Origin of the sequence: Croceivirga radicis (assembly GCF_002072105.2) — a bacterium.
Classification (GTDB): domain Bacteria; phylum Bacteroidota; class Bacteroidia; order Flavobacteriales; family Flavobacteriaceae; genus Croceivirga; species Croceivirga radicis.
On the sequence record NZ_MTBC01000003.1, the window covers coordinates 115,344 to 173,014 of the forward strand.

A 57,671-nucleotide genomic window follows, 5' to 3' on the forward strand; every position below is an offset into this window, starting at 1 on the left:
ACATTAGATTATTTAAATACGACAAAGTAATTTCTATAACCTATTTAATGGCCCAAGATATTTATATAGATGTCTTGGGCTTTTTTTATGGCGATATATAAAAGTTTACGATTTTTGCTGCATAAATACCACATTGATGAACGAATTGTTAGAAACCCTTGGCTACCTACCATGGTGGGCCTACCTGCTAATATTTTTGGCCTTAGTTGCTTTCTGGGATATTTTTATTCAGCGAAAACATACCATAAAACACAATTTTCCTATAGTAGGTCATCTACGGTATTGGTTAGAAAGTATAGGACCAGAAATGCGCCAATATTTTGTGGCCAACAATAGGGAGGAACTTCCATTTAACCGTATAGAACGTGGCTGGATCTATGCTTCTGCCAAGAATGAAAACAATTACGAAGGCTTTGGTACAGATCGTGATATTTACGCACATCAGCATTTGTTCGTAAAAAACGCTATGTTGGCATATCAGCTTCCTGCTGGTCATCCCAATACTACGGACCCTTATTTTTTACCTTGTGCAAAAGTGATGGGTGCCTACCATAAACGTAAAAAACCCTTTAGGCCTGCTTCTATCATCAATGTTTCTGCCATGAGCTTTGGTTCACTTTCTGCTGCGGCCGTAGAGGCTATGAATAATGGTGTTTTAAAAAGTGGCGCATACCACAATACTGGAGAAGGTGGTCTTTCTCCTTATCACAAAAAAGGAGGTGATGTTATTTTTCATTTTGGTACCGGATATTTTGGTGTACGTTCTGAAGATGGTAATTTTTCCATGGAAAAAATGAAAAAGCTAACTGCGGAAAATCCCCAGATCAAAGCAATAGAAATAAAACTAAGCCAAGGTGCCAAACCTGGAAAGGGCGGTGTATTACCAGGGGCTAAAATTACACCTGAAATTGCGGAGATTAGAGGTGTACAAGTTGGAAAAGATGTGCTATCACCATCTACCCATAAAGCGTTTAATACCATAGAAGAATTGGTGGTATTAATAGAAGAAATTGCCAATGAGACAGGGCTTCCTGTAGGTATTAAAGGAGCTATTGGTAAATTATCCCAATGGGAAGAATTAGCAGATTTAATGAAAAAAACAGGGAAAGGACCAGATTTCATTACCGTAGATGGTGGTGAGGGTGGTACTGGTGCCGCACCTCCAAGTTTTGCAGACCATGTTTCTTTACCTTTTTCTTATGGCTTTACAGCTATTTACAGGCTTTTTCAAGAAAGAGGTTTAACACAACATATCGTGTTTATTGGTAGTGGTAAATTAGGGTTTCCGGCTAAAGCTGCCATGGCTTTCGCCATGGGCGTAGATGTCATAAATGTTGCCAGAGAAGCTATGATGAGTATTGGTTGCATACAAGCACAAGTATGCCACACAAACAGATGCCCTGCAGGTGTGGCTACACAAAGCAAATGGTTACAATCTGGTATTAATGTTCCCTTAAAGTCCGATCGGTTGGCTCAATACTTTAAAACCTTTAGAAAAGAACTTCTAGAAATAACACATGCAGCAGGTTATGAACATCCCTGCCAATTTAATATGGAAGATGTACAAGTAAATGTGGATGATGATTATCTTAGCAGCGATTTACGAAGAGTTTATCGCTATCAAAAAGACCAAGTTCCCTTCAACGGGATGGCATCATTAAAATCATGTGAATATTTAGGAACATTGCCTAACAAATCTTAATTTATGAAAAGACTTTTACCCCTATTTCTTATACTAGCCGTGACAACTATTCATGCGCAGAAGAAATCAGAATTAATAGCCGAAGTATCTCAATTAAAAAGAGAAATTACCGTTTTAAAGGATACCATTGCCAAGGCTAAAAGAGAAATGAACAAGAGTAACTCTACAGCAAAACTTTTGGCGGCAGAAAATGCAGAGCTTAGAGATGCCAATAACACCTTACTAGGCAATCTAACCAACTTTTCAAAAATTTCTAAAAAAAACACAGAGACCGTGAACAATGCATTGGCAACACTTTCCGCCAAAGAAAAACAAATGCGCATTATTACGGATACTTTTTCTAGTAACGACTCTACGGCTATTGCTATCCTAACACAAGCCAAGCAAACCTTAGGCCCTGATGCCACGGTTGGAATTGCTGGTGGAGACATTGTTATATCTAATGGCCTACCAACCCTATTTGGCTCGGACAGTGGGGTAGTTTTAACCACGGCAGGTAAAGATTGGGTTAACCGTATAGCGGAAATTATTAAGAAAAACCCATCTAGAACGGTAGCAATAGAAGGATTAAATATTACAGGGGAGTTCGACCTAACCTATAAACAAGTACAAGCCGTTGCAAACGGCCTTAATGCCATAGAAGGCATAGGTGCGGAAAAGCTACAATTATTAGCAAAAGACGGTAACTTTTCTGAGGGGGTTCAAATACGTTTGGCGCCAGATTACAAGGGGTTTTATACCACCATGAAATCAGAATTTAAATAATATTAATGCCACAAGAAGAATTTTGGTTGTCCGGTCCTGTACCGGACATTCCTGTTTTAGCACAACCCGCAGCACATGCTTTGTTGCAATCCTTACGCGAATTAAAAGAATTGTTGATTGATTTTCCTGAGGAGCAATTATGGAAAAATGTTGGCGAAAGAGCTTCTGTAGGCTTTCATGCGCAGCATTTAACAGGCGTGTTAGATAGGTTATTAACGTATGCAAAAGGAAAAGAGCTAACCAGCGAACAGTTTAATTATTTAAAAAACGAAGGGACTCCAAATACAGCAATAACTCCTATAGCACTCATAAAAAATTTTGAAGCTAAGGTAGAGGAAGCCTTAAACTATTTTAAAACCTTAAATACAGAAACTATTCTTACCAATAGAACCGTGGGTAGAAAACACTTACCTACCAACATTTTAGGTCTCATTTTCCATGCTGGGGAGCACAGCCAACGGCATATAGGGCAACTACTGGTCACCGCAAGTTTTTTAAAGGAAAATTAGATAATAAAGATTCCCATATACTTTTTGTTTTTGGTTTGCGTTTTCATATCAACAAACAACCAAAAGAGAATAATAACATTATGAGTACAGAAAATATCCTTCAATTATTTGGTTTTTTATTACCCGCAGTGGTTACTGGGGTTGTTGCTTTTTACTTTTTTAAAATGCATACTAAAAATGAAGAAGGCAGAAGAAGGTATCTACTACACAAAAATACCACTAAAGACACCTTACCTATTAGATTACAAGCCTATGAGCGTATGGCCTTATTTTTAGAACGAATTGCTATTAATAACCTAGTTGTAAGGGTGCATCCCGTAGGACAGGATAAAAGCAATTATGAAAACCTTTTGATCAAACAAATTGAAAACGAATTTGACCACAACCTATCACAACAAATATACATGACCGATCAGTGTTGGAATATTATTAAAGCTGCAAAAAATGCAACTATACAGGCTATAAGGTCTGCCGCCATGAGCGAGTCTGACACGGCCGACAAGCTTAGGGAAGATATCCTTAACCAATCTATGGAAAAATCATCTCCTTCTGTTACTGCACTTGCTTTTGTTAAAAAAGAAATTTCCGAACTCTGGTAACACTGCGTTTAACTATTCCTGCAAGTCTGGTTCTATTGGCATGCTTTCCTCATTTTTGTTTTTAGCATAGAGAAAGCCCTTTTTCCACCATAGGGTCATTTTTTCCTTATCAAAAATTAGTGAATTGGTAGTTAGCACAGTTGGTGTGTAGTACAAATTTATAATAGCATCGTTTTGGCTGGCTACCAATTTACCTATACGTATATTCTGATTTTCTATTCGGTCTAAAACAAAAGAAAACATACTGGTAAGTACTTCAAACGCATTTCTAGATGGCATTCTATTGTAATTGCTTACTTCTGTACGTAGAACAATAACATCTACCTCTGTAGCTCCTCTTTTAATAGCTTCTTCTATAGGTACCAATGTTCCCAAGCCCCCATCTGCATATTCACAACCATTCTTACGCACCAAACTCATAAAAGGCGTGTAGTTAGAAGAAATCCAAATCCAATCACAAAACTCATCGTAATTAAAATCGTTGACCGATTTGTATTCTACCTGATTTAAGGAAAGATTTGATACGGTTACCACAACATTTTTTGGACCGTTTTTTAAAGCTTCAAATTCTTCTCTGGTAATACTATTTCTAATTAGTTTTCTTAAGTTCTCGCTCTCACCAAAGGTCTTTTTACCACGCATCCAGTTTTTAAGAATGTTCCAGTGGTTCATACCAATAATATCTGAGCCATATTTTTTACGAACCACAAAAGGGCAATTGCTAAAAATACTGTCTTGATTTACGTTGGAATAGATATTTCGAATCTTATCAATCTTATTTAAGGCCAAATGACTAATCAATAAACTACCGGTAGAAGTACCCACAAAAATATCGTACTCCCGTTTATCGTTCTGTATTAAATATTGCGCCACACCACCAGCAAAAGCACCTTTGCTTCCACCGCCAGATATTACCAATGCCCTCATTCTGTCAATAATTTAGAAATTAGCTCTTTTTCAGTCTCAGATAAGCTAGGTTGTAAATCTTCTAGCCTTGCTGCCATATTTGGCAAACTTACTAAATGTTGTAGTTGCCTTTTGGCAAATAAACGAAACTGCCAAGAATGATGCTGTGTAGCTTGCACCAAATTACGTAAACTACTATCACTAAGTGCTTGTATCTGAATTAAGTAACGAAATGCATTAATGCGGACCTCAAAATTATATTCTGGCGCAGTAAAAGCGTTTAACTCCTCATAATACTGCTTTTTAGCGGATGAATTATATTGCTCCGTAATCAAAGCTAGGGTTAACCAAAGTATACGTAAACTTTTATTGGGCAAACCCTCTACAGTAGACAGACTATCCAAGTAAAATGACCCACGTTCTGGAAATTGCTGCCAAAGTACTAGTAAAGCATATTCTTGGGTTAGGTAGCTATCGTCTTTTAACAAGGTTTCAAAATCAGTTTGCAATTGGGCTGGTATCTGCTCTAGATTGGCTATAATAGCTTGCCTAACGAGCAACTCCCCTTCCATCAATATTTTCTGCAGTGTTGGTGTATCTAACTGGTTAACATAGCGTTTTATAAATTCCTTTTTAAATCCTATGGGAGCTTTACTATTATAGAAGTTTGTTACGTTTTCTTTGGTAATTACGGTAGAACTTTCAATAGTTGTGGCTAATTCTTCTAACCTTTTAATAGAGGGGTCTTTCTTTTTTAAATATGCTAGTGCAGAAGCTTTAGGAAATTCAGATGCTACCAACCATTTTTTTCTAAATTCCTCTAAATCTTTACCAGAGGCTTTTTCCATCACGGCTAAAAAATCCGCCACAGTTGCATTTTTAAAACTATATGCTAATAAATACGTTTGTATGCCTTTTTTAAAAGCTCTGTCTCCCACCAAATCTTGCAATAGTACCAATGCCCAAGCGCCTTTCTCATAAAAAGTTAGGCTACTAGCCTTTGGGTCTAATAAAGATTCGCCATTGCCTTTCTCCGATTCAGCAATTAACTTTTGGGCGGTTTCATACAACTTCCAATAGTAGTAATCGTCCCCAAACACCTCCTTTTCAGCTAAATAAGCATAATAGGTAGCAAAACCTTCTTGCAACCAGTGATGCGCTCCGCTTACTTCTGTAACTAGATTGCCAAACCATTGGTGCGCCAACTCGTGTGCATTTACATTTACATAGTTTTTATCTACAAATCCTTTTTCATCTATCATATATTGGTCAGAAAACAGTGTACAGCTGGTATTTTCCATCCCTCCATACATAAAATCGTGTACGGGTACTTGTTTGTAATTTTGCCATGGGTACGGAACGCCAATTTCTTGCTCCAAAAAATTAAAGTGTTCTGTGGTGTACTTATAGGTTGGCGCTACCCTACTACTATCTTTTTGATTGTAATACAAGATAATGGGGACGCGCGTACTTGATTCTCTGGTTTCTTCTTTAAAATCACCAATGGCAAAGGCTACTAGATAACTGCTCATAGGGTGCTCCATATTCCAACTCCAGGTTTGCTTGTCCTTATGGCTTGTTTTAGTCATAAGTTCACCATTAGTAACTACAGCTAATTGTTTTGGTGCGGTAATAGACAAGTCAAATTCCACTTTTTCTGTCATATCATCAAAACTGGGCAGCCAATGTCTCGTATATTTTCCCTGCCCTTGCGTCCAAATTTGTTCATTGCCTACCATGACATCATCCCACCCAAAAAAATATACCGTTTGTTTTGGTCTTGCCAGATAATCAATATACAAACTATATTCTCCCGGCTTTTCAGGCGATTTAAACCCCAGTTTCTTTCCCGTATTTACGTATTCAATGGTGGTTCCATTCAATCTAAAATTAATTATATTGATATTCTCCGCATCCAAAAAAATACTGTCTACCTTACGTTGTACCAAAAACGTATACTCAACGCTACCTTGTACCGTTTTTTCTATACCATTTGGTTCAATTGCAATAGCAGCATGGATAAAATCAACGGCTTGTTGTTTCTGTGCAAAACCATTTAAACACCAACAAAACAGTAAAAGTGAAAAGAATCTCATAAATTGGCTAAATCAAAAGCTAGACCAATTTAGCTATTTTTAATCGGATGAAACCCAACTTGCTTTACACACCCTTGGTTTACCTAAAAGGTGTTGGCCCTAATCGTGCCGAGACCTTAAAAAGTGAGCTAGGCCTTGAAACGTATGGCGATCTACTGCAATTTTATCCCAATCGGTATCTAGATAAAACCCAATATTATAAAATCTCGCAGTTGCACAATAGCGGAGCAGATGTACAAATAGTAGGTAAGATTGTGCATCTAAAAACCGTGGAACAAAAACGTGGAAAACGCTTAGTAGCTACATATGTAGACGAAACGGGACAAATGGAATTGGTTTGGTTTAGAGGTCACAAATGGATAAAAGAGAACATAAAAATGAATACCCCTTACGTGGTTTTTGGTAAGGTAAATCGTTTTGGGAGTACCTTTTCCATGCCACATCCAGAAATGGAATTACTTAAAGACCACCAAGCCGGACTTAAAATAAGTATGCAACCCATTTATCCGTCTACGGAAAAACTTACCAATAAAGGCATTACCAACAAGGTAGTAAGTAAAATGGTGCAACAATTGTTCATGGAAACCAAGGCTAATTTTTCAGAAACTTTGAGCCAAGGGTTACTCAACGAATTGAATTTATTACCAAGACCGGAATCTTTACTTAATATTCATTTCCCAAAAAGTCAAGATTTATTGGCTAAAGCACAGTTTCGATTGAAATTTGAGGAGTTATTTTACGTACAACTGCAATTACTATCTAAAAAGGCAGTGCGAAAACGCAAGATAAAAGGAATGCCTTTTACCGCCGTAGGCGAAAAATTCAATGAATTTTATGCCAATCACCTACCATTTGAGCTTACCAATGCCCAAAAACGGGTGATAAAAGAGATTCGTAATGATATGGGCAGTAGTGCACAAATGAACCGTTTATTGCAAGGCGATGTTGGTTCTGGTAAAACTATTGTTGCCTTAATGTGTATGCTTTTGGCCATAGATAACAGCTACCAAGCCTGTCTAATGGCACCTACCGAGATTTTGGCACAGCAGCATTACAATGGATTAAAAGAATTATTGCATAAAACCGACATAAAAATTGCCTTATTAACTGGTTCAACCAAAAAGGCAGAACGTACATTTTTGCACAACCAATTAGAAAATGGCAATCTTAACATCTTGGTTGGTACCCATGCCGTTTTAGAAGATAAAGTACAGTTTAAAAATCTAGGGTTAGCCATCATAGATGAACAACATCGTTTTGGGGTTGCCCAACGGTCTAAACTGTGGCAGAAAAACACCATTCCTCCCCACATTTTAGTTATGACCGCCACTCCAATTCCAAGAACCTTGGCCATGAGTTTGTATGGCGATTTGGATATTTCCGTAATAGATGAACTACCGCCTGGCCGCAAACCTATTAAAACCGTGCATCGTTTTGATGCCAACCGATTAAAAGTTTTCCGTTTTATAAAAGACGAAATAGAAAAAGGTAGACAAATTTATGTGGTTTATCCACTGATTCAAGAAAGCGAAGCCCTTGATTATAAAGACCTAATGGATGGTTATGAGAGTATTGCACGGGAGTTTCCTTCTCCCAAATACCAAATCTCCATTGTTCACGGACAAATGAAGCCGCAAGACAAGGATTATGAAATGGATCGCTTTGTTAAGGGTGAAACACAAATTATGGTAGCTACCACCGTAATAGAAGTGGGTGTTAACGTGCCCAATGCGTCCGTTATGATTATTGAGAGTGCAGAAAAATTTGGACTATCCCAGTTACATCAGCTCCGTGGGCGTGTAGGAAGGGGTGCCGAGCAGAGTTTTTGTATTCTAATGACGAGCCATAAACTATCTGAAGATGCTAAAACACGCCTAGAAACCATGTGTAGAACCAATGATGGATTTGAAATTGCCGAAGTTGACCTAAAATTACGCGGACCAGGTGATTTAATGGGTACACAACAAAGCGGAATGTTAAATCTTAAAATTGCTGATATTGTTAAAGATAATCCTATTCTAAAATTGGCACGTTACCATGCTATCCAATTGCTTAAGAACGACCCAAAATTAGAACAACCAGACCATCATGTAATTAGAAATACCTATACGCAACTAGTTAAGGGTAAAGGACTTTGGGGCTACATTAGTTAAACTGACCCAACTGTAACAATAGCCAACTTTTCTGTTGAACATCGTAATTTCATGTCCTACCCTACCCTGTTGAAACAATGCTATTGCTTAGATTTGAAAGCTAAATTTGTAATTACAGAGACATGGGTAAAACGCTTTTTGATAAAGTTTGGGATTCACACGTTGTTAAGAATATAGAAAACGGTCCGGACGTCCTATTTATAGACCGTCATTTGGTACATGAGGTAACAAGTCCGGTAGCCTTTTTAGGTCTTAAAAACAGAAATATTCCTGTTTTGTATCCAAATAGGACTTTTGCAACGGCAGACCACAATACCCCTACTATAAACCAACACTTACCAGTAAAAGACGAATTATCTGCAAATCAGCTAAAAGCATTAGAGAAAAATGCAGGTGAACATGGTATTCCTTACTGGGGCCTTGGACATGAAAAAAACGGAATTGTACACGTAATAGGTCCAGAAAACGGAATTACCGTTCCTGGTGCAACTATCGTGTGTGGAGATTCCCATACTTCTACTCACGGTGCTTTTGGTGCCATTGCCTTTGGTATTGGAACATCAGAAGTAGAAATGGTATTGGCCAGCCAATGTATAATGCAGCCAAAGCCTAAAAAAATGCGAATTAATATTGAGGGCGAATTAAGCACGGCGGTTACGCCAAAAGACGTTGCCCTATTTATTATATCTAAACTTACCACTTCTGGCGCTACGGGTTATTTTGTAGAATACGCTGGTAGCGTTTTTAGAGAAATGAGTATGGAAGGCCGTATGACGGTTTGTAACTTAAGTATAGAAATGGGTGCCCGTGGTGGTATGATTGCCCCAGACGAAAAAACATTTGAATATGTTAAAGGAAGAGAGTTTGCACCTAAAGGCACAGACTGGGATAAAGCCATGGCTTATTGGGAAACCTTATATACTGAAGATGACGCTACGTTTGACAAGGAGTTAACTTTTGCGGCCAGCGAAATAGAACCTATGATTACCTACGGTACCAATCCAGGTATGGGCTTTGGTATTAGCAACTCTATCCCAACGGCGGAACAAATAGACGGAGCTAAAGCAACCTTTGCTAAGTCATTAGCCTACATGGAGTTCAACGAGGGCGATTCTATGATTGGTAAACCAATAGATTTTGTGTTCTTAGGAAGTTGCACCAACGGGCGAATTGAGGATTTTAGAGCTTTTGCTTCTATAATTAAAGGAAGAAAGAAAGCAGATAATGTAACGGCTTGGCTAGTTCCTGGTTCTCATAAGGTAGAAGCTGCCATTAAAGAAGAAGGAATTTTAGACATTTTACAAGAAGCTGGTTTTGAATTGCGAGAGCCTGGTTGCTCTGCTTGTTTAGCTATGAACGATGACAAGGTGCCTGCAGGCAAATATGCGGTAAGCACCAGTAACCGAAACTTTGAAGGCAGACAAGGTCCTGGCTCTAGAACACTTTTGGCAAGCCCGCTAGTTGCAGCAGCAGCAGCGGTAACGGGCAAGGTAACAGACCCAAGGGAATTAATGCAATTGCAAGAAGCATAATCAATCTAAAATCTAAATATTTCTGCTCTAGCGGAAATCAAAATAAAGCATACGACTATGGCATACGATAAATTTGAAGTTTTAACGAGTACCGCAGTACCTTTACCTATAGAAAACGTAGATACAGACCAGATTATTCCTGCTCGTTTCTTAAAAGCAACAGAACGTAAAGGATTTGGAGACAACCTTTTCCGTGATTGGAGATACAACAATGACGGAACTCCCAAAGAAAGTTTTGTACTAAATAATGCCCAATACGGCGGTAAAATTCTTGTAGGTGGTAAAAACTTTGGTTCTGGTTCCTCTAGAGAACATGCTGCTTGGGCAGTATACGATTATGGGTTTAGATGTGTAGTATCTAGTTTCTTTGCAGACATTTTTAGAAACAATTGTTTAAATGTTGGCGTATTACCGGTACAAGTGAGTCCAGAATTTTTAGAAAAGATTTTTAGGGCGATTGAAAAGAATCCACACACAGAACTAAAGGTAGATTTACCTTCACAAACCATTACGCTTTCAGAAACCGGAGAATCAGAATCTTTTGATATCAACGAATACAAAAAAGGGAACCTTTTAAACGGCTTTGATGATATAGATTACCTCCTAAATTTAAAAGAAGACATTAAGGAATTCGCTAGTTCTAGACCTATTTAATAACATTGCATGGCGAGAACCATAGAAATAATGGATACCACCCTAAGGGATGGTGAACAAACCTCTGGAGTGTCTTTTACTGCCTCAGAAAAGCTCACTTTGGCCAAACTATTGCTAGAAGAACTAAAGGTAGACCGTATAGAAATTGCATCGGCACGTGTTTCCGAAGGGGAATTTCAAGCTGTCAAGAACATTACTTCTTGGGCCGCAGAGGCCAATTGCATAGATAAGGTAGAGGTTTTAACCTTTGTTGATGGTGGCAATTCTATAGATTGGATGCTTAAAGCTGGTGCAAGGGTGCAAAACCTGCTTACTAAGGGTTCTCTTAATCATTTAACCCATCAACTTAGAAAAACACCCGAGGAACATTTTAAAGCTATTGAGGAAACCATTGTACAGGCTAAAGCAAACGGTATTGCCACTAATGTTTACTTAGAAGATTGGAGCAATGGCATGCGTAATTCTCAAGATTATGTATTTCAATTTCTAGACTTTTTAACCCAACAACCTATTCAACGGGTTTTGTTACCAGATACCTTAGGCGTGCTTACACCAAAAGAAACGCATCAGTATATTTCTAAAATAGTAGCGCGTTATCCTAACACACATTTTGATTTTCATGGTCATAACGACTATGATTTAAGTGTAAGCAATGTCATGGAAGCTCTAGAGGCCGGTTGTCATGGATTACACCTTACCGTGAATGGTATGGGAGAACGTGCCGGTAATGCACCGCTAGCTAGTACCATTGCGGTAATCAATGATTTTTTACCAGAAATTGAAACCAGAGTACAGGAATCTAGCTTATACAAAGTAAGTAAATTGGTTTCTACGTTTACAGGATTTGGCATCCCAGCCAACAAACCAATTGTAGGAGAAAATGTTTTTACCCAAACTGCTGGAATACATGCAGATGGTGATAATAAAAATAATCTTTACTTTAATGATTTGTTGCCAGAACGTTTTGGTAGAAAACGGCAGTATGCCTTAGGAAAAACTTCTGGAAAAGCCAATATTTTAAAGAATTTACAAGAGCTAGGACTTACCCTTAATGAAGATGAGGTAAAAAAGGTTACCGAAAGGATTATAGAGCTGGGCGATAAGAAGGAAAAAGTTACCAAAGAAGACTTACCCTACATTATTTCTGATGTATTGGACAGTAGTGCCTTTCAACAAAAGGTCTTTATAAAATCCTATGTTCTTACACATGCTAAAGGATTAAAACCTTCTACTACCCTATCCATAGAGATTGAAGGGAAAATTTTTGAAGAAAATGCACAAGGCGATGGACAGTTTGATGCCTTCATCACTGCCTTGAAAAAAATATACAAACAAATTGACCGTGAGCTTCCAAAGTTGATAGATTATGCCGTACGTATACCACCAGGCAGTAATTCTGATGCCCTTTGCGAAACCATGATAACATGGAAGACCAAGAAGCAGGATTTTGTAACAACGGGCTTGGATTCTGACCAAACGGTATCTGCAATCAAGGCCACGGAAAAAATGTTGAACTTAATTTGATAACCACACTTAGATACTACATACATGAAATTAAATATTGCCTTATTGGCAGGAGACGGAATTGGACCAGAAGTTATAGATCAAGCGGTTAAAGTTAGTGATGCCGTAGCCCAAAAATTTGGGCACGATATTACTTGGAAGCCTGCACTTACTGGTGCAGCTGCCATTGACGCCGTGGGAGAGCCTTATCCGGACGAGACACATGAAGTTTGTGCTAATGCAGATGCTGTCCTATTTGGCGCAATAGGCGACCCACGTTTTGACAATGACCCTTCTGCAAAAGTAAGACCAGAACAAGGCCTATTAAAAATGCGTAAAAAACTGGGGTTGTTCGCCAATGTACGTCCAACTTTCACTTTTCCTTCTTTAATAGATAAATCACCTTTAAAAAGAGACCGTATAGAAGGAACCGATTTAATAATCCTTAGGGAACTAACCGGTGGAGTATACTTTGGTGAAAGAGGTAGACTAAATGATGGTGACACCGCTTTTGACACCATGACGTATCATCGTTTTGAAATTGAGCGCTTGGCTAAAAAGGGTTTTGAAATGGCTTTAAAACGTGGAAAAAGATTGTGCTGCGTGGATAAAGCTAACGTTTTAGAGGCTTCTCGTCTTTGGAGAGAAACCGTACAAGCCATGGAAAAAGATTACCCAGAAGTAGAGGTAACTTATGAATTTGTAGATGCCGTAGCCATGCGTTTAATACAATGGCCCAAAGGATATGATGTAATAATTACCGCTAACCTATTTGGCGATATTTTAACCGATGAGGCTTCTGTAATCTCTGGATCTATGGGACTAATGCCTTCCTCTTCTGTTGGGAGTGAAGTTTCTTTATATGAACCTATACACGGCTCGTATCCACAAGCTGCGGGTAAAGACATCGCTAATCCGTTAGCAACGGTATTATCTGCCGCAATGCTTTTTGAGGATAAAGGGCTTTCTGAAGAAGCGCAAGCTATCCGTAATGTGGTAAACAAATCTTTAGCAGAAGGTATCGTAACCGAAGATTTAGCTGAAGGTGGTAAGGCGTACAAAACCTCGGAGGTTGGGGATTGGTTGGCCAAAAACATTTAAGCCATAACTTATAATAACCAAAAAAGGCCTGAACTAAGCATTCAGGCCTTTTTTTATTTCTTTAAAATACATTAGCAACAAGAGGCTAACTGTTTTTTTTGTTTCTCGGCTTTTACTTTTTGCTTTCTATAAACCATAATACCAACAGCAATTAGAACACCTAAACCAGCCAAAATAGCACCTACCACACTGGCTGCAGTTACGCTAAATCCAAAAACCAATGGTAGTCCGGCTAAATATGCACCAGAAGCATTACCTATATTAAATGCACTTTGGTTCATTGAAGCACCAATTTTCTCAGCTCCTTTTGCACTATTGATAATTGCCATTTGCAAGGGCGCGGCAACCGTAAAGGTGATTAATCCAATAGAAAAGGCTAAAACCAATACTACAATGGCATTAAATGCAAAAAAGGAATTAATCAATAAAACCAGGCTCATTGCTGTTAAACTTATTATCACCGATTTTAAAGGCTTATATACCTCTGCCATTCTAGCGCCAATAAAATTACCTAACACCATTCCTGCACCAGCAATTACCATAGCATAGCTTACCACGTACTCTGGTAAATTGGCCACATCCGTTATCAAAGGAGCAATATAACTGTACCATGCAAAAAAACCACCTGTACCTATGGCCGTTAAAGCAATTATGGCCCATAGCTCTCCGTTTTTGAATACTGGTACATTAGCCTTAGGCTGCTCTTTTTCATCGGATTGCTGTTTTACCTCACCATCAATTTTAGGCATCCAGAAAAAGATGCTCAAAAAAGTTAGTATACCAACAATACCCACTAGGAAAAAAGAGATGCTCCAGCTATAGGTTTGTCCTAGATAGGTACCTAATGGAACACCTATCAAATTCGCAACGGTTAAGCCCGAAAACATTATGGCGATAGCTTGGGCCGCCTTTCCTTCTTTTGCTAAAGTAGTGGCAACTATAGAGCCAATTCCAAAAAATGCACCGTGTGGTAAGCCGGATAAAAAGCGCATGCTCAACATGGTATAGTAATTTGGAGAAAAGGCAGACAAAGTATTGAAAACCGTAAACCAAACCATTAATAGCAATAACATTTTTCTAGAAGGCAATTTATCGCACATAGAGGCTAATAAAGGTGCGCCTACTACAACACCTAAAGCATATGCCGCTATAAAGTGCCCTGCCTCTGGAATACTTACCTGTAAACCATTTGCTACCTCTGGTAAAATACCCATGATAACAAACTCGGTTAAGCCAATTCCAAAACCACCTAAGGCTAATGAAAGTAAGGCTTTTTTATTGTTGAATTTTTTCTCCATTTATAGTTGCTTATCAGTTCGTTTTTAATGAACAATTAGGGTACAAAAATGCAATATCACCATAGTTCTCAAAACGATTGAATTTGCAAATATCTATGCTATTTTAACAACAAAAAACAACTAAGGATTAATTGTATGTTAAAATAGTGCAAAATTGAGTTTGCAATTGTGCACCACTAGTTTATTGTAGTGCAAATACTTTCTGCAATAACGCGGTAGTTCTAGAAGATACAGAATTTCTAATTTCTTTTTCTTTGTCGCCTACTTTTACAAACAAACCGTCAATTGCCTGATTGGTTACGTACTCTGTCAAATTTGGATTTACCGGTTTCACCAATGGAACGGTATTGTATTTCTGAATAATAGTTGCCCAAATATCGTTTGCTCCTACTTTATCTAATGAAGCAGCAATTTTTGGTTCAAAAGCAGCTGCTAATTTAGTAGAGGTACTACCCTCTAAATATTCAGTAGCGGCCAGATCATTGGAAGATGTCAAAATGGTTTTAGCATCGGCAAAAGTAAAATCCTTAATGGCCTGCACAAAGATTGGTTTTGCTTCGCTCACTGCATCTTCTGCAGCCCTATTCAATACCTTCAATCCTTCATCTGCTAAGTTAGACAGGCCTATTTTACGCAGTGTTGCGTCTACCTTCTGTAGTTCTTCTGGTAATAAAATTTTGACCGCTTCATCTTTGAAGTAACCATCTTCCTTATTCAAGATATTTACCCCTTCTACCACACCAAACTCAAGTGCTTGTTTTAAACCGCCAATGATTTCTTCTTGGGTTACCGGACCACCTGTGGTAGGCAAATTATTTACTACTTGTTGCAATTCTGCGCAGCTGCCAAAAGTGAGCAACACTGCTAATACTATTGTAATTTTAGATATTTTCATAGTTACTATTTTTAAAGTATTCCAAAAGTATAACAATCCACAAAAAAAGCCCTTGTTAAAACAAGGGCCGCACAGTTTTAATTCTAGTTAATTGCAATTATAATATGTAATCCGTACTTAAAAAGTTGCTCACCTTAGCTTCTAATAGTTGCTCTACTGTTTCATTGTTCACCTCATTGTCTTTAAAGGCAACAAACGTTCTAATACTAAAAGAACGTAAAGCATCGTGCACGCTCAAAGTTGCTTGCGCAGAGTCTTTTCTCCCTGTAAACGGGTACACGTCTGGTCCGCGTTGGCAAGAACTGTTCAGGTTTACCCTACAAACCAAGTTGGCCAAAGTATCAATTAAAGGCGATAAGGTATAAACGTCTTTACCAAATAGACTCACCTGTTGTCCGTAATTAGATTCTGCCATATCATCTAAAGGTTCAGAAATATCCTTGAAAGACAACACGGGTACTACTGGTCCAAATTGCTCTTCTTGGTACACACGCATATCCTTTGTTACGGGATACAATACCGCTGGCCAAATGTAATTATCAAAACGCTGCCCGCCTTTTTCGTTCATAATCTTAGCACCTTTTGCTATGGCGTCATCTATTAATTCTTGAATATAATCTGGTTTTCCAGGTTCTGGTAGTGGCGTAAGCTTAACGCCATCTTCCCATGGATTACCAAATTTTAGAGCATCGATAGCCTTGGTATATTTCTCAAAAAATTCGTCTTTAACCTCTTCGTGAACATAAACCACTTTAAGAGCGGTACACCGTTGCCCGTTAAATGAGGTTGTCCCAGCAATAACTTCGTTCACCGTTAAATCCATATTTGCATCCGGTAGCACTATGGCCGGATTTTTAGCTTCGAGCCCCAAAACTAATCTTAGCCTATTGCTTTTTGGATGTTGCTCTTGCAATGCATTGGCCGATTTACTATTACCAATTAATGCCAAAACGTCTACTTTTCCTGTTTGCATAATTGGCGCAGCAACTGCCCTACCCCTACCAAAAAGAATATTGACCACACCTTTTGGAAAACTACTTTGAAACGCCTCAAGTAAAGGTGCTATTAACAAAACCCCATGTTTTGCAGGCTTAAAAATAGTAGTGTTACCCATGATTATCGCGGGAATTAATAGCGCAAACGTCTCGTTTAAAGGATAATTGTAAGGGCCTAAGCACAATACAACTCCCAAAGGTCCACGGCGTATGTGTGCATAAACGCCATCATGCTTTTGAAATTTAGCCGAGTCTCTATCTAACTGCTTGTAATCTTCTATTGTATCGTAAATGTATTCAACGGTACGATCAAATTCTTTGTAAGAATCGGGCTTAGACTTCCCTATTTCCCACATTAAGAGTTTAACTACCTCTTCTCTTTTGGCCTCCATCTTTTTTACAAAGGTTTCCATACACTCAATACGGTCCTTTACTTTCATGGTAGGCCACAAGCCCTGACCTTGGTCATACGCTTTTAAAGCTGCATCTAATGCATCTAGAGCCTCTTTTTCTCCCATATCTGGGATACTTCCTAAAATGGTAGGTTGGTAATCTTCTGTACTAGAAATAGTGGAAATAACTTCTGTTGTAGCGCCATTCCACGCTCTAAGTTCACCATTGACTAAATAATGCCTTTGGTGTTTTTGTTCTTTTATTTGAAATTCTTCAGGAATTTGTGGTGTTGTTGTCATGCTAAGTGTTCTTGTATTTAATCCCTTTTTTAAGTTAGATTTAAGTTTAAATCAAGTATTGAAACAAATCTGGCTTATCATTTAAATAGTCGCCAAAAAAGTTATTTTCTTTCATACGTTTAATCAGTGGCTCCAAGTCTAAAGGCGACTGCAACTCTATACCCACAACGGCCGGTGCATCTTCCCTACTAGACTTTTTAGAATATTCAAAATGGGTTATATCATCTGTAGGCCCTAAAATATCTGCCACAAATTGTTTTAATGCCCCAGGTCTTTGCGGAAAACGAACAATAAAATAATGTTTTACCTTACCATATAACAGCGCTCGTTCTTTAATTTCTGCAGTTCTAGTAATATCATTGTTACTACCACTAACAATACAGACCACATTTTTACCCTTTAATCGCTCGCTAAATTGACCCAATGCCGCAATAGTTAACGCACCAGCAGGTTCTACAACTATAGCATCCCTGTTGTACAAGTCTAAAATGGCCTGGCAAACCAAACCTTCTGGCACTGTAACCATCTGACTCAAATGCTGTTTACAAATATTAAAATTAAGTGTTCCTACGCGCTTTACCGCAGCGCCATCTATAAATTTATCAATTTCTTCAAGTACTGTTACATTACCCAACTCCATGGATTTTTTCATGGAAGGAGCACCTTCTGGTTCTACCCCGATTATCTGGGTGTTGGGAGACAATTCTTTAAAAACCGAACAGATACCAGACACCAAACCACCACCACCAACAGGTACAAAAACATAATCTATAGGCATTTTAGTTTGGTTGAGCAGTTCTAGACCAACAGTGGCTTGTCCTTCTATAATCTTTGGGTCGTCGAATGGGTGCACAAACGTTTTACCTTGCTCATCACATTCCTTTTGGGCTGCCAGATAGGCATCATCAAAAGTATCACCGCTTAAAACTACGGTAACCCAATCGCCACCAAACATTTTGGTTTGGTCTATCTTTTGTTTTGGGGTTACCACTGGCATGTAAATGGTTCCTTTAACCCCAAGATGGCTACAAGCAAACGCTACACCCTGTGCATGATTACCCGCACTGGCACAAACCACTCCATTTTCCAATGCTTCTTTGGAAAGTGAATGAATTTTATTGAAAGCACCACGAATTTTGTAGCTACGTACCCGTTGTAAGTCTTCGCGTTTTAACAATACATTAGCCCCAAGTGCTTTGCTTAGCCGTATACTTTCTTGCAAAGGTGTTTCTTCTGCGATACTACTTATGGTAATCGCAGCTTGCTGTATTGCACTTATTTTGGGAACATACGTATTACTTTCTTCTTTCATTCAAAAAAAGATATAAAAAAAGGCAGGTTTTGAACCTGCCTTGTATTGTTTTAAGCTATCGGTTTCATTGCGGTCATTGAGGCTCGTAAACGCGCCCCTACTACTTCTACCGGGTGTTCTCTTAAGGCTTTGTTCACAGCAATTAATCGTTGGTTATCCACACCATTTCCTTGGCCCGCTGCAAACGGCTTGCCAATTACGTCTGTGTCTACGGTTTTCATAAAATCCGCCAACAAAGGTTTACAAGCATGATCAAACAAATAACAACCGTATTCTGCCGTATCAGAGATTACACGATTCATTTCAAATAACTTTTTACGTGCAATAGTATTCGCAATAAGTGGTGTTTCGTGTAACGATTCGTAATAAGCAGATTCTGCAATAATTCCGGATTCAGTCATGGTTTCAAATGCCAATTCCACACCAGATTTTACAAACGCCACCATTAACACGCCATTATCGTAAAATTCCTGCTCAGTTATTTCAATTTCACCTGCGGGAGTTTTTTCAAAATTAGTTTCGCCTGTCTCCGCTCTCCACGTTAATAGGTTTTTATCATCATTAGCCCAATCTTCCATCATTGTTTTGGAGAAATGACCGCTCATAATATCGTCCATATGCTTTTGGAACAATGGACGCATAATTTCTTTTAACTCTTCTGCCAAGTCAAAAGCTTTTATTTTAGCAGGATTAGATAGACGGTCCATCATGTTGGTAATACCACCTTGCTTAAGACCTTCTGTAATGGTTTCCCAACCGTACTGTATCAATTTTGAGGCATAACCCGCATCTATGCCTTTGGCTACCATTAAATCGAAGCTTAGGATAGAACCTGTTTGCAACAAACCACATAGAATAGTTTGCTCACCCATTAAATCTGACTTTACCTCTGCTACAAAAGAAGACTCTAACACACCTGCTCTATCGCCACCCGTTGCTGCTGCATAAGCTTTAGCCTGTTCTAACCCTTTACCTTCTGGGTCGTTTTCTGGATGTACCGCTATAAGGGTTGGCACACCAAAACCTCTTTTGTATTCTTCCCTAACCTCAGATCCTGGAGACTTAGGTGCCACCATAATTACCGTAAGGTCTTTACGTACCTGCATGCCTTCTTCTACAATGTTAAAGCCGTGAGAATAAGACAAGGTTGCGCCTTTCTTCATCAGAGGCATTACGGCGTTTACCACGTTGGTATGCTGCTTGTCTGGCGTAAGGTTAATGACTACATCTGCAATAGGAATCAATTCTTCATAAGTACCACAAACAAAGTTGTTTTCTGTAGCATTTTTATACGATTGTCTTTGTTCTTTAATGGCTGCATCCCTTAAGGCATAAGATACATCTAAACCAGAATCTCTCATATTAAGACCTTGATTCAGACCTTGGGCTCCGCAACCAACAATTACAATTTTCTTTCCTTTTAGTGCAGATACACCATTCGCAAATTCATGAGTATCCATAAATCGGCATTTTCCCAATTGCGTTAATTGGTCACGAAGCGATAGTGTATTAAAATAATTTGTCATTTTATACGTGTTTATTGGTATTACTTTTAGTTATTCAATTGAAATTCTTCTAATAAATTGGAAATTGGCATGGTTTCCTTAGAAACGGAAATACGACCTGAACGTACAAATTGTAAAATACCGAACGGTTCAAAAGCATCGTGCATTTCATCAATTTCATTTCTTCTACCTGTTTTGGCCAATACAAAAAAGTCTCTTGCTACCGTAACAATGGTAGCATTATGCTCTTTAATTATATTCTGAATTTGACGCTCATCAAACAACAAATCAGAATCTATTTTAAAGATGGCAGATTCCTGATAAATTATTTCATCGTCTGTATGATAAAAGGCTTTTATAACTTCTATCTGCTTTTCTATTTGTTGTACAATTTTACGTGTCCAATCTTCTGTAGTAAATACAACGATAGTGAATTTAGAAACATTCTCAATTTCTGATTTAGAAACATTTAAACTCTCTATATTAATGTGTCGCTTTAAGAATATTCCTGATATTCTATTTAATAATCCAACACTATTTTCTGAATATACCGAAATGGTAAACCATTGATTTTCCATATTATCTCTTTTTAACTGCGATTACAATCCCAGTTGACCAATCCATTTTGGTTAGCGTTAATTCTACTTTACTTTCTAATTTTTCAATAAGATTATTCACGTTATCTTGATGACCTTCTGGCCAATTAATTTGTTCAATCATGTCATCAATGATATATATACCGTTTGGATTCAACAAGTCTATTGTTTCTTCTAACAATTCATATTTTCCGGGCCATGCATCAGCGAATATTAAATCGAATTTTGCCCCCTTATAGTTAATAATCCAATCAGATGCATCTTGTGTAATTAATTCAACTCTAGCATCATGTTCAAAATATTTTCTAGCAATTTCTATATAATTAGATTCTACATCTATAGAAATGACATAGCCATTTTCATCCAAACCATCAAGTATCCAAGACAATGATAAGCCAAGGCCTGTTCCTAGTTCCAAAACCCTCCCATTTGGTTTAGATGCAACCAAAGTTCTTAACAACATACCCAAATTACCATCTGATTCCATCTCAAAATCTAAGCGCTTTGCTTCTGTAACAATAGCGTCAGTCATTAAGGGCTTCTTAAATAGAGTTGTTAAAGACATTTTCTTACTTTAAACGAATATCAGATACGGATGCACCAGAAGGAATCATAGGAAAAACATTATCCTCTTGTTCTACCACAACCTCAAGGAAATACGGACCATCATACTCCATCATTTCCTTGATACCCGCTTCTAAATCTTTTCTTTCTTCTATTCGGTTCGATTTAATGTGATACCCTTCCGCTATTTTAACGAAGTCAGGATTAGTCATTACCGTAGAAGCATATCGCTTGTCAAAAAACAATTCTTGCCATTGACGCACCATACCTAGGTGATTGTTGTTAAGTACCACAATTTTAACGCCCACATTATGTTGAAAAATGACACCCAATTCTTGAATGGTCATTTGGTAACCGCCATCACCAATAATTGCTACCACAGGACGCTCTGGAGCCCCCATTTTAGCACCTATGGCTGCTGGTAGCGCAAAACCCATAGTACCCAAACCACCAGAAGTGATGTTGCTTTTACTTTGACGGAATTTGGCATAGCGACAACCTATCATTTGGTGTTGCCCCACATCCGTAACCACAACCGCTTTTTGGTCCGAAGCTATATTGATTCCTTCTATCACCTCTCCCATGGTTAGACCAGGTTTGGTTGGATGAATATCGTTCTTAATTACCGCTTCAAATTCTTCTTGATATTTTTTATCAAACTCCGCTTTCCATGCCTCGTGTGAGTTCTCTTTTACCTTTGGTAATAACAATTTTAAGGACGCTTTACAATCTCCTAAAACCGCTACATCTGCCTTGACATTTTTATTGATTTCTGCTGGGTCTATCTCAAAATGGATAACCTTGGCTTGTTTGGCATAGGTATCTAAGCTACCCGTAACCCGGTCATCAAAACGCATCCCAATAGCAACTAACAAATCGCACTCATTGGTTAACACATTAGGGCCGTAATTACCGTGCATACCCACCATACCTACGTTGAGCGGATGTTCGGTATCCATTGCGGAAAGTCCCATGATAGTCCAGGCTGCAGGAATGCCCGCTTTTTCTACCAATCGTTTTAATTCTTCTTCCGCCTCTCCAAGAATTACGCCCTGCCCAAAAACTATCATGGGCTTTTTAGCCGAATTGATAAGTTCTGCCGCGGCAGAAATGGCATTTTCGTCTGGCTCACTTACAGGTGTATAGCTACGTACGCCGGTACATTTTTCATACGTAAAATCAATTTCATCAAACTGAGCATTCTTAGTAATATCTACTAATACAGGTCCTGGTCTACCAGAACGTGCTATATAAAATGCCTTTGCCAAAATTTCTGGAATCTCAGACGCCTTGGTAATTTGATAGTTCCACTTGGTAACAGGTGTAGAAATACCAACAATATCCGTTTCTTGAAAAGCATCAGAACCCAATAAATGCCTGGGCACCTGGCCCGTAATACAAACCATTGGTGTTGAATCTATTTGTGCATCTGCCAACCCGGTGACCAAATTGGTTGCTCCTGGTCCCGAAGTAGCCATTGCCACCCCTACTTTACCACTTACTCTTGCATACCCTTGCGCGGCATGCGTAGCACCTTGTTCGTGGCGTGTAAGAATATGGGTAAGTTTATCTTGGAACTTGTACAACTCGTCATACACGGGCATTATAGCCCCTCCTGGATACCCATAAATTAAATCTACACCTTCTGCCAGCAAACAATGAATTATAGCCTCTGCACCTGTAACTCTCATGCTTTTTTGTTTTGCTGATTTATCTTCTGTTACTTTTAATGTTTCCATAAACCTTTTTTTAAAGGGCGTCAGTTACACAGCCTTTAGAGGCAGACGAAACTGTTTTAGCATATTTATACAAACTTCCTTTTCTCACTTTTAAATCTGGAGCAGCCCATTTGGCTTTCCTTTTTGCCATTTCTTCATCAGAAATTGCCACAGAAATGGTGTTTGCCTCGGCATCTATGGTGATTATATCGCCGTCTTCTACCAAAGCAATGTTACCACCTTCTTGTGCTTCTGGAGCAATATGCCCTACCACAAAACCGTGTGTACCACCAGAGAATCTACCATCGGTAATCAATGCTACATCTTTACCTAGCCCAGCACCCATTATAGCAGCTGTAGGTTTTAGCATTTCTGGCATACCTGGACCACCTTGAGGACCTTCATAACGGATAACCACAACATTACCTTTTTTTACCAAGCCATCGCGGATTCCTGCATTAGCCTCAAATTCGCCATTAAAGACTTTTGCAGGACCGGAGAAATGCAACCCTTCTTTACCTGTAATCTTAGCTACGGAACCTAATTCTGCCAGGTTACCGTATAAAATTCTTAAATGCCCTGTTTCTTTAATAGGATTGTCCAGACCATGAACCACATCTTGTCCGTCATGTAAGCCTGGAACATCTTTCATATTCTCTGCCAATGTTTTCCCGGTTACGGTTAAACAATCGCCGTGTAACATGTTATTTTCTAACATAAACTTGATTACTCCGGGGACACCACCTACATTGTGCAAGTCTTCCATAGAATACTTACCACTTGGCTTTAAATCTGCTAAAAACGGAGTGGTATCGCTAATACGTTGAAAGTCGTCTAAGGTAAAATCTATCTCCGCAGCTTTTGCGATTGCCAAAAAGTGCAATACCGCATTGGTAGAACCACCAAGTACAGTTATAAGACGCACGGCATTCTCCAAAGACTTTTTAGTGATGATGTCTAATGGTTTAATGTCATTTTCAATAAGGTAGCGCATCGCTTCCCCTGTTGCCTTACCATCATTATTTTTTTGCGAACCTACCGCCGGATTAGAAGAACTATACGGCAAAGACATACCTAATACCTCTATAGCCGAAGCCATGGTATTTGCCGTGTACATACCGCCGCATGCACCTGCACCCGGACACGCTTTTTGTATTACGGATTTGTATTCTTTTTCATCAATAGAACCAGCTACCTTCTCTCCCCATGCCTCAAAAGCAGAAACTACATCTAATTTTTTATCGTTATGACAACCTGAGGCTATGGTACCACCGTATAAAAGAATAGAAGGTCTATTTAAACGAATCATCCCCATTAGTGCTCCTGGCATATTTTTATCGCAACCAACCACGGTAACCAGACCATCATAGTTCATGGCCTGAACAACGGTCTCCATAGAATCTGCAATTATATCTCTTGAAGGTAAAGAATAACGCATACCGTAGGTACCCATAGATATACCATCACTAACGCCGATACTATTAAATATTAAACCAACAAGCTCTTTAGATTGTACGCCTGCCTTTACGTGTTTGGCCAAATCATTTAAATGCATGTTACAAGGATTGCCCTCATAACCTGTACTACCAATACCTATAAAAGGCTTTTTTAAATCATCCTCTGTTAGCCCCAAAGCATAAAGCATTGCCTGTGCTGCAGGCTGGGTTGGGTCTTGAGTAACGTTTTTACTGTACTTGTTTAATTCCATTATAATATGTTCCCTAAAATGTAGGTTTTCCTTAATTTATTTTCAGTTTTCAAAGATATATGTTTACAACACCCTATATTTTTAACACACCTCATGTGTTTAGGTTCACTATTATTCAATAGTATTTAAAACACTGCATATCAGTATTTTAAGTGTGTTTTAAATATCATATTCAACTCTTGAATAAAGTTGATAGTTTTTAAAGTAAAGGTGGTAAGAAATATAAAGGGTAGCTAAAAAACTGTATCGGCCAATTTAAATTGCAGTTTATCCTGATGTTTTTTTTGAGCCAGTAAGGCTATAGCTTCTGGCCTTAATTGAAGAATTCTAGGGTAACCTCCAGTTGTTTGCCCATCTTTCATTAGAATTATAAGTCTTCCTGCTGGTGTAAATTGAACGGTACCTGGTTGTGTAGCCGCCGTTAAAATTGAAGTGTTATGCCCTACCAGCAACTCGTGTAATTGATAAGCCATTCGGTTATTCTCCTTTGCAATAGTAAACTGTTTGGAAAACAAGTGGGCCAACTGGTTATCAGTGAGTAAATGGAACTCCGGACCTCTATCTACTAAAAGCGTTTCTTTAGCATAATTTTCTTTAGCTTTTAGCTCCGAAATTTTAGGCTGAAAACTATTGACCGCCCCATAATTTAAAACATCTCCTTTTTCTAGTTTTACTGCCATAGTTAATGGAGCATACTGGGATGCGCTATTTAAAACGATTTCAGCGTTAAAACCATTTTTTACACCTAAATAACAGCGTAAACCAGTATTTAATTTTCCAAATCTTAAGGTATCCCCAGCATTAACCTTGTAGATCTTATAATTGGTAATGGAAACTTTGTTTAATTGTGCCGAAAGGTCTGCACCACCCAAGCAGATAAAGGTTGGCTGGGTAAATACCAATTCTGGCCCCATCATAGTTATTTCGAGTATGGGAGTCGACGTGGGGTTTTCTAATAGACCATTTACCTTATTGTAAGCCTCATTGTCCATTACACCGCTTATTGGAACACCTTTGTTTCTATAACCAAACCTGCCCGCATCTTGTATGGTTGTATAAAAACCAGCTTTTATCACTTTAAGCATCTATAACTACTTTTTCTGGTTCATAAATACCTACGTCCATTTGGATTTTGATATGCTCATATTCTGATTGGGAAATTGATTTAAATTGAACCTTATCGCCCACACTAAAAAAGCATGGATTACTTTTAGATACGTTGAATAGAGGAACAGGACAGTTACCAATTATGTTCCAACCCCCAGGGGATGCCTGCGGATAAATACCGGTTTGTTTTGACGCTAAACCTACAGCGCCTTTTTCAACTTTTAAACGTGGTACTGGTTTTCTTGGAATTTCTAATATTTGCGGTAAACCACCTAAATACATGAACCCTGGCAAAAATCCAATACCATAAATTGTATAAACCGCTTCTGTATGCAGGTTAATAAGTTCATTTTTACTTAGTCCTAAAAAATTAGCCGCCTCGGATAAATCAATACCGTAAACCTCATCATAACATACCGGTAGAATCCATTTAACATGACGCTTAGAAGTAGTAAGCACTAAATTATTGTATTCCTTCCTAATTAATTCAACCAGTTCTTTATAAGAAAACAATTCAACCCCATTATAGATCAAGGTTAACGTGTTATAAGATGAAATAAACTCCCAATCATTGTTTATTTTTTTCTTTAACGCTTTAGTTAATTGCAAATTAGCACTCAATATTTGTTCCGAAACATCCTCTTTCCATGTAATCTCAATCGCTTTTTGTCCAAAGGGTTGAATTCTGATTGGCAAATGTTTGCTGTTATCTGATTTGGACATGATGTTCTGGTAATTTTGTTCTTAGATATTGCAAAATTTTGTGTGCATTTTCTGTATCACCATGTACACACAGGGTGTTTACTTTTATTTCTTGAAAAGAGTTATCTAAAGCTTTTACTCTATTTTCTTTAATCATAGGTAAAATGTGCGCCAAAATTTCTTCTTCATTTAAAATTAAAGCATTTACATCCTTCCTAGAAATTAACTTTAGATTCTTTTCATAATTACGATCTGCAAAACCTTCAAAAAAGACTGGCAAATCATTTTTCTGACATAGTTCTGCAAGTACGGAATTATAAGGCGTATAAATTCCAATTGTATTGGAATGTTCTAGAACCACTTTTATAAATAATGCCGCCATATCATAATCATCTAACAATTGATTGTACAAAGCGCCATGCGCTTTAATATGGTGTAAATTTACCCCATGTCTATTGGCCACTTTAAAAGCCAAATTTAATTGCTGGGAAAGACATTGTTTTAAATCATTTTCTGAAATATCCATGACCACTCTACCAAAATTTTCTTTATCTGGATATCCCGGATGCGCACCTATTCTCAAATTATAAGAATTTGCCAGTATTAGTGTTTTTTCAAAAAGTACTGGGTTTCCGGCATGTGCCCCACAGGCAATATTGCAACTACTCAACAAGGGAATTAAATGTTCTTCATTCCCAACACCCTCCCCTACATCTGCATTTAAATCTATGGTAAACATCTTTTATAAAATCCCGATTACTTTAACGATACTTCTTAATCCAAGAACAATGGATAAAACAATAATCAATAACGCCGTAAAGTTTTGCCATTTTGTATTAACGTAATGGCGCATTATTTTTTTACTATTTACCAACCATAACAACAAGATTGCCATAATTGGCAAAAGTAGACCATTGGCTACTTGCGCAAATTTTATAATTTGAATAGGCTTAAAATCAAATGAAAGGGAAAAAACTCCTATTAAAATTATTAAAAGCCAAACAGACCTAAACCGCCAGTCTTTTGTAGAAGCTTTCCAACCAAAACAACTATTGGCTACATAAGCGGCCGCCAAAGGTGCGGTTATCGCAGAGGTCAATCCGGCTGCAAATAATCCTAATCCCATAAAAAAACGGGCACCAGCCCCAAACAAAGGTTCTAGACCCAATGCCAAATCCATAACCGTATTAATTTCACCCTTAGGAATAGCGGCAGAAGCAACAATAACAGCCATTGAAACCAGACCACCAATACCTATTGAAAAAACCGTATCCCATTGCACCCATTTTAAGTCTCTATACGATTTCCATTTTTTATTTACCAAAGACGCATGCAGAAATAAATTGTAGGGTACAACCGTAGTACCTACCAAACTCACTACGGTAAACCAACTTCCTGTTTGTACCCTAGGTATAAACAAACCTTCTAACAATGGCAGTAATTTAGGTTTTGTTAGTACAGCAGTAATTAGAAATGAAATACTCATTAGACCAATCAGCACAATAAAAATACGTTCCAAATTTTTATAGCTACCAATCCAGAGTAAACCTATAGCGAAGGAACCAACTATAATTGGATATAGGGTATTTAATGTAGGCCCAAATATGGCTTCTAGGCCTAGAACTGCCCCACCTATATTGCCTGCTTCATAAGCTGTATTGCCAATTAAAATAGCGCCAAGGACTATTCCTAAAATAAGATATTTAAACCATGCTTGTCCTATCTCCTTGGTAATAGCATCTGCCAACCCCATTTTGGTTATTAGTCCCAACCGGGCTGCCATTTCTTGCAAAACCATTGTTGCCAAAATGGAAAGCAAAATTGCCCATAGCAAAGCAAAACCAAAACGAACACCGGCCAAGGAACAAGCTGTTATGGTTCCTGGACCTATAAAAGCAGCGGCCACTAGTACACCTGGCCCAATTTTTTTAAACATGCGGATTACAATTCACAGCGTCAATTTAACAGTTCTAATTTAGTTTATGTGCATTTCATCTAAAAAAGTGTATTTCATCTAAAAGTTGAATTGAAAATATACTAATTGAATAATGGTACAGTTATAATATTCCCAAATCTAAATTTAAACCAAAAGAGACCTACTTACATGACATGCTGTGATTGTAAAAAAAATATCGGTTTTAGGGAGCAACAAGACTCACTCGAAAAATATGGCGTTGCCTTATGTGAACGCCATAGCCGATTAATAGATAAAATTAGAGAAACAAACAATACCCCACTAGAGGCAGTACAGTTATACTACGCCCTAAAAGAAGCGGGAGCCAACCCCATGTTGGAATGGTGGGATGGTCATAAATCCATAGACATTGCAATTTCTAGAGTAAAACTTAATATTGAGCTAGAAACAGAATACCAAATGATTACCCACGAGCAAGCAATAAATGACCTAGAAGATGCCATGCATTCGTTTAAAAATGGTTTTACAACCATTCGTGTTCCAAGTATTGTTGTACGTTATTATCTAGCAGACACGGTACGTAACATTCTTGGTATTATGGAAGGTTTAAAGGCGAATATTAAAGTTATCTAACCAAGCCAGCCTTCTCTATCCAAACTTCTATATTGTATGGCTTCTGAAATATGTGAGCCATTGATATCTTTTTGATTATCTAAATCTGCTATAGTACGGGCAACTTTTAAGATTCTATCGTATGCACGAGCAGAAAGATTTAAGCGTTCCATGGCTGTCTTAAGCAATAGCTTTGAATCTTCATCTAAAACACAGAACTTCCTTATTTGTTTAGTACTCATTTGGGCATTATAATGCACCTTTTCTACTGTTTGAAAACGGGTAGTTTGTATTTCTCTAGCTTTTGTAACCCTTTTGCGTATTTCTTTACTGCTCTCTCCTTTTCTATCTTCTGAAAGTTTATCAAAAGGCACCGGCGTAACTTCTATGTGAATATCGATTCTATCCAATAAAGGTCCGGAAATTTTACTTAAATAACGCTGCATTTCTGCAGGAGATGACGTTACTGGAGCATCTGGATCATTAAAATATCCACCCGGGCTTGGATTCATACTTGCTACCAGCATAAAACTACTTGGGTAAGTTACCGTAAATCTTGCTCTTGAAATTGTAACATCCCGATCTTCTAAGGGTTGGCGCATAACCTCCAATACCGAACGTTTAAATTCTGGTAATTCATCTAAAAAAAGAACCCCATTATGTGCCAAAGATATTTCTCCTGGTTGTGGATACGTACCTCCGCCCACAAGTGCTACGTCTGAAATGGTATGATGGGGAGACCTGAATGGCCGTTGACTCATTAAACCAGAGTCCTTTACCTTGCCTACCACACTATGGATTTTGGTTGTTTCTAAAGCTTCGTGCAACGTCATGGGTGGCAATATAGAGGGCAGTCTTTTCGCCAACATGGTCTTACCTGCGCCCGGCGGCCCAATAAGGATTATATTATGGCCTCCTGCAGCGGCTATTTCCATGCATCGCTTAATACTCTCTTGCCCACGTACGTCGGAAAAGTCAAACTCTGGGAAATCTAACTGCTTATAAAATTCGGCACGTGTATCAATAACGGTTTGCTCTAAAGGTGTGCCATTATCAAAAAATTCTATTACCTCTTTTATACTTTCAACACCATAAACTTCTAACTTATTAACTATGGCTGCTTCTTTTGCATTCTCTTTTGGTAATATAAAACCTTTATAGCCTTCTTCTTGTGCCTTGATGGCAATAGGTAATGCACCTTTAATTGGTTGTAAGGTACCGTCTAACGATAGTTCTCCCATAATGAGGTATCTATCAATATCTGGGCTCTTTATCTGATTAGACGCGGCTAAAATGCCAAGAGCCAAAGTTAAATCGTACGCAGAGCCTTCTTTTCTAAGGTCTGCAGGTGCCATATTAATTGTAATTTTTTTACCTGGAATTTTAAAACCATTGTTTTGTAGGGCTGCTGCTATTCTATAGTTGCTTTCTTTAATGGCATTATCTGGCAATCCTACCAAATGATACCCAATACCCTTATCTATATTTACCTCAACGGTAATAGTAGTGGCTTCCACGCCAAAAACAGCGCTTCCGTATACTTTAATTAGCATGTGTTAGTGTTTGGTGCTAATTTAAAATATTTGTTATTCTACTGAAAATGATTGGCTTAAAAAAATAGGTTTACCGTAACTGGTGAAGCCATCTAATATAATCTTGAAATCACCTTTAATATCTGAGGTGTAGAACGAAAAAGTAGAAATTTCTTTATTAATTTCAAAGCTAGGTTCCCACATTAGGATTCTTCTGTAATCTGGAACGTTTTTATATGTTTCTTCTAAATTATCATAGGACTGGGTATAATATTGTTTTTTGGAAATCGGTGTCTCAATACTCTTATTTATTCCAATTGGTGGTACGTAATTTTCATAGAAATCACCATCAAAGGTTTCTATCGCCATAACACCTTGATAATCTTTATTCCCCAAAACAAATTGATCTCTTATTAGACTTATACTTTTAATCTTATGTGCATTATACTCCCTTATAGATTCATGATTTGGAATGAAAACACCATCAATAAGCACAATAGACGGATAATTATTATAGTCTTCCGTAACTTTTTCAAAATCCTGTAAAATTCTAATATAATCTATTCCGTTTCCATTTTTTCTATAACCTGCATTATTTAAGATTTCCACCAAAGTTTCTTCCAACGTATTAAATCTGGTATAATCATCTAAATAAACAACCTCTGGAATGCCCCCATCAAATGGGTCAATTCTATCTCCGATTAAGATTGAATCTGGTTTAACCTCAAAAAATTGATTTTCAATTTGATTGTATATACTACGTTGTTTTATTTTATTAATATCTCTTTTGCGTAATACAATTTCCTTTGGACTAAAGGCCGCTTTTTCTATAGTTTTTTTTAATCCCCACTCAATATTTATACTATCTGTTGCATTTAGCGGTTGTACAACCATTCTATTTAACCTGTATGGTTTTTTAATGTAAGTGTAGTAAAATCCTTCTGAGTTTGTTCTAGCATATTTTAGGATTGATTCTTTACCAGGTGATGATAATACAACCATCTGATTAGTAACTTTACTGCCTTTATTATCTTTTACTTGACCATAGAATAATTCGCCTCTCTGCTCTGGTAAATTTATGGTGTCGCCTATTTTTATATTTAATTGTTTAGCACTTTTAATAAAATAACTCTTGTAATCAACTGCATACTTATTTTCTAGTTGTAAAAACTCGGGCTCTTTTACTACTTTAATTGTGTAGGTTCCATTGCCTAAATAATCTTTAAAATTTCTAATTGAAAAAGATACTTTTTCTCGCGTCTTTACCAACTTTGTTTCTAAAATTATCTGCAAATCTTTTGTAGAACTATTAGTAATTGTTTTGTTTAAAAAATTTAGTTCATCGTCCTCAACAATTTTCAATTTATTAGAGTCCTTATAAGGGTTTATTATATAGATATCCTTTACAAAAGCTTGCTTCATAGTAAGGTTAGCCATCCAATAAGTATAACCTATTAACCTGTAATTACCTGTTTGTACGTCTACCGGAATAAAAAAATCCCCTTGGGCCAAACCGTTTTCTAACCTTAATTTTTGTTGTATTATGATTTCGTTGTTTTGATCAATCAATTCTATATACGCTACGCTACTTATTTTAGACAACTTACTATTGGCACTATTGAAACAATAAAACTGATAATACAAATATTCCCCCGGTAAAAACACATTTTCAGATACACTAATATAGACCCGCTCTTGAGAAAGGCTAGTAAGATTACTTACCTCCTCTATATCCTTAACCACGTATTGTGCCATGCAAAATAACGGTCCTAAAAAAAGTAAAATATTTGCCAGGGTATTTTTCATCTAATTTTCTATCCAAAATTCTGGTTCAACATTTTTACCCAATAATCTACAGTCCCCACAAATTCTAGGTGTAAAAATATAATCGCTTATACAAGAAGCGAATGGTACAGCTCCTTCTTGGTATGGCCCATAATAGGTGATAATATTTTTAGAAACGCTTTCTATGATGGATTGTGGACATGGATTTGCAACTGGCGGACCAGAATAACAATAAGAAAGATGAGATTCCGGAGCCGTAAATAAATTACAATTAAAAGGATATGGGGGTAAATCCTCATTAGGAAAGAAATCCGTGTAATTAAAAAAGAGTCTTTTTTCTGATACGGAAACTGCATCTACATAACCTAAGACTAATTCTTCTTGATCAACAACATTTGTTACATTGGCCTGTAAGGTTCCCGGTTGTACTTGAGACAAAACACTTTCTGATTGGGAGAAATTATCAAGTGCCTGAAAAAATGAGAACGCATCAACGGATTCTACGTATTGTTTTACAAGGATGCTATACCTATGGCTTATAATAAAGTTTTCTCTCCCTATGAAGCGTACAAGTTGCTTTTTTACATTTGCGGTTTCTGTATTGTTGGTACTATAAACATCAATTGTGTTAGAAGATACGGTATTATAACAAACTTGGTCTTCATAATCTTTTTGAACTATCTCTAGATCATAAGTTGGCGCTGGTAGGGCGCATGGGTCATAATTTGTAAGAACAAACTCCTCATCGTCCCATAATGGCGCTACAATTTTATAGGTTTCATCGTAAGCTATCCTAAAATAGTCTGCTTGGCCGGTAATTGGAGAAGCATCTATGTATATGGCTACGCCATCAACACCAGAATCGCTTACTGCCCTTTCTGCATAAACATTTGTAACTTCTGCAGTACCCGCTATTTCTAACTTATCAGAGATATATTTTCTGCCATTTGATGTAACTATTTCCAATGTGTAGGACTGGTTGTTTTCAAGAGCAAATTGTTGATTGGATATGTAATGACCGCCTCTACCCTCTGTAAAGAAATAGGATTGATTAGTACTAGAATTTAAAACCACGACGGCATCTGTTTCAATATTTACAGAATCTGTTGGTCTTAGTCCTGGGGTTATGAAAGGGTTATAGACCGTATCTGTTTCTAAATCCAGTCTTAAGTCCATTCTACTTAAGAACACTTCTTGGTGTTTTACTTCGTCAGTAAAAGTTGCCTCAATTACTAAAGAAATTTCTTGATTAGAATTAAACTCTTCTATAGGCAACTCTTCTATACAAGACATACTGCAACAAAATAAGATTGCCAGTATCAAAGCTCTAGTGATGATGTTGTTTAGATACTTCTTCATCAAAACTTAAAATTATAGGTTATAGAGGGTATTGGAATACCAAAAATAGAACTCTGTAAAGCCTTGACTTCTCCATCTTCAGTTACGAAGAATACTGAGTACGGATTATTGCGACCTAGGACATTGTAAACTTGAAATGTAATAAAACTGTGTGCTAGCTTCTTTTTTTTGTGATTGCCTTCTACATTAAAACCTAAATCTAATCTGTAATAATCTGGTATTCTAAATTTATTACGCTCACTAAAGACTACAAAATCCGCATTGTTAAACCGATACGTTCCAACAGGAAATGTTACAGGACGCCCTGTCTGGTAAGAAAAATTCATAGAAAAACTAAATCTTCTTGTTAATCTATAATTTGCAATTAAACTTACATCATGTGGTTTATCAAAATTTGATGGAAAAAAATCTCCATTATTAATAGTTTCTTCATCAAACTCACTAGAAAACGAATATAAAGACCTAGAATAGGTATAGCTTAACCATCCGTTTAAATCTCCTCTATTTTTTTTCAGCATAAACTCAACACCATACGCCTTTCCTTTGCCTTGTAATACTTCGGTTTCTACATTTTGATTTAAGAATAATTCAGCTCCAGTTTTAAAATCTAGAACGTTATCCATCCATTTGTAGTAAGTTTCTAGGCTTATTTCAAATTCATCTTCTTTTAGATTTTTATATAACCCGATAACAGCCTGAATACTTTTTTGGGGTTTAATGTGCAAATCAGATAGTTTCCAGGTATCTATTGGAGAGACAGTTGTATTACTGGAAAGTGTATGAACATATTGGTAGGAGTTATTTAAGCTTCCCTTTAATGAAAAAGATGGATTGATTAAATAGCGAACAGAAAAACGAGCTTCTGGGCCAAAATACGATTTAATCGATTCTAAATTTGAATAGTTAAGCGTGTCTACAACTGTACCTTCATTTTTTGGTTGGTTTTCCTCATAAACACGTTGGTATCGCTCCCCTAAGGCAGTAAAATTTGTCAATCTAGCACCAAGATTAACTTGCAACTTATCACTAACACTTAATTCTGACCCAACATACAAGCCACTTTCTAGTGCTTTTTCATTTTGTATTTGTAATTCTTGAATATCTGAATTTACGTCTCCTGGAGAAATACGACCAGGGTTTACTTGATAATACTTTGTTGCTAAACCGTAATTTACTTTTAATTTTTTAGATAAATCTTTTTGTAAATCATAACCAAGAAATGTTTCATTTATACCGTATGCTAAATCAAAATTTCTATTACCCTCATCATTAAATCCAATATCAAAATTATACCTGCTGTGGTTTATGTTAAATTGTCCAATTGTTTTTTCATTTAATTTATGATTCCAAACAATGGACCCTGCTGTATTTTGATATTTAAAAAGGGAATCTTTAGTTACCGAAAACCGATCACCACTATTATAAGCTGTTATATTTAAATCGCTATCGTCCGTAAATCTATGGTTTAGCTTGATGATTCCATCATAAAAGGATGCTTTACTATTTTTTAGATTTTCATCATCAAGATTTGCCAAAATATAGTCTGCATACGCGCCTCTTCCCCCTATTAGTAAGGCGGTCGTATCTTTTTTAATTGGAATCTCCAGGGCTAGATTTGCCGTAACCGGACCCAAAGAACCTTCTACACCAATTTCTTTAGGTATATTCTTTTTGGTTTTAATATCAATTACCGAAGATAGCCGGCCACCAAACTTTAGCGGTGCGTCTGCTTTGTAAACGGCAACTTTATCTGTTATAAAAGGATTTAATGCCTGAAAAATCCCGAAGAAATGTGATGGATTATAAATAACCGTATGGTCTAATAGTATTAAGTTTTGATCTGTCTTACCACCTCTTACATTAATTCCTCCAGAACCCTCACCCGCAGAGGTTATACCTGGAAGGGCTTTTGCTATTTGTAGTACGTTGCGCTCGCCTAGAACCAGCGGAATTTCTTTAGTTTCCTCTGTAGAAAATTCTTCTTTGCCAGTATTGGAATCTAATATATTACTCTTCGCATCTGCCTCTACAATAACTTCATCCAATATTTCCAAACTCTCCTCCAAAAAAACGGTAAAGCCACCGGTATTATACACAATTACATCTTGATATGTAGTTTTAACTCCCATTGCACTAAATACCAGTTCGTTTAAACCATACTGCATGTTTAAGGTAAAGTCCCCAGAATCTTTTGAAACTAATGTGTTAGCAGTGGTCTTGTTTTGTATTACAAGATTTGCAATTGGTTCGTTAGTTGTTTGGTACAAGGCCTTACCATTAACTTGGTAAATAGCCCTTGCATCACTAGCTAAACTCTTACCAACAGTTATTGGTCGTGGTTTATTTTCGTTACCTCCATAAGATGGCTCATAAAATAAAGGTGTAACAATCGTAGCGATTCTGTTGTTTAAAACAGAATCTTCTGTTTTTTGGGTTGGATAGAAACTCTTTGGAAGTTCATCATAAATCAAATCATTCTTTAGAATAAAAATACGTTTTTCCTTATCCAGAATATAATAGTTAAAAATGGTGCCTTCAACTAAGCTGTCCATTATATTAACTAACGAGGTATTTTTAAAAGAATAATTCTTTCGTTCTGAAAACCAATTTTTATTGTAAAAAAAATGATATCCGGAAATCTCTTGTAAACTATCCAATACCTGATTCAATTTGATATTAGAATAGTCAAGGCTAATAGCTTTATCCTGAGCGTTTAGCCACAGGTTTGACGCTAAGAAAATACATAAAAACCAATACTTTGGTTGTTTAAGTTTTTGATTCAATTTAAGGTATAGCTGGTTATTGCTTCAAAAATTACAAAATGTTATTGAAAACTAAGGCATTACACATTAAATAATAGTGAATTATTACTTCTTTGGCTCCAAAACTAAGACATCTTTAGAAACCGACTCTATTTCTTGTTGGTTCATCATCATTTTTCTGAATTCTCCCTTTACATATTGTTCCACTTGATCTTTGTAATGCTTGCTTAATGGATTACCAGATTGCCCCGTAGGTAAAATACTTGTGCTATTCTCAATATCAGAAAAATCGATTACCCGTCTTGTGGACGGTCCGGAAGTAACTCTATAAAACCCAGTACTATCATAGGGGAAACTCATATTATTAATTACCTCCCTACTCCCTTCTACAGGGAATGGCCCCACATTAAAAAAAGAACGCAGGGCTTCTACTTGACCTATTGGATGCTCAAACTCTATTGTATGTACCCTATCCCATGTCCATTTGGTATAATCAGGTCCAAAATCCCTTACTAAAGATTTATATGCATCTGCCAAGGAGCGGGCTACTATATCTTCTTTGGTTTCTATTTTGTCCTTTGTTCTAACATCGTCCCACCAAATTCCTGTTTTGAATCTTGTGCCGGTTGCAACGTGCCTTTTCATCAAGTGGGTTCCTAAAAACTGTTCAAATTTTTCTGGTCCCAATTCATCTTCAAAAGAATTTTTTAGAACATAATAAACACTTCTGTGAAAGAAAGTAGCCGCCACACTATTAAGTGGGTAATCCCCTTCCCAAGAGTTTAACAGGTCCAACATTTCTAATTGTTCTGGACTATAATTTGATATCCCAACAAAACGTAAAGATTCGTTTATAATTTGAGGATTTAAAGAAGATGTAACGTCTAATATCATTTTTTGCGTGTCACTTAGAGTCCAATCTTCTTTATTGTCCAAAAGCGCTACAATTCGTTTTGCCCTGTTTTCCGGTAGGTAATAACCAGGATATAGTTTACCATTTACACTATCTGGTTGGTTATTTGCAGAATATATATAGTTCCAAGGTGGATTAATAGCGTGTGGGTTGTCTTTGAATTCAATAAAGCCTATTGGTTCTGCGTTACCTAAAGTACCATCTAGTATAAACTTGGTTTGTACGCTATCTGGCATAGTATATAATTGAGCAGTTGCCCACCATGCTACATTTCCTTCTGCGTCTCCATACATAACATTTAGACCAGGGGCATGTATTTTGGGCAATGCAGCCCTAAAATCTGTTATATTCTTAGATTTTATCATACCGAAAAGACCGTCTAAAACTTCATTAGTCTCTTTTTTGGTATACATCCAAGACATAGCCACTGGTGTTTTATCTTCAATTTGTTTGGCAATTCCGTTTAAAACAGGGCCATGTCTAGATACTTTGTATGTAAATTCAATATCCGCTTCATCTTTTACACGAATTGTTTTAGTAATCGTTTTATAATCTTGCCAACCACTTTCTGTTTTGTACTGATTTGGGTTTTCAGGATTATTCGTTTCATAATAAAAGTCTAAGTCATCATTTTGGAACATGGTAAGCCCGTAAGCTATTTTTCTATCATGACCTAATAAGGGAAAAGGAACCCCAGCTAAGTGGTATCCATATTTTTCATAAGTTGGTGTAACCAAATGCGCCTCGTACCAAACCGATGGCTGTGCAAAACCAATATGCGGATCATTTGCAAAAATAACCTTTCCGTTCTTTGTCTTTTCAGGAGCCAACACCCAACTATTACTACCTTCAAACAAGGGAACTGGTAATTTTTCCAATGCATTATAAGCTATTCCGGATAATTGACTTGACACAGAATCCTTATCTCTATCGTAATTTTTAATTATTTCAGTTGCCGTATTGGTATTTATGGGTAGATTTTTTAAATATTCTGGCCCTAATTTATCTTTTATATGTGTAAGTAAAGGGTCGGTCTTATGTGCTTGGGCAAAGGTAAATGCCATATAACCAACTGTGTTGTACACATCTTCTAAGGTAAATGGGCGTTTATCAATACCGGTTAAATAAAACTCAATAGGCGTTGGCCCTTCTTCTAAAAACTGATTTATACCGTCTAAATAAGCCTGGGCCAACCGTACCATTTCAGAATTTATATCTAATTGACGTACCGTTTTTTTTGTATGTTCATCTATACCTAAAGAGAGCATAAACTTATCGGTATCTACTAAGTCCTTACCAAATACCTCGCTCAATTCTCCTTTTGCTATACGGCGCATGAGCTCCATTTGCCACAATCGGTCTTGTGCATGCACATATCCCAAAGAACGGTAAGCATCTTCCTCGGTATTTGCATATATATGAGGTATACCATAAGGATCAAAATAAACGGTAACTTTTTCTGCTAGACCATTAATTTCTTTGGATCCTTCGTAAGATGGTGTTAAGGTGTTTACAAAAATAAATACAGCAAATAAAAAAAGAAGCAATAGCCCTAAAACGGACCAAAGTACTTTACGTAACTTTTTCATTGGGGGTGATTAGTTGGTCAAACCCCTAAATTAGTCTTTTTTCAGAAAAAATTACTTTTTATTTAATCCAGATTTAAGCCAATTTAGATAAGTGGTTTTATCCACATATTGTACCGCTTCCGTAAGTATCTCTAGCTCTGGCGAAAGCAACACATAATAGGGTTGAGAAGCAGAATTAAAATTTACCGTTTGAAACGTTCCCCACTTCTGCCCAATAGTATTTATAGACTTTATCCTTCCGCCATCATATTGGAATTTGAACTGCTCACTTTTTGGCAATTCTTTTCTATCATCAACGTACAATGAAATCAATATGTATTCATCCTTTATTATAGGGTAGATTTCAGGATCGCTCCATACATTCTCTTCCATTTTTCTGCAGTTTACACAGGCCCAACCCGTAAAATCTAATAAGATAGGTTTGTCCTCTGCTTTTGCAACCGCTAAGCCCTCTTCAAAATTCTTATAACAATTTAATCCTAAAGGACATTCCGTCTCTTGTTCCAGGACGGAATAAAAAGCTGGAGGAGGAAAACCGCTTAGCATTTTCAACGGTACAACTTTGGCTACCCCTAAAATTAAATACACACTAAACAGAAAGCTAACTATGCTGAGTGCTTTTCTACCTACGGATAGTTTTTGCTTAGGACCATCATGTGGAAAACGTAATAGGCCAAGTAGATAAAGCGTTAGCAATACAAATATTACTATCCAAATTATCAAAAACACTTCTCTTTTTAAAAGCCCCCAATGGCCAACTAAATCTGCGTTAGATAAGAACTTAAAAGCTAAAGCCAACTCCAAAAATCCTAAAGTAACTTTTACGGTTGTCATCCAACCGCCAGATTTTGGCAAAGAGTTTAACCATGCCGGGAATAGAGCAAATAACATAAACGGCAAGGCAAGTGCCACCCCAAAACCTGTCATACCAGCAGTTAAATTATTGGCCACACTACCTTCTGCTAGGGTAGTACTACCCAACAAGCCTCCAAGTATTGGCCCGGTACAGGAAAAAGAAACAATTGCCAATGTTATGGCCATAAAGAATATACCTAGTGCACCCCCTACCTTATTAGAAGCGCTATCTAATTTATTGGCCCAAGAATTTGGCAAGGTTAATTCATAATAACCAAAAAACGAAAAGGCAAAGAAGATAAAAATGACAAAGAAAAAGACATTTAACCACACGTTGGTTGCAATGGTATTTAGAATTTGTGAATCTACCGAGTTAAATAAATGAAAGGGCAAACTCAATAAAAAATAAATAAGGACGATAAAGAAACCATATAGCAAGGCATTCTTTATTCCTTTTGCCCTTGTTCCCGTATGTTTAGTAAAAAAGGAAACTGTAAGTGGTATTAAAGGAAAAACGCATGGCGTAAATAAGGCGATTAAGCCTCCTAAAAAACCCAATCCAAACACTACCCACAAATTACTCACGCTATTCTTATTGACTCCTTCTGCACCGTTTAATCGTTCTTTATGTTTTAAGTCTAGTTTTAGCGCAGCCGTCATTTGTTCACTTCTTGCATCTAATTTTTCCGCTACTAGATTTAAGGCAGACCCATCTAAAGAAATATTAAACTCTTCCTCTTTTAAAACACATACTTCTTTACAAATTTGATAATACAGGATAACCTTAATCTGCCTTACATTAGGTTTTAATAATTCTATTTGTTGATTAAAAACAGCTTCTTCTTTAAAAAAAGTCTCGTCCACCTCAAAAACCTCCGTGTATTTGGTATATGTTTTTCCCTCTTTGGTTTTACCAACCAACTTATAATCTTCACCAACGCCAACAAATTCAAACTCACTGGGCATAGACCCCCCCTCTGCCGTGTATAGCGAGTATATGAACCAGTCTTGTAAAATTTTTGCGCTAAACTGTAATTGAAATTCCGTATCCGATAGCTTTTCTACATTATGGGACCATACGGCAGGCTCTTCCTCTGTCTGGGCATAAAAAAATTGAAAAATCAGTACAAATAGAAGTAGGAAACTTTTTTTCATTTAATTCAAAATAACTTTTAATATTTCGGTAGTCGTATCTTTTACCTTATACCTATCATCAATCCTTTTACCCACCACCCAAACAATATCTTCGCCAGAACAGAGCAACCATTGTTGTTCTTTTTCTAGAACATCCATCTTTTCATCCTTAAAAAATTTGGACAACTTCTTGCTACCCTTCATGCCAAAGGGATAAAAATAATCGCCTTTTTGCCACTTCCTTAAAACTAAGGGGTACTTTAACAAATCCTTATCTAAATAGGCTATGCTATCGGATTTTTTCCCAATCTGATCAACGCTTTCAAAAACCAAAGCAATAGGATAAGTTAACAACGAGATATGCGTGGGTATACTATAGTGGTCAGACGGAGCTTTTCTTTCCTTTTCTGTTAAGATTAAAGTAGTTCTATCTTTTACCAACATGTGGGTTTTAGAGGTTATAAACTTACCGCTTTGCGCATAAAGTAAAGCTTCTAAATCTTTCCATTGCGTAAATTGATAGGGTTTAAACAACAGGTACAAATAATCCTTCAAGGGCATCAATTTCTGTAGTTCCGCTATTTCAATCTGTATATGCCCCTTACGTTGTATAAACAAATTGTTACGTAGCAATAGTGCATAATCTTCCAATAACTTGGCAGAACCGTTTAAATGGGATAGTGTTTGTCTAAAATTGGTATCAAAATTAGGGTGTAGCCCTTCTAATATTGGTACTATATTATTTCTTATGGTGTTGCGCTTGTATTTATCGCTTTTATTACTGCTGTCTTCACGCCATGACAGAGCATGTGCGTTTGCAAAAGATAATAATTCTTTTCTGGTAAATGGAAGTAGCGGTCTAATTATATTAAGATTGATAGTAGGCACTCCTAGTAAGCCTTCTAATCCCGTACCCCTAGCAAAGTTGATTAAAAAAGTTTCTAGACTATCATTGGCATGGTGCCCGGTTAGTATAAATTGAAACTGATGTTCTGTACATAATTCTTCAAAGAAAGTGTACCGCAGGTCTCTAGCAATCATTTGTAACGAACCTGAAGCATTTTCCTGAATTATTTTAGTGTCAAAACGCTTGATATATAAGGGAACCGCTAAGGACTTAGCCAAAGTTGTTACAAATTGTTCATCTCCTTCACTTTCTTCTCCTCGTAATTTATAATTACAATGCACCAAGGCAAAATCTAGATGCAAAGCTTTGGATAGGTGGGCAAGAAGTACACTGTCCAAACCACCACTGCAAGCAATTAACAGTTTAGAATGGAGTAATTGGGGTAAATTTTCTTTTATATGTGCTTTAAACTTGTCCAGCATTTAGGACAAAGGTACGGTTTAAAGAGATTTTAAAAAGTCTTGCAATGCTGCTTGGTGCGCTTCTAATAAATCCGCATCTAAAATACCTTCTTCCGTACTAAAATTAGTACCAAAACTAGGCATTGAAAATGTAGCCGAAATGGTAGCTCCAAATCTAGGTAATAAGGTCTCTGCCATGTTTATAGCTCCTTTTGCCCCTCCTTTACCGGTAGAAGCTCCCATTAAAAAGACTTTTTTGTTTAACATAAATTTCCGGTCTAACCTAGACAACCAATCCAACATGTTTTTGAAGTAGGCAGACAAATGCCCATTATGTTCGTTAACAGCAATAAGCAATGCATCGGCATCCTGTATTTCGTTTTTTAATTCTACCAACGAATTGGAGTAACCGTCTTTTTCCTCTAAATCTACACTAAACATAGGAAAAGGATAATTTGCTAGGTTTAAACTGTCCGTTTTATGTTGTTGAATTTTGCTAAGGGTAAATTTTACCAGTTCATAATTAATAGATTTTGAAGAATTGCTACCTGCAAATGCCAATATACCAGCCATAGTGTTTTTTAAAATGTTTATCCCTAAAATAACTTTAAAATCAACTAATTGAATCTTTTTTAGCTAATTTTACGGCATCAATAATCCAAAGCTAGTTATATTAAGTATATCTAGTTTAAACCAATAAAGTGAGCGCAAATTCAAAAAGACTCTTTTTTATAGACGCCATGCGTGCCTGGGCTATTTTAATGATGCTACAAGGCCATTTTGTAGATGGTTTGTTAGACCCCATTTATAGAGATGCCAGTAATAGTGTTTATAACATTTGGCTCTACTTTAGAGGCATAACAGCTCCTGTATTCTTTACCGTTTCTGGGTTTATTTTTACCTACTTATTGGTAGCCGCTCCAGAAAATGGATGGAAAAACCCTAGAGTTAAAAAAGGTATACGCCGTGGTTTACAACTATTATTCATTGGGTATTTACTACGTTTAAATCTATTTGGTGTACTAAAAGGCGAAATATATGATGGTTTTTACCTAGTAGACGTATTACATTGTATTGGCCTATCCATTTTAGGTATTGTTGCCGCTTATTTGTTAACCATTAAGAAAAAACCATGGGTGTTCCCATTTAGTTTAATCTTAATTACGCTAATTTTATTTGTTTTTGAACCCATTTATAAAACCTGGCAACTAGATTGGCTCCCTGTGGGGCTTGCAAATTACTTTACCAAAGCAAATGGGTCTGTATTTACTATTATACCTTGGTTTGGTTACACTACTTTAGGCGCATTTGTTTCTTTACTTTTTACCAAATACAAAAACAATAATAAGCTATATCTGGTAGCCATACCGGCTGCAATAACCTTTGGGTATTTGTTGCTCTTTCAATCCTCCAATTTGTTTGAGTTTTTGTTAAACAATACAGGATGGGAAATCTTTGGTCTAATTCTAAACAATAACTATTTATTTATACGCCTAGGCGATGTTTTTCTAGTGTTCGCCATTTTTATGTTGTTCCGAAAAGTATTAAACCATAAGACCATTTTGAAAATTGGTGGTAGTACGTTAACCATATATGTTATGCACTTTATTATTCTATATGGAAGTTTTACCGGTTTAGGACTTTACAAATTTCTCCATCATGAATTGAGTCCAGCGTTTGCAATTCCTGGCGCTATACTTTTTATGATTGCTTGTACCTATCTTTCGTTACTTTTCGTAAAATACGAGGCTGATGTTAAAGGGCAATTAAAACACATTTGGAGCGAAACTCTAGTGCAGTTAAATAGTATCACTACTTTAGTAATTCCCATTCTTAAATTAGTATTAGACCGAGCAAAAGAGCTCATATTGCGGATATTTGCTGGCGTTAGAAATTAATACAACCTATTTCTAAAATGTAGTTAATTTCTACAACCACTTAATTATAAACTTGTTTTTCTTACCTACATGTTTATTAACACCATTCAAGACTAGGCAATTTTGTCTTTATAAACTGTAGTTAATTTGGTTAATTTTAAAATATACAGACCAAAAGCTACCATAAAAATGAACTTAAATGTTGGAGTACCTTCCCTTCTACGGATAATAACAGCCACAATCCTTATATGCTATAACGTAAAAGGCATTGCCCAAAATTCTGATGAAATCTGGTTTGATAAACCGGCCACCTATTTTGAGGAAACCCTTGTCTTAGGAAATGGCAAAATGGGGGCTTCTATTTTTGGAGGTATCCAGACTGAAAAAATTTTTCTAAATGACATTACCTTGTGGTCTGGTGAACCCATGAACCACAACAACAATCCGGAAGCATATAAAAATTTACCAGAAATTAGAGCTGCTCTAAAAGCAGAGAACTATAAACTGGCCGATTCGTTAAACAAAAAGTTACAAGGTCAATTTAGTCAATCTTATGCGCCCTTGGGCACCCTTTTGTTACATTTTAAGAATGAGGCCAACATAACAAATTATAAAAGAAGTTTAGATTTAACTACAGCTATAGCAGATGTAAGTTATGAGTCTAACGGAGTAAAATATAAACGTGAATATTTTATTTCAAATCCCAAAAAAGTAATGGTAGTTAGATTGACTTCGGACCGAAAGAAAGCCATAAGTTTTGACCTAAAGTTTGAAAGCCAATTAAGATTTAAGATAAAAGAGTTAGACAGTAAATTAATAGCTACTGGTTATGCCCCAGTTCATGTAGAACCAAGCTATAGAGGCAGTATTAAAAACCCTATTGTTTTTGATGCCGACAAAGGAACTCGGTTTACTAGCGCTTTTAGCATTAAACAAACAGATGGTACGGTTAAGATTCAAGACGCTGTGTTATCGGTTCAAAACGCAACGAAAGTAGAACTTTTAATTGCCGTCGCCACAAGCTTTAATGGTTTTGATAAAAATCCAGCAACAGAAGGGCTAAATCATGAAAATATAGCTATGGAGCAGATAAAGAGTTCCAAAAAAGAGACCTATGCTAATCTTAAAAAAGAACATGTTGCGGATTATAGCGAATTGTATAATCGCGTAGACTTTAAACTATCTCATAAAGAACTGCCAAATGTACCTACTGACCAACGGTTACTCCGTTACGAAACTGGAGCAAATGACCAAAACCTTGAAATCTTATATTTTAATTACGGAAGGTATTTATTAATTGCTTCATCTAGAACAAAAGAAGTGCCCGCTAACTTACAGGGCCTATGGAATCCACATATTAGACCACCATGGAGCAGCAATTATACTATAAATATTAATCTACAAGAGAACTATTGGCTAGCAGAAACAGCCAACCTACCAGAATTACACCAACCCCTATTGAGTTTTATTGGCAATCTCTCTAAAACCGGTGCAATCACAGCTAAAACCTATTACGGAACTAATGGGTGGGCAGCCGGGCACAATTCCGATATTTGGGCATTAACCAATCCAGTGGGCGATTTTGGACAAGGTAACCCTAACTGGGCCAACTGGAACATGGGCGGGGTTTGGCTTACCAGTCATTTATGGGAGCATTACCTTTACACCAAAGACTCCACTTATTTAAAAGAATATGCCTATCCCATTATTAAAGGTGCGGCCACATTTGCTTCAGAATGGTTAATTAAGGATAAACATGGCCAGTTTATATCTAGCCCCAGTACTTCTCCAGAAAATTTATATAAAACCCCAGAGGGCTATGTTGGTGCAACCTTATATGGGGCCACAGCAGATATGGCTATGATAAAAGAGTTGTTTTATAGCTACTTAAATGCATCAAAAACTTTAGCCATTCAGGATGATTTTACAAGAAAAATTAAATTCAATTTAGAAAATTTAAGTCCTTATAAAATTGGACAAAAAGGCAACCTACAGGAGTGGTATTATGACTGGGAAGACCAAAACCCAAAACATAGGCACCAAACACACTTGTATGGATTACACCCAGGTAACCATATAACTCCATACGATACTCCAAAATTGGCAGAAGCTGCAAAAACCACTTTAGAGATTAAAGGCGATGAAACTACAGGTTGGTCTAAAGGTTGGCGAATTAATCTTTGGGCTCGTCTTTGGGATGGTAATAGAGCTTATAAAATGTATAGAGAGCTATTACGCTATGTAAACCCAGACACTTCTAAGCCAAATTCTAAACGAGGGGGCACATATCCTAACTTATTTGATGCACATCCACCTTTTCAGATAGATGGTAATTTTGGAGGTGCAGCCGGTGTTATAGAAATGCTCATGCAATCTAATACGGAAACAATTTATCTTTTACCTGCCCTACCAGATGCTTGGCAAAAAGGTAGTATAAAAGGCATTAAGGCTCGTGGTGGCTTTGAAATTGATTTAGATTGGGAGCAGCATAAACTTATTAAAAGTACCGTTTCTTCTTTAAAAGGAGGCAAGACAACTGTAAGCTATAAAGGCCGTAAAAAAGCGATACATCTTAACCCAAATGAATCCATTAACATATATTGGTAAACTGCTTTGACCAATAAAAAAATCCCGAAACTGAATATTTAGTTTCGGGATTTTTATATGTAATGAATAGTAAATTAAACGTGTAAAGCCCTATCATCTGTTGCCGCTAAAGCAGCTTCTTTTACTGCCTCGGCAAACGTAGGGTGTGCATGGCTCATACGCGAGATGTCTTCCGCAGACGCGCGGAATTCCATAGCGGTAACTGCTTCGGCAATTAGATCCGCACAACGGGCACCAATCATATGAACCCCCAACACTTCATCTGTTTGCTTGTCTGCAAGTATTTTTACAAAACCATCTATATCCATGCTTGCACGGGCACGCCCCAAAGCACGCATAGGAAATTGACCTACTTTGTAGCTAACACCATCTTCTTTTAATTGCTCTTCTGTTTTACCTACAGCGGCAACCTCTGGCCAAGTATACACTACACCGGGAATTAAATTATAATCTATATGTGGTTTTTGCCCAGCTAAAATCTCCGCTACCATGGTACCTTCCTCTTCTGCCTTGTGGGCTAACATAGCGCCACGTACAACATCACCAATGGCATAGATATTAGAGACATTTGTTTGTAAATGATCATTTACCACTACCCTACCTCTATCGTCCAATTTTACACCAGCCGCTTCTGCATTTAGACCATCGGTATAAGGTTTTCTACCTACGGATACCAAGCAATAATCGCCCTTGAACTCAACTTCATTGCCTTTTTTATCGTCTGCTTTTACTACCACTTCATCACCAACACGCTCCACGGACTTTACTTTATGAGAAAGCGCAAATTTCACTTTTTGCTTCTTCATCACTTTAGTAAGTTCTTTGGACAAAGCACCATCCATACCTGGAATTATGCGGTCCATATATTCAATTACCGTAACTTCTGCTCCTAAGCGTTTGTATACTTGACCTAGCTCTAGACCTATTACACCACCACCAATAACTAAAAGGTGTTTTGGTATTTCTTTAAGTTTTAAGGCTTCGGTAGATGTAATAATTTTTTCCTTGTCAATAGAAATAAAAGGCAAGCTAGACGGTTTAGAACCCGTAGCAATTATAGTATTCTTTGCCTCAATGGTCTCTGTACTACCATCGTTCTTAGCTATAGTAATTGTAGTAGCATCCTTAAAACTACCCACACCTTCAAAAACTGTTATCTTGTTTTTATCCATCAAGAACTGAATTCCTTTGGTGGTTTGGTCTACCACACCGTCCTTTCTGGCTATCATCTGTGCTAAATTCACTTTAATTTCTCCTGGAATTTCAATTCCGTGCTCTTCAAAATGCTTAACAGCATCTTCGTAGTGGTGAGAAGAATCTAACAATGCTTTAGAAGGGATACAACCAACATTTAAGCAAGTACCACCAAGGGTAGCATATTTTTCTATAATAGCTGTTTTTAGGCCTAATTGGGCACAACGTATAGCAGCAACATAGCCTCCAGGTCCAGAACCGATAACGGCCACATCAAATTGACTCATAAATTCAGAATTCAGTATTTAAAACAAAAATACCACATAAAATTGGTATAGAAAACTAGCGTAATTAGATGTAAACGGCGGTTGTTTTCTTAACCTGATTAATCACAAAAGAACTTTGCGTACTACCAATCTGGTCTATAGCTGTTAATTTATTAACCATAAACTCCCTGTATTCCTGCATATTAGCCACATTTACCAGCACAATGTAATCATAATCACCACTAATATGTTGGCACTCTTGTACTTCTTGCAATTGTTGTATTTGATGCTCAAAACGTAACACATTTTCCTTTGTGTGTTGTACCAACTTAATATGGCAATACACCGTAAAGCTTTTTTGCACCTTTTTTTTATCTACCAATCCAACATAATCTGTAATAATGGCATTGCGCTCTAACCGCTTTATACGCTCAAAAACAGCCGTCGTGGACAACCCTAGTTCTAAAGCATACGCTTTTGTGGTCTTTTTGCAGTCTTGTTGCAATAGGTTCAGTAGTTTTTTGTCCGTTGCATCTAGTTCCATCTTAATGTCATTCGTTAAACATCAGTTTAAAGATAGCAAAAGTGATTAATTTTCTAATAATTAAAATAAAACTGAACTAAAATCTTCATTTTACAAATACTATTGATAAATACGCTTTTAAAAATGATTTTTACCAAAAATAGTTCTATCATGAAAAGCAAAGCCGCACAGAAATTACAAGACTTACATTACTTTGGCGAATTTGGAGGTGTTAATCCATCAATATCCGATTCTTCTACCTATACATTTTTATCTGCTAAAACCATGTTCGATACCTTTGAGGGTAATACCGAAGGTTGTTACTTGTATAGCAGACACTCCTCCCCTTCTAATTTATATTTGGGTGAAGCATTAGCAGCACTGGAGCAGACAGAATCTGCCAATGTATATGCCAGCGGCATGGGAGCCATTACAGCGGTAATTATGCAATTGTGCAATGCTAATGACCATATTGTAACCAGTAGAACCATTTATGGCGGCACCTACGCTTTGATGAAGAATTTTTTACCAAAATTCAATATTAATAGCAGTTTTGTTGATATTACTAAATTGGAAGCTGTGGCTGCAGCCATTACCCCAAAAACCAAGATGATTTATTGCGAAGCGGTTAGTAATCCACTCTTAGAAATAGCGGATATTACAGCACTTGCCCAATTAGCTAAACAGCACAATATTCCCTTAGTAGTAGACAACACTTTTTCCCCGCTAAGCATTAGCCCTGCAAGTCTTGGCGCCGACATTGTAATTCACAGTTTAACCAAATTTATAAATGGCACCAGTGATTGTGTAGCTGGCGTGGTGTGTGGTACTACAGACTTTTGCTTAAGTTTAAAAGATGTAAATGATGGTGCTGGTATGCTTTTTGGCAGCACGCTGGATAGCTTACGCGCCGCTTCCATCCTAAAAAATATGCGCACCCTGCATATCCGGATTAAAAAACACAGTGAAAACACCCATTATTTAGCCAACAAGTTTGAAGCGGATGGTTTAAAAGTGGTTTATCCCGGTCTGGCATCCCATCCTGGGCACGAAACCATGCTAAAACAATTGAATCCTGAATACGGTTTTGGTGGTATGATGACTTTAGACGTTGGCTCTTTGGACAAGGCGAATGCGCTGATGGAACTGATGCAGCAAGAAAACTTGGGATACCTTGCAGTAAGCTTAGGATTCTACAAGACCTTATTTAGTGCTCCGGGAACTTCTACCTCTTCTGAAATTCCAATAGAAGAGCAAGAAGAAATGGGCCTTACGGATGGTTTAATACGCTTTTCTATAGGTTTGGACCATGATATAGAACATACGTATAACGCGATGAAAAGTTGCATGCTAAAACTCGGAATTCTAGATAGTTCCACAGTCACAGCATAATTAGAAGCATTTTACGGCTTGCAGAACCTAGGTCAAAGTCGTAATATTACAGGATTGCAACTTGTATTACATGGCAGATAACAAACCAAACTACGAACACAGAGAAAACGAGAATATAGTTTCTAACAGAGAATTAAATATTTGGGAGGCCTTATTGCCTGTTTTTATTCTTGTAGGCATGCTTGCCTTTAATGTATTTGTTTATGGAGACGATGCCCTAAGCGGTTCCAACCAATTTATTCTATTACTTGGCGCAGCAGTTGCTGCCATTGTTGGTTTTTTTAACAAAGTATCTTACCAACAAATGATGGATGAAGTTGCAGAAAATGTGCGGTCTACCACAGGTGCATTGTTGATCCTACTTATGGTTGGTGCACTTTCTGGCACATGGCTTATCAGCGGTATTATTCCCAGCATGATTTATTATGGGCTGCAAATTTTAAATCCAACCATATTCTTAGCGGCCTGTGTTGTTATTTGTGCCATTATATCAATTGCAACAGGTAGTAGTTGGACCACCGCTGCTACAGTAGGAATTGCGTTAATAGGTATTGGAGAAGCCTTAGGTATTTCTTTGGGGATGACAGCGGGCGCTGTACTTTCTGGAGCCTATTTTGGTGATAAAATGTCGCCTTTGAGTGATACTACCAACTTGGCACCTACCATGGCGGGTGGCGAATTGTTTTCTCACATAAAATACATGACCATTACTACCGTACCTACGGTAATTGTAACCTTAATTGTCTTTATAATTCTAGGTTTCACCATAGAAACAACAGGTACCGCACAAACAGACGCATTGCTTAGCACCATTAGCAGTACCTTTAATGTGAGCGGTTGGTTGTTTTTAGTACCCGTAGTTGTTGTGGCCATGATTGTAAAAAAAGCACCACCGTTGTTGGCCTTGTTAGTAGGTACGCTTTTAGGCGGTTTATTCGCACTTATATTTCAGCCAGAAATTGTTGCAAAAATAGGGGGCGGAGAAAGTCTAAATCTACAGACAGCATACAAAGGAATAATGGATGCCATTACAGTAGATGTGGCAATAGAAACGGATAATAATAGCCTAAACGACTTATTTTCTTCTGGAGGTATGAAGGGGATGTTAGGTACCATTTGGCTTATTCTTTGCGCTATGGTCTTTGGGGGTATTATGGATGGTATTGGCGCGTTGGAGAGAATTACTAAGTCCCTACTAAAATTAGCCAAATCTACCTTTGGGTTGTTCGCTAGTACCGTAGGTAGTTGCTTGGCATTAAATATTACGGCTTCTGACCAATATTTGGCCATAGTGGTACCCGGTAAAATGTTTTCTAAAGCCTACGAGGAGAGAGGTTTAGCTCCAGAAAACTTAAGTAGAACATTGGAAGATTCTGGAACGGTAACTTCGGTATTAATTCCTTGGAACACTTGCGGAGCCTATCACAGTAGCGTATTAGGAGTAGGTGTGGCAGAATACGCCCTTTTTGCCATTTTTAACTGGTTAAGTCCATTGATGACCCTATTATTTGCAGCGCTAAACATTAAGATTAAGCAATTAGAATCAAAATAAATAAAACAGAGCAATTTACACAACCGTTCTTTTTTTCTTGATTTGGTAAAATGAATTATTCATTTTTATCGAATACGCAATTTTACCCTTTGATTTTTGAATTATAGCACTTTCCTATTTAGGTATAATGTTTTCTTATTGTTACTATTTTTTTACTGCCCAGAGTACTGATTAATTTTGCCGGAAATTTTAATAGATAAACACAAATTATGGCAATTGTAGGTAGAAAATTTCCGAACATTGAAGTAAACGCAATAGATGAATTAGGTGATGTATTCAAATTAAACATCCTTAAAAAAGCACAGGAAGAAAAGAAAAAAGTTGTTCTTTTCTGGTACCCAAAAGATTTTACTTTTGTTTGCCCAACAGAATTACACGCTTTTCAAAAAGCTCAAGCAGAATTTGAAAAAAGAAATACATTAATAGTTGGTGCTTCTTGTGACACTGCAGAAGTTCACTTTGCTTGGTTAAATACAGAAAAAGACAATGGTGGTATAGAAGGTGTTACTTACCCATTAATTGCAGATAGCAATAGAAATTTAGCAAGTGCACTTAATATTTTAGATAACACAACAGAAGAGTACAATGAAGAAACGGATTCTGTATTGTTAGATGGTGACAATGTTACTTTTAGAGCTACTTACCTTATAGACGAAGAAGGTACTGTATTTCACGAGAGCGTAAACCACATGCCTTTAGGTAGAAACGTTAGCGAATTTTTACGTTTAGTTGATGCTTATACCCACGTACAGGAAAAAGGTGAAGTTTGCCCAGCAGATTGGGAAGAAGGTAAAGAAGCTATGAATGCAGACCGTAAGGGCGTTGCAGATTACTTGGCTAACCACGTAAACTAATTAAGTATGTTACTAGAATTAGAACAGGACAATTTACAAGAAATCATTGCTGAGAACAGTAATGTAGTTGTGCAATATTCTGCTTCTTGGTGTGGTAACTGCAGAATCATGAAACCCAAGTTTAAAAAAGAAGCTAGGGAAAATGAGAATGTTACCTTTGTCTTGGTAGATGCAGAAAAGTTTCCAGAATCGCGCAAATTAGCAACGGTAGATAACTTGCCAACATTCGCTGCTTTTCAAAATGGAAGTTTAAAAAACCAAGTACAGACCAATAAGTACGATGTTTTAAAAACATTAGTTCATGAGGTTGCCGCTAATTAAACATTTGGTGGCTTTTGCAGAAGCCAACGATGAAGATTTCTTAATAGAGACCGCAGAAACGTTAGAAGACCTTACAGAGAGTCCATCTTTAAAAGATGAAGAACTGGATACCGTGGGCGAATTAATTTCTAATATCTACGGAGCTATAGAAGTTTACAAAGAAGTAAAGCAGGGTACTCCCAAAAAAGAAGCCTTAAACGGTTTTATGTCTAGGGTAACGGGAGCCATAGATAAATAGAGGTTTTTAAACCTTAATACTATAAACCTTCCACATTAACTTGTGGAAGGTTTTCTTTTTGTGCTATTTTTGAGAAAACATAAAAACAAAAAAATGGCTACAGTTACCTTAAAAGGAAACGAAATACACACAATGGGGAACCTACCAGAAGTTGGCGGTACTGCCCCAGATTTTACATTGGTTAAAAACGACTTAAGTGAGTGCTCCCTTTCAGATTTTAAAGGACAAAAAGTAGTGCTAAACATTTTTCCAAGTATAGATACCGGAACATGTGCACAATCTGTAAGACAATTTAACCAGGAGGCTGCAGAATTAGAGAATACCAAAATTTTATGCATTTCTAGAGACTTACCTTTTGCACAAGCTCGTTTTTGTGGTGCAGAAGGTATTGATAGTGTAGAAACCGTATCTGATTTTAGGTCTGGAGATTTTGGTAAAGCGTACGCATTAGAATTCACGGACGGACCATTAAAAGGCTTACACTCCCGCTCTGTAATAGTCTTAGATGAAAATGCGAAAGTTTTGTATGCAGAACAAGTTGCAGAAACGGTAGATGAGCCTAATTATAAAGCCGCACTTGAAGCTTTGATGGATGCCTAAGGAACCATTTATCATTAACCGCATAAAAAGTGTAGGATATGCTTTTAAAGGCCTTTTTATTCTGCTTTTTACCGAAGCAAGTATAAAAATTCAGCTTTTTATTGCGGTTATGGTTACTATTGCGGGGTGGTATTTTAAGATATCGGCCATGGAATGGGCATTGCAATTTTTAGCGGTTGGTATGGTTATGGGCATAGAAGGCCTAAATACCGCTGTAGAAAAGATTTCGGACTTTGTACAACCAGAATACGATGAAAAAATAGGCCTAATCAAAGACGTTTCCGCCGGGGCTGTTATGCTGGTTTCCTTAGTTGCGGTGGCAGTTGGTCTAATCATATATATTCCCAAAATACTTTAAAAAGCTTCGGCTTTTACAGCTAAGCTAATTTTGTAAATTTGCCCTTTTATTCAACCTATGGCCAAAAAACGGAGAAAATCCAAAGCATCTTCAACCCCTAAACCAAATCGGTTTGTACTATCCAAAAAGAACAAAATTATTTTTGGGTGTTTCTTAATCGTGTTGAGTATTGCCTTATTCTTCTCGTTTATCTCGTTTTATTTTACCTGGCAAGCAGACCAAAGCTTGTTGACCGAATTTAGAGACCGCAATGCAGAGGCCAAAAACTTGCTCAATAAATTTGGAGCAGCGGTAAGCCACTTTTTTATGTATAAGGGATTTGGGTTAGCATCTTTTGTGTTGCCTGTACTTATGGCCATTAGCGGACTATACTTTTTTTTAGGATTGCAATACAAAAACTTAATTGGTAAGTGGATTTGGGGCCTCATAGGGATGATTTGGACCTCTATTGCTTTAGGTTTCTTTGCTTTTGAACAGCCGCTTTTGGGTGGATTGATAGGTTTTGAGATGAACGATTTTCTCCAAGATTATGTGGGTAAAATTGGAATTTTCTTGATATTGCTATTTACCCTTGTAGTGATCTTAGTCCAGTTGTTCAACTTTTCACCAGAAGCTATTGGTAATTATTTTAGGGCGATGGATTTGCCCAAGCGGAAACCAAAACCAGCAAATAACGCTGTAACTTCAAACGTAGAAGATACACCGCTATCCATTTCTGATGAGGATACCGAAATTAATTTGGACACCTACACTCATAAAGAAGACATACCTCCATTAGAACCCGAAGTGCCAGAAGCATCGACAACTAATACATCTGACATGGACATAACCATAGCCCAACCCGAAGAGGAGGAAGAAGATGTTAATTTACAGGTAGAGGCTGCCACAGTAGAAAAGGAAGAGACCAGCAGCACCGCGGAACAATTGGTAAAGGATTTTGGTGAGTTTGACCCAACCTTAGAACTTGGCAATTATAAATTCCCTCCGCTGGATTTGTTGGAGCAACATGGTGCTAATACAGGTATAACCATAAACCAGGAAGAGTTAGAAGAAAACAAGAACAAAATTGTTTCTACGCTTAAAAACTATAAAATTGGTATTGCGCAGATAAAAGCAACAATTGGGCCTACCGTTACTTTATATGAAATAGTACCCGAAGCAGGTATTCGTATCTCTAAAATCAAAAATCTTGAAGACGATATTGCACTTTCACTTGCTGCATTGGGTATTAGAATTATAGCACCAATACCTGGTAAAGGAACTATTGGTATTGAGGTGCCAAATAAAAATGCATCGGTTGTAAGTATGCGCTCGGTAATTGCTTCCTCTAAATTTCAAAAAGCAGAAATGCAGTTGCCCATTGCTTTTGGTAAAACCATTAGTAATGAAACCTTTGTGGTAGACCTTGCAAAAATGCCACACATGCTTATGGCGGGTGCTACCGGTCAGGGTAAATCGGTTGGTTTAAATGCAGTTATTACTTCCCTACTCTATAAAAAGCATCCAGCAGAAATAAAATTTGTACTGGTAGACCCTAAAAAGGTAGAATTAACGCTTTACAACAAAATTGAACGTCATTTCTTAGCCAAACTTCCAGATTCTGAGGAAGCCATTATCACGGATAACAGTAAAGTTATTAGTACGCTAAATTCGCTTTGTATAGAAATGGATAACCGCTATGAGCTTTTAAAGACAGCCATGGTTAGAAACATTAAAGAATACAACACCAAATTTAAGGCTCGTAAATTAAACCCTAACGAAGGACATAAATACCTACCTTACATTATTTTGGTGATAGATGAGTTTGCAGATTTAATCATGACCGCAGGCAAAGAGGTAGAAACGCCTATTGCACGTTTGGCGCAGTTGGCAAGAGCTATTGGTATTCACTTAATTATTGCCACGCAAAGACCTTCTGTGAACGTAATTACCGGTATTATTAAGGCAAACTTCCCTGCACGGATTGCATTTAGGGTTACCTCTAAAATTGATTCTAGAACTATATTAGATGCGCAAGGTGCAGATCAATTAATTGGTCGTGGAGATATGCTATACACTCAGGGTAATGATGTTACCCGTATACAATGTGCGTTTGTAGACACTCCTGAAGTTAGTAAAATAACCGAATTTATTGGGTCTCAACGGGCATTTCCAGACGCTCATTTACTGCCAGAATATGTTGGTGAGGACTCTGGCACGGGAATTGATATTGATGTGAGCGACAGGGACAGTAAGTTTAGAGAAGCGGCAGAAGTTATTGTCATTGCCCAGCAAGGTTCGGCCTCTTTAATTCAGCGTAAGCTAAAGTTAGGTTATAACCGTGCAGGTAGAATAATAGATCAATTAGAAGCTGCGGGAATTGTTGGCCCTTTTGAAGGTAGTAAAGCTAGACAGGTACTGGTACCAGACATGGTTGCTTTAGACCAATTATTAGAAAACGAATCGTAATTTAAAACGAATAGAAAAACATGAAAAAAGTACTATCCTTAATTTTAGTATTAGGTTTAACTACTGCAGCATTTGCACAAAATTCCCAAAAGGCAAAAGCGTTATTAGATGATGTATACAACAAGGTAAAGTCTTATGACAATATTGAAGTTGCTTTTAAATATGCCTTAGAAAATACCGAGGCCAACACCAAGAGTGAAACCAAAGGCAATGCAAGCCTAGCAGGAGAAAAATACCGGGTAAACCTATTTGGGGCTACCCAGATTTATGATGGTAACAAAGTGTATACCATTGTACCGGATAATGAAGAAGTAACCATAGATGATAAATCCGAAGAAGAAAATACGGTTACCCCTTCTAAAATGCTTACTTTTTATAGAGAAGGGCACAACTATGAGTGGGATATTCTACAAAATGTAAATGGCAGAAAAATACAATACGTAAAGCTTACACCAATAGATAGTAATTCTGAAATTAAGTCTATTCTGTTGGGTATAGATGCCGAAACCAAACACATTTATAAGTTGATAGAAACCGGAAAAAACAGTACCAAAACTACTATCACAGTTAATTCTTTTAAAACGAATCAGCCATTATCAAAAAGCTTGTTTACCTTTGACCAAGCCAAGTATGAAGACGAAGGATATTACATTATTAAAAACTAATATCCCGTATAGATAAAACAAGTTAAAAGAGGTCCTTGGCTTAAGGCCCTCTTTTATTTTTATAAAACACAAGAAAGCAAGCCCGTGTTACCCATAATTGACCGGTATATTTTATCGCGATTCCTTTACAACTTTTTTAGTTCGTTCGCCATATTAATGGTCATCTTTATCTTTCAAACTGTTTGGTTATTCATAGACGATTTGGCGGGTAAAGACTTAGATTTGGCCATAATTGGCAAATTCTTGCTGTATTATATGCCTACCCTTATAGATAAGGTACTGCCGCTTACGGTACTGTTAGCTTCTATTTTAACATTTGGAACCTTTGCAGAAAATTATGAGTTTGCGGCCATGAAGGCCTCTGGTGTATCACTACAAAAAGCCATGCGTAGCATTATTG

48 protein-coding genes (2 of these 48 cut by a window edge) are annotated in these 57,671 nt (G+C 37.2%); 23 read left to right on the top strand and 25 right to left on the bottom strand.

Annotation, left to right across the window (positions count from 1 at the left end):
- From BUL40_RS05455 to BUL40_RS05475, 5 genes are all read left to right on the top strand, one after another.
- Positions 1-30, top strand: partial view of an amidohydrolase gene (locus tag BUL40_RS05455; protein ID WP_080318402.1) — the final stretch only. The gene continues 1,248 nt to the left of window position 1, outside the view; the window shows 30 of its 1,278 coding nt (coding positions 1,249-1,278); its start codon lies beyond the left edge, outside the window; it ends in the stop codon at positions 28-30.
- A gap of 106 nt (positions 31-136) precedes the next feature.
- The gene (locus BUL40_RS05460; protein WP_080318403.1) at positions 137-1,702 is read left to right on the top strand and encodes an FMN-binding glutamate synthase family protein; all 1,566 of its coding nucleotides are present in this window, start codon (positions 137-139) and stop codon (positions 1,700-1,702) included.
- 3 nt (positions 1,703-1,705) lie between these two features.
- Positions 1,706-2,467: an OmpA family protein gene (locus BUL40_RS05465; RefSeq protein WP_080318404.1), complete on the top strand. Its 762-nt coding sequence runs from the start codon at positions 1,706-1,708 to the stop codon at positions 2,465-2,467.
- Between the two features lie 5 nt (positions 2,468-2,472).
- The gene (locus tag BUL40_RS05470; RefSeq protein ID WP_080318405.1) at positions 2,473-2,976 is read left to right on the top strand and encodes a DinB family protein; all 504 of its coding nucleotides are present in this window, start codon (positions 2,473-2,475) and stop codon (positions 2,974-2,976) included.
- Positions 2,977-3,056: 80 nt separating this feature from the next.
- Complete coding sequence (locus BUL40_RS05475; protein WP_010516633.1) at positions 3,057-3,575, top strand: DUF7935 family protein; 519 nt, start codon at positions 3,057-3,059, stop codon at positions 3,573-3,575.
- 12 nt (positions 3,576-3,587) lie between these two features.
- Here the strand turns inward: BUL40_RS05475 and BUL40_RS05480 are convergent, their stop codons facing one another.
- Both BUL40_RS05480 and BUL40_RS05485 read right to left on the bottom strand, forming a co-directional pair.
- Positions 3,588-4,502, bottom strand: a complete 915-nt coding sequence (locus tag BUL40_RS05480) for a patatin-like phospholipase family protein (protein WP_010516631.1) — start codon at positions 4,500-4,502, stop codon at positions 3,588-3,590.
- Positions 4,499-6,577 carry a M1 family metallopeptidase gene (locus BUL40_RS05485; RefSeq protein WP_080318406.1) on the bottom strand — a complete coding sequence of 693 codons (2,079 nt, stop codon included), beginning with the start codon at positions 6,575-6,577 and terminating at the stop codon, positions 4,499-4,501. The genes BUL40_RS05480 and BUL40_RS05485 overlap by 4 nt, the downstream gene beginning before the upstream one ends.
- A 47-nt stretch (positions 6,578-6,624) precedes the next feature.
- Between BUL40_RS05485 and recG the strand changes: the two genes are divergently transcribed.
- From recG to leuB, 5 genes are all read left to right on the top strand, one after another.
- Positions 6,625-8,730, top strand: coding sequence for an ATP-dependent DNA helicase RecG (recG, locus tag BUL40_RS05490; protein ID WP_080318407.1), 2,106 nt, complete (start codon positions 6,625-6,627; stop codon positions 8,728-8,730).
- 122 nt (positions 8,731-8,852) lie between these two features.
- On the top strand, positions 8,853-10,262 hold the full coding sequence (leuC, locus tag BUL40_RS05495) for a 3-isopropylmalate dehydratase large subunit (RefSeq protein WP_080318408.1): 1,410 nt from the start codon (positions 8,853-8,855) through the stop codon (positions 10,260-10,262).
- Positions 10,263-10,319: 57 nt separating this feature from the next.
- Positions 10,320-10,916 carry a 3-isopropylmalate dehydratase small subunit gene (gene leuD, locus BUL40_RS05500; protein ID WP_010516622.1) on the top strand — a complete coding sequence of 199 codons (597 nt, stop codon included), beginning with the start codon at positions 10,320-10,322 and terminating at the stop codon, positions 10,914-10,916.
- A 9-nt stretch (positions 10,917-10,925) separates the two neighbouring features.
- Positions 10,926-12,440: an alpha-isopropylmalate synthase regulatory domain-containing protein gene (locus BUL40_RS05505; protein WP_010516620.1), complete on the top strand. Its 1,515-nt coding sequence runs from the start codon at positions 10,926-10,928 to the stop codon at positions 12,438-12,440.
- 24 nt (positions 12,441-12,464) lie between these two features.
- Positions 12,465-13,520 (top strand): 3-isopropylmalate dehydrogenase, encoded by a 1,056-nt coding sequence (gene leuB, locus BUL40_RS05510; protein WP_080318409.1) that lies wholly within the window; start codon positions 12,465-12,467, stop codon positions 13,518-13,520.
- Between the two features lie 71 nt (positions 13,521-13,591).
- Here the strand turns inward: leuB and BUL40_RS05515 are convergent, their stop codons facing one another.
- The 13 genes from BUL40_RS05515 to BUL40_RS05575 all read right to left on the bottom strand — a co-directional run bounded on the left by BUL40_RS05515 (position 13,592) and on the right by BUL40_RS05575 (position 28,548).
- Positions 13,592-14,818 (bottom strand): MFS transporter, encoded by a 1,227-nt coding sequence (locus BUL40_RS05515; protein WP_080318410.1) that lies wholly within the window; start codon positions 14,816-14,818, stop codon positions 13,592-13,594.
- 181 nt (positions 14,819-14,999) lie between these two features.
- On the bottom strand, positions 15,000-15,713 hold the full coding sequence (locus tag BUL40_RS05520) for a DUF4197 domain-containing protein (RefSeq protein WP_080318411.1): 714 nt from the start codon (positions 15,711-15,713) through the stop codon (positions 15,000-15,002).
- Positions 15,714-15,810: 97 nt separating this feature from the next.
- On the bottom strand, positions 15,811-17,400 hold the full coding sequence (locus tag BUL40_RS05525) for an NADP-dependent glyceraldehyde-3-phosphate dehydrogenase (protein ID WP_080318412.1): 1,590 nt from the start codon (positions 17,398-17,400) through the stop codon (positions 15,811-15,813).
- Positions 17,401-17,446: 46 nt separating this feature from the next.
- A complete protein-coding gene (gene ilvA / locus BUL40_RS05530) occupies positions 17,447-18,712 on the bottom strand; it encodes a threonine ammonia-lyase (protein WP_080318413.1) in 1,266 nt (421 codons plus the stop codon).
- 50 nt (positions 18,713-18,762) lie between these two features.
- Entirely contained in the window at positions 18,763-20,238 is a 1,476-nt protein-coding gene (gene ilvC, locus BUL40_RS05535) for a ketol-acid reductoisomerase (protein WP_080318414.1), read from the bottom strand.
- A gap of 26 nt (positions 20,239-20,264) precedes the next feature.
- Positions 20,265-20,795, bottom strand: coding sequence for an acetolactate synthase small subunit (gene ilvN, locus BUL40_RS05540; RefSeq protein WP_010516606.1), 531 nt, complete (start codon positions 20,793-20,795; stop codon positions 20,265-20,267).
- A 1-nt stretch (position 20,796) separates the two neighbouring features.
- Positions 20,797-21,345 (bottom strand): O-methyltransferase, encoded by a 549-nt coding sequence (locus BUL40_RS05545; protein WP_080318415.1) that lies wholly within the window; start codon positions 21,343-21,345, stop codon positions 20,797-20,799.
- A 37-nt stretch (positions 21,346-21,382) separates the two neighbouring features.
- On the bottom strand, positions 21,383-23,116 hold the full coding sequence (ilvB, locus tag BUL40_RS05550; protein ID WP_080318416.1) for a biosynthetic-type acetolactate synthase large subunit: 1,734 nt from the start codon (positions 23,114-23,116) through the stop codon (positions 21,383-21,385).
- A gap of 10 nt (positions 23,117-23,126) precedes the next feature.
- Positions 23,127-24,803: a dihydroxy-acid dehydratase gene (gene ilvD, locus BUL40_RS05555; protein WP_080318417.1), complete on the bottom strand. Its 1,677-nt coding sequence runs from the start codon at positions 24,801-24,803 to the stop codon at positions 23,127-23,129.
- 233 nt (positions 24,804-25,036) lie between these two features.
- The gene (locus BUL40_RS05560; protein WP_080318418.1) at positions 25,037-25,888 is read right to left on the bottom strand and encodes a 5-oxoprolinase subunit C family protein; all 852 of its coding nucleotides are present in this window, start codon (positions 25,886-25,888) and stop codon (positions 25,037-25,039) included.
- Positions 25,881-26,633 (bottom strand): 5-oxoprolinase subunit PxpB, encoded by a 753-nt coding sequence (gene pxpB, locus BUL40_RS05565; protein ID WP_080318419.1) that lies wholly within the window; start codon positions 26,631-26,633, stop codon positions 25,881-25,883. The genes BUL40_RS05560 and pxpB overlap by 8 nt, the downstream gene beginning before the upstream one ends.
- Positions 26,617-27,351, bottom strand: a complete 735-nt coding sequence (locus tag BUL40_RS05570; RefSeq protein ID WP_080318420.1) for a LamB/YcsF family protein — start codon at positions 27,349-27,351, stop codon at positions 26,617-26,619. The genes pxpB and BUL40_RS05570 overlap by 17 nt, the downstream gene beginning before the upstream one ends.
- Before the next feature lie 3 nt (positions 27,352-27,354).
- The gene (locus BUL40_RS05575) at positions 27,355-28,548 is read right to left on the bottom strand and encodes an Nramp family divalent metal transporter (protein WP_080318421.1); all 1,194 of its coding nucleotides are present in this window, start codon (positions 28,546-28,548) and stop codon (positions 27,355-27,357) included.
- A gap of 168 nt (positions 28,549-28,716) precedes the next feature.
- On the opposite strand from BUL40_RS05575, the gene BUL40_RS05580 reads away from it, so the two are divergent.
- A complete protein-coding gene (locus BUL40_RS05580) occupies positions 28,717-29,160 on the top strand; it encodes a hypothetical protein (RefSeq protein WP_010516598.1) in 444 nt (147 codons plus the stop codon).
- Here BUL40_RS05580 and BUL40_RS05585 read toward each other — a convergent pair.
- The 8 genes from BUL40_RS05585 to BUL40_RS05620 all read right to left on the bottom strand — a co-directional run bounded on the left by BUL40_RS05585 (position 29,157) and on the right by BUL40_RS05620 (position 42,949).
- A complete protein-coding gene (locus BUL40_RS05585) occupies positions 29,157-30,692 on the bottom strand; it encodes a YifB family Mg chelatase-like AAA ATPase (RefSeq protein ID WP_080318422.1) in 1,536 nt (511 codons plus the stop codon). The two genes, BUL40_RS05580 and BUL40_RS05585, sit on opposite strands and share 4 nt — an antisense overlap.
- Before the next feature lie 33 nt (positions 30,693-30,725).
- Positions 30,726-32,477 (bottom strand): hypothetical protein, encoded by a 1,752-nt coding sequence (locus BUL40_RS05590; RefSeq protein WP_080318423.1) that lies wholly within the window; start codon positions 32,475-32,477, stop codon positions 30,726-30,728.
- Positions 32,478-33,815 (bottom strand): DUF4249 domain-containing protein, encoded by a 1,338-nt coding sequence (locus BUL40_RS05595; protein ID WP_080318424.1) that lies wholly within the window; start codon positions 33,813-33,815, stop codon positions 32,478-32,480.
- Positions 33,815-36,367, bottom strand: coding sequence for a TonB-dependent receptor (locus BUL40_RS05600; RefSeq protein WP_244901826.1), 2,553 nt, complete (start codon positions 36,365-36,367; stop codon positions 33,815-33,817). The genes BUL40_RS05595 and BUL40_RS05600 overlap by 1 nt, the downstream gene beginning before the upstream one ends.
- A gap of 315 nt (positions 36,368-36,682) precedes the next feature.
- Positions 36,683-39,079, bottom strand: a complete 2,397-nt coding sequence (locus BUL40_RS05605) for a penicillin acylase family protein (protein ID WP_080318426.1) — start codon at positions 39,077-39,079, stop codon at positions 36,683-36,685.
- 51 nt (positions 39,080-39,130) lie between these two features.
- Positions 39,131-41,089, bottom strand: coding sequence for a protein-disulfide reductase DsbD family protein (locus BUL40_RS05610; protein WP_080318427.1), 1,959 nt, complete (start codon positions 41,087-41,089; stop codon positions 39,131-39,133).
- The gene (tilS, locus tag BUL40_RS05615; RefSeq protein WP_080318428.1) at positions 41,090-42,397 is read right to left on the bottom strand and encodes a tRNA lysidine(34) synthetase TilS; all 1,308 of its coding nucleotides are present in this window, start codon (positions 42,395-42,397) and stop codon (positions 41,090-41,092) included.
- Positions 42,398-42,415: 18 nt separating this feature from the next.
- Positions 42,416-42,949, bottom strand: coding sequence for an NADPH-dependent FMN reductase (locus tag BUL40_RS05620; protein WP_080318429.1), 534 nt, complete (start codon positions 42,947-42,949; stop codon positions 42,416-42,418).
- 128 nt (positions 42,950-43,077) lie between these two features.
- Here BUL40_RS05620 and BUL40_RS05625 point away from each other — a divergent pair, with 128 nt between their 5' ends.
- Complete coding sequence (locus tag BUL40_RS05625; protein WP_080318430.1) at positions 43,078-44,274, top strand: heparan-alpha-glucosaminide N-acetyltransferase domain-containing protein; 1,197 nt, start codon at positions 43,078-43,080, stop codon at positions 44,272-44,274.
- A gap of 168 nt (positions 44,275-44,442) precedes the next feature.
- The gene (locus BUL40_RS05630; RefSeq protein WP_080318625.1) at positions 44,443-46,860 is read left to right on the top strand and encodes a glycoside hydrolase family 95 protein; all 2,418 of its coding nucleotides are present in this window, start codon (positions 44,443-44,445) and stop codon (positions 46,858-46,860) included.
- Between the two features lie 74 nt (positions 46,861-46,934).
- On the opposite strand, the gene lpdA is transcribed toward BUL40_RS05630, so the two are convergent.
- Both lpdA and BUL40_RS05640 read right to left on the bottom strand, forming a co-directional pair.
- The gene (lpdA, locus tag BUL40_RS05635) at positions 46,935-48,341 is read right to left on the bottom strand and encodes a dihydrolipoyl dehydrogenase (RefSeq protein ID WP_080318431.1); all 1,407 of its coding nucleotides are present in this window, start codon (positions 48,339-48,341) and stop codon (positions 46,935-46,937) included.
- 64 nt (positions 48,342-48,405) lie between these two features.
- A complete protein-coding gene (locus tag BUL40_RS05640) occupies positions 48,406-48,864 on the bottom strand; it encodes an Lrp/AsnC family transcriptional regulator (RefSeq protein ID WP_080318432.1) in 459 nt (152 codons plus the stop codon).
- Between the two features lie 150 nt (positions 48,865-49,014).
- Here BUL40_RS05640 and BUL40_RS05645 point away from each other — a divergent pair, with 150 nt between their 5' ends.
- From BUL40_RS05645 to BUL40_RS05690, 10 genes are all read left to right on the top strand, one after another.
- Positions 49,015-50,235: an aminotransferase class I/II-fold pyridoxal phosphate-dependent enzyme gene (locus BUL40_RS05645; RefSeq protein WP_080318626.1), complete on the top strand. Its 1,221-nt coding sequence runs from the start codon at positions 49,015-49,017 to the stop codon at positions 50,233-50,235.
- Between the two features lie 70 nt (positions 50,236-50,305).
- The gene (gene nhaC / locus BUL40_RS05650) at positions 50,306-51,787 is read left to right on the top strand and encodes a Na+/H+ antiporter NhaC (protein ID WP_080318433.1); all 1,482 of its coding nucleotides are present in this window, start codon (positions 50,306-50,308) and stop codon (positions 51,785-51,787) included.
- Positions 51,788-51,996: 209 nt separating this feature from the next.
- Positions 51,997-52,641 (top strand): peroxiredoxin, encoded by a 645-nt coding sequence (locus tag BUL40_RS05655; protein ID WP_080318434.1) that lies wholly within the window; start codon positions 51,997-51,999, stop codon positions 52,639-52,641.
- Positions 52,642-52,647: 6 nt separating this feature from the next.
- Positions 52,648-52,962, top strand: coding sequence for a thioredoxin family protein (locus BUL40_RS05660; RefSeq protein WP_010516572.1), 315 nt, complete (start codon positions 52,648-52,650; stop codon positions 52,960-52,962).
- Positions 52,943-53,200, top strand: a complete 258-nt coding sequence (locus tag BUL40_RS05665; protein WP_010516571.1) for a DUF6952 family protein — start codon at positions 52,943-52,945, stop codon at positions 53,198-53,200. The genes BUL40_RS05660 and BUL40_RS05665 overlap by 20 nt, the downstream gene beginning before the upstream one ends.
- A gap of 93 nt (positions 53,201-53,293) precedes the next feature.
- Positions 53,294-53,800, top strand: coding sequence for a thiol peroxidase (tpx, locus tag BUL40_RS05670; RefSeq protein ID WP_080318627.1), 507 nt, complete (start codon positions 53,294-53,296; stop codon positions 53,798-53,800).
- Positions 53,793-54,158 carry a diacylglycerol kinase family protein gene (locus BUL40_RS05675; RefSeq protein ID WP_010516569.1) on the top strand — a complete coding sequence of 122 codons (366 nt, stop codon included), beginning with the start codon at positions 53,793-53,795 and terminating at the stop codon, positions 54,156-54,158. The genes tpx and BUL40_RS05675 overlap by 8 nt, the downstream gene beginning before the upstream one ends.
- Before the next feature lie 57 nt (positions 54,159-54,215).
- Positions 54,216-56,606 (top strand): DNA translocase FtsK, encoded by a 2,391-nt coding sequence (locus tag BUL40_RS05680; protein ID WP_080318435.1) that lies wholly within the window; start codon positions 54,216-54,218, stop codon positions 56,604-56,606.
- 20 nt (positions 56,607-56,626) lie between these two features.
- Positions 56,627-57,271 (top strand): LolA family protein, encoded by a 645-nt coding sequence (locus BUL40_RS05685; protein ID WP_010516565.1) that lies wholly within the window; start codon positions 56,627-56,629, stop codon positions 57,269-57,271.
- A gap of 156 nt (positions 57,272-57,427) precedes the next feature.
- Positions 57,428-57,671, top strand: the 5' end (the start) of a protein-coding gene (locus BUL40_RS05690) for an LptF/LptG family permease (protein WP_244901827.1). 1,172 nt of this gene lie beyond the right edge of the window; the window shows 244 of its 1,416 coding nt (coding positions 1-244); its start codon is at positions 57,428-57,430; the stop codon falls past the right edge of the window.

Coding starts and splice junctions, on each gene's coding strand:
- BUL40_RS05465 (WP_080318404.1), top strand. CDS start 1,706: ATGAAAAGACTTTTACCCCTATTTCTTATACTAGCCGTGACAACTATT.
- BUL40_RS05480 (WP_010516631.1), bottom strand. CDS start 4,502: ATGAGGGCATTGGTAATATCTGGCGGTGGAAGCAAAGGTGCTTTTGCT.
- BUL40_RS05460 (WP_080318403.1), top strand. CDS start 137: ATGAACGAATTGTTAGAAACCCTTGGCTACCTACCATGGTGGGCCTAC.
- BUL40_RS05525 (WP_080318412.1), bottom strand. CDS start 17,400: ATGACAACAACACCACAAATTCCTGAAGAATTTCAAATAAAAGAACAA.
- ilvB (WP_080318416.1), bottom strand. CDS start 23,116: ATGGAAACATTAAAAGTAACAGAAGATAAATCAGCAAAACAAAAAAGC.
- BUL40_RS05605 (WP_080318426.1), bottom strand. CDS start 39,079: ATGAAAAAGTTACGTAAAGTACTTTGGTCCGTTTTAGGGCTATTGCTT.
- BUL40_RS05580 (WP_010516598.1), top strand. CDS start 28,717: ATGACATGCTGTGATTGTAAAAAAAATATCGGTTTTAGGGAGCAACAA.
- ilvC (WP_080318414.1), bottom strand. CDS start 20,238: ATGACAAATTATTTTAATACACTATCGCTTCGTGACCAATTAACGCAA.
- BUL40_RS05630 (WP_080318625.1), top strand. CDS start 44,443: ATGAACTTAAATGTTGGAGTACCTTCCCTTCTACGGATAATAACAGCC.
- BUL40_RS05600 (WP_244901826.1), bottom strand. CDS start 36,367: ATGGACAGCTTAGTTGAAGGCACCATTTTTAACTATTATATTCTGGAT.
- BUL40_RS05475 (WP_010516633.1), top strand. CDS start 3,057: ATGAGTACAGAAAATATCCTTCAATTATTTGGTTTTTTATTACCCGCA.
- BUL40_RS05680 (WP_080318435.1), top strand. CDS start 54,216: ATGGCCAAAAAACGGAGAAAATCCAAAGCATCTTCAACCCCTAAACCA.
- BUL40_RS05590 (WP_080318423.1), bottom strand. CDS start 32,477: ATGAAAAATACCCTGGCAAATATTTTACTTTTTTTAGGACCGTTATTT.
- BUL40_RS05470 (WP_080318405.1), top strand. CDS start 2,473: ATGCCACAAGAAGAATTTTGGTTGTCCGGTCCTGTACCGGACATTCCT.
- BUL40_RS05545 (WP_080318415.1), bottom strand. CDS start 21,345: ATGACTGACGCTATTGTTACAGAAGCAAAGCGCTTAGATTTTGAGATG.
- BUL40_RS05485 (WP_080318406.1), bottom strand. CDS start 6,577: ATGAGATTCTTTTCACTTTTACTGTTTTGTTGGTGTTTAAATGGTTTT.
- tpx (WP_080318627.1), top strand. CDS start 53,294: ATGGCTACAGTTACCTTAAAAGGAAACGAAATACACACAATGGGGAAC.
- BUL40_RS05640 (WP_080318432.1), bottom strand. CDS start 48,864: ATGGAACTAGATGCAACGGACAAAAAACTACTGAACCTATTGCAACAA.
- tilS (WP_080318428.1), bottom strand. CDS start 42,397: ATGCTGGACAAGTTTAAAGCACATATAAAAGAAAATTTACCCCAATTA.
- leuC (WP_080318408.1), top strand. CDS start 8,853: ATGGGTAAAACGCTTTTTGATAAAGTTTGGGATTCACACGTTGTTAAG.
- recG (WP_080318407.1), top strand. CDS start 6,625: ATGAAACCCAACTTGCTTTACACACCCTTGGTTTACCTAAAAGGTGTT.
- BUL40_RS05560 (WP_080318418.1), bottom strand. CDS start 25,888: ATGCTTAAAGTGATAAAAGCTGGTTTTTATACAACCATACAAGATGCG.
- BUL40_RS05660 (WP_010516572.1), top strand. CDS start 52,648: ATGTTACTAGAATTAGAACAGGACAATTTACAAGAAATCATTGCTGAG.
- pxpB (WP_080318419.1), bottom strand. CDS start 26,633: ATGTCCAAATCAGATAACAGCAAACATTTGCCAATCAGAATTCAACCC.
- BUL40_RS05570 (WP_080318420.1), bottom strand. CDS start 27,351: ATGTTTACCATAGATTTAAATGCAGATGTAGGGGAGGGTGTTGGGAAT.
- lpdA (WP_080318431.1), bottom strand. CDS start 48,341: ATGAGTCAATTTGATGTGGCCGTTATCGGTTCTGGACCTGGAGGCTAT.
- nhaC (WP_080318433.1), top strand. CDS start 50,306: ATGGCAGATAACAAACCAAACTACGAACACAGAGAAAACGAGAATATA.
- BUL40_RS05655 (WP_080318434.1), top strand. CDS start 51,997: ATGGCAATTGTAGGTAGAAAATTTCCGAACATTGAAGTAAACGCAATA.
- BUL40_RS05575 (WP_080318421.1), bottom strand. CDS start 28,548: ATGTTTAAAAAAATTGGGCCAGGTGTACTAGTGGCCGCTGCTTTTATA.
- BUL40_RS05665 (WP_010516571.1), top strand. CDS start 52,943: ATGAGGTTGCCGCTAATTAAACATTTGGTGGCTTTTGCAGAAGCCAAC.
- BUL40_RS05585 (WP_080318422.1), bottom strand. CDS start 30,692: ATGCTAATTAAAGTATACGGAAGCGCTGTTTTTGGCGTGGAAGCCACT.
- BUL40_RS05505 (WP_010516620.1), top strand. CDS start 10,926: ATGGCGAGAACCATAGAAATAATGGATACCACCCTAAGGGATGGTGAA.
- BUL40_RS05645 (WP_080318626.1), top strand. CDS start 49,015: ATGAAAAGCAAAGCCGCACAGAAATTACAAGACTTACATTACTTTGGC.
- BUL40_RS05520 (WP_080318411.1), bottom strand. CDS start 15,713: ATGAAAATATCTAAAATTACAATAGTATTAGCAGTGTTGCTCACTTTT.
- BUL40_RS05610 (WP_080318427.1), bottom strand. CDS start 41,089: ATGAAAAAAAGTTTCCTACTTCTATTTGTACTGATTTTTCAATTTTTT.
- leuB (WP_080318409.1), top strand. CDS start 12,465: ATGAAATTAAATATTGCCTTATTGGCAGGAGACGGAATTGGACCAGAA.
- BUL40_RS05620 (WP_080318429.1), bottom strand. CDS start 42,949: ATGGCTGGTATATTGGCATTTGCAGGTAGCAATTCTTCAAAATCTATT.
- ilvN (WP_010516606.1), bottom strand. CDS start 20,795: ATGGAAAATCAATGGTTTACCATTTCGGTATATTCAGAAAATAGTGTT.
- ilvD (WP_080318417.1), bottom strand. CDS start 24,803: ATGGAATTAAACAAGTACAGTAAAAACGTTACTCAAGACCCAACCCAG.
- BUL40_RS05515 (WP_080318410.1), bottom strand. CDS start 14,818: ATGGAGAAAAAATTCAACAATAAAAAAGCCTTACTTTCATTAGCCTTA.
- BUL40_RS05675 (WP_010516569.1), top strand. CDS start 53,793: ATGCCTAAGGAACCATTTATCATTAACCGCATAAAAAGTGTAGGATAT.
- ilvA (WP_080318413.1), bottom strand. CDS start 18,712: ATGAAAGAAGAAAGTAATACGTATGTTCCCAAAATAAGTGCAATACAG.
- BUL40_RS05595 (WP_080318424.1), bottom strand. CDS start 33,815: ATGAAGAAGTATCTAAACAACATCATCACTAGAGCTTTGATACTGGCA.
- leuD (WP_010516622.1), top strand. CDS start 10,320: ATGGCATACGATAAATTTGAAGTTTTAACGAGTACCGCAGTACCTTTA.
- BUL40_RS05685 (WP_010516565.1), top strand. CDS start 56,627: ATGAAAAAAGTACTATCCTTAATTTTAGTATTAGGTTTAACTACTGCA.